This is a genomic window from Collinsella sp. An271 (assembly GCF_002159695.1).
Classification (GTDB): Bacteria; Actinomycetota; Coriobacteriia; order Coriobacteriales; family Coriobacteriaceae; genus Collinsella; species Collinsella ihumii.
The window spans coordinates 1-40,448 of record NZ_NFJE01000017.1; the positions used below are offsets into that span (position 1 = coordinate 1).

29 protein-coding genes are annotated in these 40,448 nt (G+C 60.7%); 4 read left to right on the plus strand and 25 right to left on the minus strand.

Annotated elements, in window-relative coordinates; all coding sequences use genetic code 11:
* Window positions 1-69: 69 nt before the first annotated feature.
* The 20 genes from B5F74_RS11245 to loaP all read right to left on the minus strand — a co-directional run bounded on the left by B5F74_RS11245 (window position 70) and on the right by loaP (window position 23,919).
* Window positions 70-2,895 carry a DUF4062 domain-containing protein gene (locus B5F74_RS11245; RefSeq protein WP_087202548.1) on the minus strand — a complete coding sequence of 942 codons (2,826 nt, stop codon included), beginning with the start codon at window positions 2,893-2,895 and terminating at the stop codon, window positions 70-72.
* A gap of 384 nt (window positions 2,896-3,279) precedes the next feature.
* Window positions 3,280-3,933, minus strand: coding sequence for a hypothetical protein (locus B5F74_RS11250; RefSeq protein ID WP_087202549.1), 654 nt, complete (start codon window positions 3,931-3,933; stop codon window positions 3,280-3,282).
* Window positions 3,860-4,330, minus strand: a complete 471-nt coding sequence (locus B5F74_RS12290; protein WP_143753881.1) for a hypothetical protein — start codon at window positions 4,328-4,330, stop codon at window positions 3,860-3,862. The genes B5F74_RS11250 and B5F74_RS12290 overlap by 74 nt, the downstream gene beginning before the upstream one ends.
* Before the next feature lie 256 nt (window positions 4,331-4,586).
* Window positions 4,587-6,260: a DUF4012 domain-containing protein gene (locus B5F74_RS11255; protein WP_158095777.1), complete on the minus strand. Its 1,674-nt coding sequence runs from the start codon at window positions 6,258-6,260 to the stop codon at window positions 4,587-4,589.
* 1,492 nt (window positions 6,261-7,752) lie between these two features.
* Complete coding sequence (locus B5F74_RS11265; RefSeq protein WP_087202555.1) at window positions 7,753-9,033, minus strand: oligosaccharide flippase family protein; 1,281 nt, start codon at window positions 9,031-9,033, stop codon at window positions 7,753-7,755.
* A complete protein-coding gene (locus B5F74_RS11270) occupies window positions 9,030-9,455 on the minus strand; it encodes a DegT/DnrJ/EryC1/StrS family aminotransferase (RefSeq protein ID WP_087202557.1) in 426 nt (141 codons plus the stop codon). Before B5F74_RS11270 ends, B5F74_RS11265 begins: the two co-directional genes overlap by 4 nt.
* On the minus strand, window positions 9,415-10,377 hold the full coding sequence (locus B5F74_RS11275; RefSeq protein WP_158095778.1) for a GNAT family N-acetyltransferase: 963 nt from the start codon (window positions 10,375-10,377) through the stop codon (window positions 9,415-9,417). Before B5F74_RS11275 ends, B5F74_RS11270 begins: the two co-directional genes overlap by 41 nt.
* 56 nt (window positions 10,378-10,433) lie before the next feature.
* Complete coding sequence (locus tag B5F74_RS11280; protein WP_204212586.1) at window positions 10,434-11,033, minus strand: acyltransferase; 600 nt, start codon at window positions 11,031-11,033, stop codon at window positions 10,434-10,436.
* The gene (locus B5F74_RS11285) at window positions 11,023-11,574 is read right to left on the minus strand and encodes an acyltransferase (protein WP_087202561.1); all 552 of its coding nucleotides are present in this window, start codon (window positions 11,572-11,574) and stop codon (window positions 11,023-11,025) included. Before B5F74_RS11285 ends, B5F74_RS11280 begins: the two co-directional genes overlap by 11 nt.
* Entirely contained in the window at window positions 11,575-12,651 is a 1,077-nt protein-coding gene (locus tag B5F74_RS11290) for a Gfo/Idh/MocA family oxidoreductase (RefSeq protein ID WP_087202563.1), read from the minus strand.
* Window positions 12,648-13,790, minus strand: a complete 1,143-nt coding sequence (locus B5F74_RS11295) for a DegT/DnrJ/EryC1/StrS family aminotransferase (RefSeq protein WP_087202565.1) — start codon at window positions 13,788-13,790, stop codon at window positions 12,648-12,650. The genes B5F74_RS11290 and B5F74_RS11295 overlap by 4 nt, the downstream gene beginning before the upstream one ends.
* Before the next feature lie 5 nt (window positions 13,791-13,795).
* Entirely contained in the window at window positions 13,796-15,010 is a 1,215-nt protein-coding gene (locus tag B5F74_RS11300; protein WP_087202567.1) for a nucleotide sugar dehydrogenase, read from the minus strand.
* A 24-nt stretch (window positions 15,011-15,034) separates the two neighbouring features.
* Window positions 15,035-16,162, minus strand: a complete 1,128-nt coding sequence (locus B5F74_RS11305) for a hypothetical protein (RefSeq protein ID WP_087202569.1) — start codon at window positions 16,160-16,162, stop codon at window positions 15,035-15,037.
* On the minus strand, window positions 16,153-17,340 hold the full coding sequence (locus B5F74_RS11310) for an O-antigen ligase family protein (RefSeq protein ID WP_158095779.1): 1,188 nt from the start codon (window positions 17,338-17,340) through the stop codon (window positions 16,153-16,155). Before B5F74_RS11310 ends, B5F74_RS11305 begins: the two co-directional genes overlap by 10 nt.
* Before the next feature lie 305 nt (window positions 17,341-17,645).
* The gene (locus tag B5F74_RS11315; protein ID WP_158095780.1) at window positions 17,646-18,794 is read right to left on the minus strand and encodes a glycosyltransferase family 4 protein; all 1,149 of its coding nucleotides are present in this window, start codon (window positions 18,792-18,794) and stop codon (window positions 17,646-17,648) included.
* Window positions 18,784-19,428 carry an acetyltransferase gene (locus tag B5F74_RS11320; RefSeq protein ID WP_087202575.1) on the minus strand — a complete coding sequence of 215 codons (645 nt, stop codon included), beginning with the start codon at window positions 19,426-19,428 and terminating at the stop codon, window positions 18,784-18,786. Before B5F74_RS11320 ends, B5F74_RS11315 begins: the two co-directional genes overlap by 11 nt.
* Window positions 19,421-20,068 carry a sugar transferase gene (locus tag B5F74_RS11325; RefSeq protein WP_204212588.1) on the minus strand — a complete coding sequence of 216 codons (648 nt, stop codon included), beginning with the start codon at window positions 20,066-20,068 and terminating at the stop codon, window positions 19,421-19,423. Before B5F74_RS11325 ends, B5F74_RS11320 begins: the two co-directional genes overlap by 8 nt.
* Window positions 20,069-20,082: 14 nt before the next feature.
* Window positions 20,083-21,330, minus strand: coding sequence for an aminotransferase class I/II-fold pyridoxal phosphate-dependent enzyme (locus B5F74_RS11330; protein ID WP_087202596.1), 1,248 nt, complete (start codon window positions 21,328-21,330; stop codon window positions 20,083-20,085).
* A gap of 13 nt (window positions 21,331-21,343) precedes the next feature.
* Complete coding sequence (locus B5F74_RS11335) at window positions 21,344-23,209, minus strand: nucleoside-diphosphate sugar epimerase/dehydratase (RefSeq protein ID WP_087202579.1); 1,866 nt, start codon at window positions 23,207-23,209, stop codon at window positions 21,344-21,346.
* 209 nt (window positions 23,210-23,418) lie between these two features.
* Window positions 23,419-23,919: an antiterminator LoaP gene (loaP, locus tag B5F74_RS11340; RefSeq protein ID WP_158095781.1), complete on the minus strand. Its 501-nt coding sequence runs from the start codon at window positions 23,917-23,919 to the stop codon at window positions 23,419-23,421.
* Between the two features lie 1,169 nt (window positions 23,920-25,088).
* Here loaP and B5F74_RS11345 point away from each other — a divergent pair.
* On the plus strand, window positions 25,089-25,598 hold the full coding sequence (locus B5F74_RS11345; RefSeq protein WP_087202583.1) for a type II TA system antitoxin MqsA family protein: 510 nt from the start codon (window positions 25,089-25,091) through the stop codon (window positions 25,596-25,598).
* Window positions 25,599-26,185: 587 nt separating this feature from the next.
* On the opposite strand, the gene B5F74_RS11350 is transcribed toward B5F74_RS11345, so the two are convergent.
* Window positions 26,186-27,169, minus strand: a complete 984-nt coding sequence (locus B5F74_RS11350; RefSeq protein WP_087202584.1) for an EamA family transporter — start codon at window positions 27,167-27,169, stop codon at window positions 26,186-26,188.
* A gap of 389 nt (window positions 27,170-27,558) precedes the next feature.
* Between B5F74_RS11350 and B5F74_RS11355 the strand changes: the two genes are divergently transcribed.
* Both B5F74_RS11355 and B5F74_RS12465 read left to right on the plus strand, forming a co-directional pair.
* The gene (locus B5F74_RS11355) at window positions 27,559-30,588 is read left to right on the plus strand and encodes an insulinase family protein (RefSeq protein WP_343217561.1); all 3,030 of its coding nucleotides are present in this window, start codon (window positions 27,559-27,561) and stop codon (window positions 30,586-30,588) included.
* A 111-nt stretch (window positions 30,589-30,699) separates the two neighbouring features.
* Window positions 30,700-31,803, plus strand: a complete 1,104-nt coding sequence (locus tag B5F74_RS12465; RefSeq protein ID WP_158095782.1) for a DNA-deoxyinosine glycosylase — start codon at window positions 30,700-30,702, stop codon at window positions 31,801-31,803.
* Between the two features lie 459 nt (window positions 31,804-32,262).
* Here the strand turns inward: B5F74_RS12465 and metA are convergent, their stop codons facing one another.
* Window positions 32,263-33,186 (minus strand): homoserine O-succinyltransferase, encoded by a 924-nt coding sequence (gene metA / locus B5F74_RS11365; RefSeq protein ID WP_087202586.1) that lies wholly within the window; start codon window positions 33,184-33,186, stop codon window positions 32,263-32,265.
* 117 nt (window positions 33,187-33,303) lie between these two features.
* Here metA and B5F74_RS11370 point away from each other — a divergent pair, with 117 nt between their 5' ends.
* Complete coding sequence (locus B5F74_RS11370; RefSeq protein WP_087202588.1) at window positions 33,304-34,260, plus strand: L-lactate dehydrogenase; 957 nt, start codon at window positions 33,304-33,306, stop codon at window positions 34,258-34,260.
* Between the two features lie 51 nt (window positions 34,261-34,311).
* Here B5F74_RS11370 and B5F74_RS11375 read toward each other — a convergent pair whose 3' ends face one another.
* The 3 genes from B5F74_RS11375 to mfd all read right to left on the minus strand — a co-directional run.
* Entirely contained in the window at window positions 34,312-35,322 is a 1,011-nt protein-coding gene (locus tag B5F74_RS11375) for a hypothetical protein (protein WP_239283474.1), read from the minus strand.
* A 262-nt stretch (window positions 35,323-35,584) separates the two neighbouring features.
* On the minus strand, window positions 35,585-37,558 hold the full coding sequence (locus tag B5F74_RS11380; protein WP_087202592.1) for an ATP-dependent DNA helicase RecQ: 1,974 nt from the start codon (window positions 37,556-37,558) through the stop codon (window positions 35,585-35,587).
* A gap of 54 nt (window positions 37,559-37,612) precedes the next feature.
* Window positions 37,613-40,448: transcription-repair coupling factor (mfd, locus tag B5F74_RS11385; protein ID WP_087202594.1), on the minus strand; the 2,836-nt coding region annotated here is incomplete at its 5' end.

The following is a 40,448-nucleotide window of genomic DNA, read 5'->3' on the forward strand; positions in this document are numbered from 1 at the left end:
CAACCGGGCCGCGAGACCGCGCCGGGACGCCCCGGCGCCGATTCGGCATGCGCCGACGGGCCGGGAGATTTATTCAGATCGAAGCTTGACAAAGCTATAGGAACACCCCTCCTGCTCGAGGTCGCGTAGGTGCGCTACGGCATTATAGGTACTATCACGTAAAACTTTGTTGCGCATCTCTTCTGCCAAATCAGCATCAAATTGTTTTATTACTGGGATTGTATCTATAATCGTCTTTTTCCCCCGAGGACTCTGGCCCGAATAAAGGTCGAATAAGAGTTTTGCTGCAGGCCCCCTGAACTCAGCCCTAGATAGAAATTCGCTAAGAATCTCAAGCCCTCTAATGTTAAGCTGAAAATGATCGGCTTGCGATAGATAACAAGCATATGAAAACAAGTAGCCTTGCAAGCTGTCGGGAACCTTAAGGGCTCCACGAGCACACAAGTGTTTCAACGCATCTCCAGTCTTAGCCCGAACATATTCGCTTTTCTGGTGGCAACGTGCCAAAGAGATATACAAATCCTCGACCGCAGTGCAACCGGCAAGCAACGCTGTCACATCAATCCAAACGTCCAGCAAGCTCGAATCATCATCCCGTAACGAGAATCCTTGCATCAAGGCAGCCTTATCAGATAACAGTTCCCTTGCCGAGACGACCGACTTGAATACTTTGTCATAAGAATTTAGCATATTACACAATGTTTCACATGCTTGAATCTTTCCAGAAAAATCAAAGTTCTGGCATTGCAAGGTACCCAAACATGCAGCAGCAAGTTCTTGTCGAAGAGACTGGGGGGCTTCGCCGGCTTCGCGCAGCAGAGCAAATGCCCTAGCATGGATATTATCTCCGAAAGAGTATTGGCCTCTAACCCCTTGCGTCCTATTCTTATGCTCAATAGCCTTGATGGCATCATTCACAATCGATATACGATCGCCTTCAGCCACACTCCATGGCGACAATTTCGTGAACTTGCTTTTTAGATTCTCGGGCAAAACATCAGCAAGGGCCTGGAGCTTGGCATGCCATCGGACCGGCAGAATCCCTCCTAACGCCACCAATGAATCGCAGGCCTCATTTTTGACAACAGCATCGCCCGTTTTCCCTATCAAAGTTTTTACAGCTTCAAGTATTTTGTCTAGTTGAGCATCATCAAGTGCGGGGCGGCTGGAAATCAAATTCGGTATAAACCGCAGAGCCTGCCTGCTCCAATGGAATTGGTCGACGCCGACCGAACGGATTGTATAGTCGATCATCCATACTTCGTTCAATCTGCGAACGTTGTTGCGCATCGCGCCAAAAATGGCAGCTGGTGCTGTCTCCCACGGATCGATTTCAGCCAGGCATTTTTCAGACTGCTCGATAAACTTTGCCTCCGCACGAATGAATCCAATATCATCCATATAGCAGCCAACCAATCCGAAGGCTTCAAACAAAGTCCAACTTCTATCATTTAGACATCTATATTGAGCGCAAAACGTAAAGACGTTCTGCGCAGCACGAGAATCATCATCGAAAGACAAGTCATTAAACGCCTGTGCGGTTTTTTCTCCATCTCCCTGACCGCCAGTAATAATAGACAGCTGCAACAGGGTGGTATTAAGTCTCGCATCTTTGTATTTTGAGCAAAGATAGAACACCAGGTTCTTCAGACGGTGAGCCGTCAATGCAATATAAGTCAGCGATCCGAAAGCAGCTGCGATTGCAAACGCCTTACAGACAGGTTCGAGCAGACCCTTAATATTGCTTCCGTATTCAACAGTGCCATATGACTTTGTCTTTGCCGTATATCGATTCTTTTCTATACTTTCCATCGCTTGATATAGGGCCCGGTCAAGCAACGGATAGGAAACATCATGATCGGAAGACGAAAGCAGCTTTTGATACTTGTTGTTCCGAACAGCTAGTCCATCAATCCCAGATTGAAGGTTTCTTAAGTCTATAAGAATGTCATCGATAAACCAGGGCTCGAGATGGCTTTTTACCGCCATCTCATAAGCTGTCTCAAGATGATGGAGAGCGGAGTACCGATCGCCATCAAAACTGAAAAGGACCCCTCTCCATCTTTTTCTAATCACCGATATATATTCATCAGGCAATAATGAATTAATCGCCTCGATCAGGCCATTTGGATCGAACGATTTTGCATCAACCTCGACATACAGCAGGGTTGCGAGCCTAGCGACTTCGTAATCATATTCACCTGAAGCCTGCACATCCTCCGCAGGCTTTCCAAACAGAAAGCTCTGTATCACTGAAGACAATTTGGGAAAGCTCGCGATTGACTCTTTTGGCAACTGTAGACTGTCAACGATTCGTAATTGGTGGGCAAGAGCATCTTGCTGCTCGTCTAACGAAACAATCGAGTGATTGCACCATTCTCTATATCGCGTGAACACATCTTCCGTAAGATCATCTACTGCTTGGCGCGGAATATCTTCCATTTTTTGGACAACTTTGTATGTCGGGCCCCCGGCACCAATTAATTGACGCTGCAGCGGAGTTTCGGTATCGCTGAGCTCTGAACAGAAATAATAGAAGCTCCGTTTATTGGTCTGGCGCGCTCGCTCAATCTCCTTTTGAACGCCTTGCGTAACGCCGTCTTTATTATCAATGATGAAAACAACGACATCGCAATCATCGAGCTCCGCAATATATCTAGCCCCTGCTTGCTCAGTAGACGCCCCGCTCCGCTCCCAAAGATAGGCTTGAAACGCTGGCACAGAGTCAACAAGAGAAGCTAACTCCCTGCGCATAGAATCAAAGCGTCCCCGATCTCCACATTTCGAGCTAATAAACACTCGAATTTTCCGCAGCTGATTGCGCGTTAAAAATGTGCCCTCGTAAGCCTTATCGCCCTCATCGTACTGGTCTTCATTCTCATTTCGAGCAGCCATTTCCCAAGTCCTAAATCTATCTTGTTATCCTTTCAACCTTATTATAAATAAAAGGTGTTTATTCTGTAGTTACATTTAGCGAAGCGCGCCAGCGACTGTCCACCTTCTAGGACTTCAAATTAAGTGATCAGTTATTCGGTATCTGGAGCAACAAGTCGATATCGCCAAAACCCCTTCGTCAACATATGATGTTAACGAGACTCCTGCTTAATACCGTCTGAAGAAGCCGTGACCTCTATGCGTCAGATAGATTGCTGTGAAATCTCAACCTATCAGTGGCTCGATATTACAAAATGGTCATCAAATGAACGCACAATCATATCTATTCAGAATCAACATCCTCAGAAGTATCGTACAGCAAAGCTCATCGTAACCAGCAGTAATCTATACAAGCAATAAAACGAGAAAAATGATGAAGGTAAGCATCACTATTCCTAAGGCAATGCCCAACAGTACGAGAGTCAGCTTATTCAACCTGCCAAGCTTGTCGTTCAGCTCAATGAGAGAAGATTGAACATTATCGAGTGTATTGCAGTACTGCCATGCAATCTGATACTTCGTTTTGAGCTTAGACCGGCTCGCCCTAATGTCCTTCTCTAGCTCGCTCGGCCTATTTAGAGTCCGATATGAAAACCGGTACTGTGCGATTACCCCCACCCCCAAACTCGCAACCATAAAAGCAAGCGCAGTGAATGAGAGTATGAGGACCGCCAGAGCGGACGTCTCCCTCCCATCCGAAAACTGGCTCAACATTGTTGGAAGGATGGAAACCAACGCAACCGAAATGATGGAATCGCACGTCAAGAGCCTATTAGAGGTATCCAACATGGATTGTCTCCTCGCCACCTCTCCGGCGAAGCTCTTGTCAGTAACCAACTTTAGGTAATCAGAAAGATCATCGAGGATAGTCTCATACGATTCATCATGCGAAGCGGTATCCATATGTTGCTTTTCTCTTTTCCCATCAAAGGTCTTCCGCTTCTGCGTAGCGACAGGTTCTGTGAGTGCCAAGCGATCCGGGGTCTTCGAGTTCTCCATTTTTCTCTCCGTTCTCCTCAGATTGCGACAGCAGCTTAAATCTAAAAAAGACTATTGATTTCCCTCCTCGACGGTTAGTCTTAACTCCGTCGAATCGAATGGCGAGCGAAGGAATATCACCTTGAAAAAGGAAACCTGATTTGGGCATGCTTTTAAGCATCAACTTGAGAGCACAATCGGGCTGCTTGGTCTTGTGAATTGCAGCAAGAAACTGCACCCCCTGTTCACCCGTCAAGGCAACTCTCTTACCGTTGCATTGCAGAAAGCAGGAGCGCCTCTTCAAGCCTATCAGCCTATTTGAGCGTTTTACTCCCACAACCTCATTAATAAATACAACTGTAAGCTCATTGGGGCGTTTATTCCTTACCTTATAATACTGTTTTGCCTTCTTTTTCATGTTAACCCCTTTGAAACAAATTGCTGGAGCATACACCGCGAGCACCGAAGTCGCTTCTCACCTTCACTCCACTTGCGCTCGCGCAACGATTCGATAGCGCCATCAATCGCAACATAATCCTGATTCTTTGGCAACGGACTCATGACGCCCGACATACGCACGGACGGGCATCGATGCTAAGTGGCAAGCCGGCCAGATCGCCTTTCGGTCTGCGCGCAAAACCCAAACACAGCCCCGGCTCTCCACGCAATCGATTTTACTCCCCCGCCTCGCGGACCTCTTGGCAGGTGGGAGTCGTGCGCATGGTCAGATCCCCGGAGACGCCGGCGGGCACCGTGATGGTGTAGGTCACCGTGCAGCTTTCCTGGTCGTAGAGGTCGATCATGCCGTACTTCACTTCCAGGCCGTCGTGCGTGCCGTCGTTCATGCGCATCCCGCCATCGCCGGTCACCTGGACGTCGGAGATGCTGCCGCCGGCCGGGGCGTAGAGGTACACGATGTAGCGCTCGAGGCCGCAGAACTTAATAGAGCCGTCCTCCTTGATGAGGTGGACACCTACGTAATCGGGCAGGCGCTGCTCCTCCTCGGCAGTAAGGGTGTTCTTGAGGTTGACCGTCACGGCGTACTCCCGGCTTCCATCGGATTTGGTCACGGGATTGCCCATCTGGACATCGAAGTCCAGATACCAGTCCATCTTGGAGAAGCCCATGTTGTTGAGGTACACGCCCGCCTGCGGAGCGGACGTGAGGTCATCGGCATCGGGAATCGCGGCGTCCATCCCCATAGCCTCGATGGCGTCCTCCTCGGCAGGATCCTCCATCCATACATTGAAGCGGCCCTCTTCGCACCCGCGCTGGAACGCCGAGACGAGCGCCACCATGTCCGCGTTCCCGATTCCCGATAGCACCGCGTCGAACGCGTCGCCCGCCACAGCGGAGAAGATCGCGTCCGACTCCTCCTGCGGGTAGCCCCAGTACACGTCGTGCATGAGCACGGTCGCCGCGTTGGAGCCGTCGACCACGGAGCCGTCGGGCAGCGAGACGCTCGTCCCTACAGCTGCGAGGAGGTACTGGAGGAAGACCGGATCGACCGCGATTACGCCGTCAACGTGCTCGCCGTATCTGATCTGCCACATCTGCGTGATCAGTGACGCGGCGCGGGGGTAGTCTGGGGTGAGTAGGGCCTCGGCGCCGTACATTCCCATATGACCCATGATCTTATTGAAAAGATTTTGCTCCTCGTCGGTGACTGGCAGCTTCTGATACTCGGTAATCGTGACCGTACTGGTGAACTCCCCCATGGTCAGGACGCCGTTCTCCACGGTGATGAGACCCTGGTGGCTTCCGAGTCCGCCGTTTGCACGAAGTTCCACGTTGTTCTGGGCAACGATCAGGTAGCTTCGCGTCCCCTCGACACCCAGTATTGCGGGCAGAACCGGAGCCAGCTGCTCGGAAAAAGAAGCCGCTCCGTCAAGCATAGAGAAGCCGGCTTTGGCGGTATCGACCAGCTCGGTTACCTGCGAGATGGTCGTGTCGCCGATGTTCTGAACGCGTGAGTTCGCCTGGTTCAGGACGTCGACGCTTGCGGCAAGCGAATCGACCACCGCGCAGACCGCCGAAACGTTGACGGCGCCATCTGCGAACAGCTTGCCCGGAGTCGCTTGGGACAGTTGCTCCGCCATAGGAACGAGGGCCTCCGAGGAGACGTCGGCAAGCGTCGAGACGAGCTCGCGGGCCGCCGAAACATCTCCGCCGACGACGGGAACGAATGTTGCGACCTGCCATAGCGGGCCCGAAACCTCGGCATCGAGATCCTCGCACAGAGCGCTGAGCTCAGCGGCATCTTGCGGCAGTGTCGAGAACTCACCTGAGGTCACCTTATCCCTTACGGAGGTCACGAGGGAGACGGCCGTCGACGCGCGGTCTTTCACCGACATCGCCGAACGAAAGAGCGCGAAGCCGCCCGCGCCAACCGCGATCACCAAGAGAACGATGAGCGTGACTACAACGCGGATGGCAACCTTCCTCGGTTGATGCTCTCCGCGCCGATGACAATGGCGGATCAAGCCGTCCTCAGTGTGCTCAGGTACGCGTCCGTAGGGGATGTTGAAATCGTGATACTCAGTTTGGAGGTAATTCGGAGCAGAAAACGGCTGATCTGCTGCGGCCTTGTTGCGGAGAGCACCTCCAGTGTTTTGAGTCCGGTTGCTCGAAGCGCCCGCATTCGGTGCCTCTTGGCCAGGAATAGCCCCAGGATTCGCAGACGGAGCGTCCTTGGGGGCGCTAGCCGCAGCAGCCTGTTCCCGACTCTTTTCCGCCAATGCAATAAACTGCATGGTGTCTTGGGAGGCATCTGAACTATTGTCTTGTTGTTTCATGGTAATAATCCCATTACTTTGAAATTGGTATCACCGCAATCTTGCTGGGGCCGCTAGAAACCTTCTATCAATCCCTGCGGAACAGGTCGCAGATGTAAACCCTGTCGGCAACGTTGGTTAGCTCATCGCTCCAACTGTTCGGCAGCAGAGCGACGGACGGGCCCGCGTAGCCCACCCCAGCGACGGCGATCCTCATGGTCAATCTCCCTCTTCTCGGTTTTCAAGGGACGAATGCTCCCATGTCCGTTCGACGGGAGCCGTGGTATAAATCAGATACAGGGCGCACCCAAGGCGAAGCCCGCCATCTGCGGGGAACAGCCCCGAAGCGCCCTCCGGGCGCAGGCGATAGCCGCGCTCGCGGGAACCGAGGGCGAAACCTTCAAGATCGACCCACTGCGCCAGGAGGTCTACCATGGTAGATAATCGCAACCTGCCGCTCCCCTCACCGTCACCGAGGCCCACGCGCTCGACGACTACAGACTGGCGCTGCGCTTCCAGGACGGGAAGCGGGGATTTTCGACATGAAGCCCCATCTCGGCAAGTGCGTCTTCAAGGACCCGGAGAACCCGGAATACTTCTCCCCGGCACCGCCTCTTGGCAGAACGGGGCGGACATGGCGCCCGAGAGGCTCTACACCGACCGCGACGCCGCATAGCGCCGGCATCATGTGGCCGGCCGGCCCGGCTCGACGGCGGGGTCTCCGGGTTGCGCGGGCGCTTCCGCCGAAGAGCCGGCCCCTCCCCCAAGCGACACGTTGAGGGAATCCTCGCTGGCTACCGGTACGAGCCTCTTTCCAAATGGCCGTGCGATTTCCCGGATTCCATAGGTCATCCCCCCAGCTTTTCGGGAGCTTCGCCGATACGTCCCAAGCACCAGAGCTTCCCGTGTGGCCCATCCCCCCCGCGATCAGGCCCATCGGGGAGTCAGCGGAGACAGTGCGGGGGCCGCAATTTCCTCCACGCTTAGTACTCCCGGCGTCGGGATCGGGGTGCGAGCATGCGTACCGACAAGGAAAATGTGAGCGACGGCTCCTTGCGGACGGCGCCTAGCAACGGTACTCATGCACGAATACCGCCACGACAGCCGCAGCCATCCCCCCGTACACGATGATCGACGTGACAGCAGCCCCGTACGCTCCGAGGCGCGGTATCAACAAAAAATCGAGAACGAGCTGTGCAGCGATTCCGCAGAAAGCGATGACCATGTTCGACCTCACCTTCCCCGTGGCCGACAGCAGGTTCGCAGTCGTGTAGCGCACGCCGTTCGTGAGGAAAGATGAAACCAGCAGGAGCCCCATAAGCGGCACCACGCCGAGGTACTCGTCACCGTAGAAGAAGGAAACGAAAGGCCTGCCCATCAGGGCGATGCCGCCACAGATGGCTCCAATGCTCAGGCAGACAGCAGTGAGAAGCCTCCGATAGCTCCCCCAGACCCAGTCCCTATCACTCTCGTGCTTGATGAAATACGGGGCAACGAACGTCCCGATCGAACTGCTGATGATCGAGATCGCCGACGGCACCGCGTATGCGACCCGGTAGTCCGCAACCGCACCCGGGTCCCCGGTGAGAAGGCTGATGAGCAGCAGGTCGTTCTGCAGGAACATCGCCCACATGCCGTTCGTGACCATGAACTGGGCGCCGTAGGAGAGGTAGCGCCTCCCGTCCGAGCGCGTTACCGGCGCATGCCGGACCCCGGGAAACACGGCGCGCCTGAAATACAGGCCGCACCCCAGCGCCATGACCGCGTAACTCACAAGACCGGCGAGCGACGCCCCGGCGAGGCCGGCGACTGAGGACCCGATCACCTTGCCGGACCACACGAGCGCGATCGCGACGACTGCCGCGACCGCATACGCGACGTTGCGGAACAGCGCACGCAGAGAATAGGAGAACGTGTCGTAGGCGGACTGGAACGGAAGCGCCAGCATCATCGCCGGAAGAAGCACGCGCGCCACCGCGAACTCCTCGGAATGGGGCCAGAGCGCGCTCGCGGCGGCGGCAACGAGCGCAAGGGCGACGTTGATCGCGGTGCCCTTGCGCAACACGAAGGAGACGACCCCCGCCTTCCCCTCGGCCGTATCGCTCAGCACCGCATAGCGGAGGACGGAGTAGCTCAGCCCGAACCCGGCGAATAGGTACACATACGTATAGATGTTCTCCATGTAGCTGAGGATGCCGTAGTCGCCCCTCGACATGACCCTGACGAGCACGATCGAACCGAGAAACGCTGCAATCTTAGTGAGAAAGGAGCCGGCGAGAACGGCAAACGCCCCCTTTCCCCTGAGGCGCCCTACCTGCTTCGTCAAACCGTCCAAAGAAACTCTCATAGAACCGCTCGCCTCAGCGCATCCCTCACGTATTTGGCTCCTCGAGTGTGAGACGCGGCCCCATTGGCAGGCTCAGCACAGGGCGGCACGGGAGCTCGGTAACCGGGCGCGGCAGCGTGAGCGAGCGGCCCGACAAAGGCGGGCCGCTCGTGCATGAGGCGCAGACAGTAGACGCTGGTCGGGATGCCCCACTCGCTCAGGCGGTTCCGCGCGCCCCAGGCCATGAGGGCGAGCCGAAGGGCGTCGGCGCCGTTCGCGCACGCGATGCAGTGCTTTGAGCCGACGTATCCCGCGAGCTTGGACTCGAGCGCCGAGACCTCCTCCCCGCCTATGTAGCGGCCCGACGCGAGCACGCGCGAGACCGCCGAATCGATAGCGTCCCTAAGGGCGCGGTACTGGGCGCCCAGGTCCCTGAACTCCATGCTGCAGGGCCATCCCCTCTATCCTCGCCTCCGCCTCCATTCGGACGACATCGGCGCAGTAGACCTTCCTTATCCTGAAGTAGGGCTCCGGCACCCCGCCGAACTCCCTGAAGGACCTCGAGATGCGCTCGATCATCGAGCCCTCGAAGTCGTAGGCGAGGCCCCGCTCGTGGGCAAGGCCGATGGCGTGCCATATGAGCGCGGCGTACGTGTCCCGGCTCCTCGAGCCCGGCAGGCCTCCCCCGAGCAGGTGGTAGGCGCGCCTTCCGTCCCACACGACGAAGACGACGCTCGCCGGCTCGCCCTCCGGGCCGAGTGCGCAGAGCGCCTTCCCCGCTCCCCGAGACGAGACCGCCCCGTACAGACGGGACCACAGCTCGCGCGAGAACGGGCACCTCAGCCCCTGCCTCGTGAAAACCCCCTCGTGGAGGTCGTAGAACTCGTCCTCCCCGACCTCCTCGATCGAGGTGACCGAGCGCGCGCCCTTCCTCACGACGGCCCTCTGCTTGGAGGAAACGCCCGCCCAGACCGCGTCGAGGTCCGAGGTGTCGCGGATCACGTAGGTGTACCTGGTGAGCGCCTCGCACCCCAGCCAGCTGAACGGCAGCCAGTTGGTGAAGGAGGTCTGGAACTGCTGCTCGTAGACCGCGAGCCCGAGGGCGTCCACGAACGCCATCGCGTCGCGTATCACCCTCTCCTCGAACTTTGCGCGGGCGATGGGCCCGGCTCCCTTCGGGTGCCTGAAGACGATCCCGTTGTTCTGCGTGAGCGGCGCCTTGGTGATGTAGAGGCCGTGCTCGCGCCCCTCCAGGTAGTAGGGCATCGCGGCGTCCACGGCGCCGCCGGATCCGTGGAGCCACACGTCCCAGCTCGCCGGGCCGCACACGGCGTCCATCCACCACGGCTGGGAGTAGATCGGCACGTACGTCGACGCGCAGAAGCCCTCGTACGCCTCACGTCGCTCCCTCTTCTCCGGCGTCATCGGCGCTCACCAGCCCCTTCGGGCCGAGAAGGTAGCCCCTCCCGCACGACGGGCAGGAGAGCACCCCCCCCCCGCTCCGCAAGGACGGCACCGCAATCGCACACCCAGCCGATCCGCCTTGCCGGGACGCCCGCCACGAGCGCGTGAGCCGGCACGTCGGAGGCTACGACCGCGCCAGCGGCCACGAACGCGCGCTCTCCGACTTCGTGGCCGCAGACCACGGTGGCGTTGGCGCCTATGCTCGCGCCGCGTCGGACGACGGTCCGCCTCCAACCCGCGGGCCCCTTCGGGAAGTCCGCGCGGGGCGTGAGGTCGTTCGTGAACACGCATGACGGCCCGAGGAAGCAGCCGTCCTCGACGGTCACCCCCGTGTACACCGAGACGTTGTTCTGGACCTTGCAGCCGTCCCCGATCGCGACATCCGAACCGACGAAGACGTTCTGCCCTATATTGCAGCCCGCGCCTATACACGCCCTCGTCTGGACGTGGCTGAAGTGCCACACCCTCGTGCCCTCGCCCACGACGGCTCCGGCGTCGACGCGCGCGGTCTCGTGCGCGAGGCCCCCTCCCGGGAGCCTCACCATCTCATCTGCCATCGGCAACCTCTCCCCACTGGCGAACGTCCCCGACCTTCTTCCCGGGGACGCCCGCGTATATCCCGTAGTCGTCCGCGTCCCGCGTGAGGACGCAGCCCGCCCCGACGACGGCGCACCTGCCCACCGTCACGCCGGAAAGCAGAACCGCACCGGTTCCGACCCAAGCCTCGTCGGAGATGATAATGTCCGCCCTCCTCGTGAGCCGCTCAGCGACGTAGCGGTATCCGTTGATCTCAACCCCGTTGTTCGCGCAGCTGTCGCATATGCAGGTGACGTTCGGAGCTATCGAAACGTTTCTTCCGATCCGGACATGCACGTCCGAGGGCTTGTTCGGCGTCAGATGAAAACCCTCGTTCACGAACGAGGAGTCGTCGGCGAACACGACCCCTATCGACCTCAGCGCCTCGCGCCTGACGTGGGCGTCCGGGTAATGCGAGGCGAGGAAGATGCGGTGCGCCTGGGGGAGAGACGCCATACCCGCCAGGAGCTCGTCCCGGGCAAGCAGAAGGGTCTCCCCCAGGGAGCAGCTGCCGGCGTCCATCTAGAACTCCCCTTCCATGTCAAGCGTGCCGAAGCCCTCCAGGGGCAGGTCAACGGGAAGGCCCGTCCTCTGGCTCCTGTATATGGCAAGCACCGTCTCGAGGGCATCGCGCCCGGCGCGTGCGGGCACGTAGGGCTCGCGCCCCTCCCGGATCGCCGCCGCAACGTCGGCGAACAGCGCGGCGTGCCCGTTGCCGTAGACGTTGGAGGTCGCCTCGCGGAGCCCGCGGGCGCCCTCGTCACCCGGGCGCTCGTCGGCGAAGTCCCACACGTCGATGTCGTTGGTGGACGTGCCGCCGATCTTGACCGTGCCGGTCTCGCCGAAGAGATAGAGCGTCTCCTCGAGGTTTTTCGGGTAGACGTTGACGGTGCCCTCGACGGTGGCGACCGCGCCCGAGGCGAACTCGAGCACGGCGACCCCCACGTCCTCGGCCTCCAGGTAGCCGTGAAGCCGCTGGCGCGTGACGCCGTGGACGCGCGCCAGGTCGCCCCCCATCATCCAGCGCAGCAGGTCGATGCCGTGGATGCACTGGTTCATGAGGCAGCCGCCGTCCTCGGCCCAGGTGCCCCGCCAGGGCGCCTGGTCGTAGTAGCCGCGGCCCCGGTTCCAGCGCACGTGGATGGAGCCGTGGCTTAGCCTGCCGAAGCGACCCTGCTCGAGCGCCTCGCGGGTCCGCCGCACGGCGGGGTTGAAGCGGTTCTGGTGGCAGGCCGAGACCACCACTCCGCGCTCCGCCGATCGCCGCACGATCTCGTCGGCGTCGGCCATCGACATGGCCATCGGCTTCTCGACGATCGCGTTCACGCCGGCGTCGATGAGGTCGAGGGCGATGGCCGCGTGCTTGCCGGACTCCGTGGCGACCGAGGCCAGCTCGATCTCCGGATGCTCGGCGAGCATCTCGCGGTAGTCGGCGTAGCGGGCGATGGAGGGGTCGCCCTCGAGGCCGTGCTTGGCCAGGGCGGCGTCCATCTTCCCCGGGACGACGTCGCACACGGCGACGATCTCGAACCCGTTCCGGACTGCGGCCGCTATGTGGTTCGTGGATATGCGGCCGCAGCCGATGAGCGCGTACTTCATCGTTTCTCCCAACTATCGAGCCCCGACAGAACGGCGGCGACGACGGAGTCCTGATCGGGCTCCGTGAGGAAGGCCGAGAACGGCAGCCCGAAGTTCCTCTCCGCATAGGACTCGGCAACCGGGAATGACCAGTCCGCACAGCCGAACCTCTCGAAGGCCCTCATCCTGTGGAGGGGCTTCGGATAATAGACGAGCGAGGGGACGGCCGACGAGGCCATGGCCGAGATGACCGCATCGCGCTGCGCGGAATCCTGGGCCAGGAGGATGAACTGGGCGTACGGCGAGACGTTCCCCTCCTCGACCGCGGGAAGGGTGACCCCGCTCCCGGCGAGAAGCCTGCGGTACCGCTCCGCGACCCGCTGGCGGGCGGAGACCTCGTCATCCAGGTGGGCGAGCTTCACGCTAAGCACGGCGGCCTGGATCGCGTCCAGCCTCGAGTTCACGCCGACCCGGACGTTGTCGTACTTCGTGACGCCCTTGCCGTGGACGCGGATCGAGCGGACGAGTCCGTCGATTCGCTCGCTGTCCGTGAAAACCGCCCCGCCGTCGCCGTAGCAGCCGAGAGGCTTCGACGGGAAGAAGGACGTGCAGGCGATATCGCCGAACGAGCCGAGCCTCCTGCCGCCCGCGGATCCCCCCATGCCCTGGGCGAGATCCTCGATGAGGGCGAGGCCGTGCTCGTCGCAGATGCGCCCGATGGCGGCATAGTCCGCCGGATTCCCGAGGAAATCAACGGCGACCACCGCTGCGGGCCGGAGCCTGCCCTCACGCTCCACGCGCAGGATCTCCTCCTCGAGCGACGCCGGGTCGATGTTGTAGGAGGTCGGGTCGATGTCGCAGAAGACGGGCTCGGCCCCGAGCATGACCGCCGGCTCCACCGAGGCGACGAAGGTCATTGCGGGGCAGAAGACGGCATCCCCCTCCCCCACCCCGAGAGCCATGTAGGCGAGCTGCAGAGCGTCCGTGCCGTTGCCGCATCCCGCGCAAAAACGCCTGCCCACGTAGGACGCAAGGTCCGTCTCGAACGCCGAGACCTCCTCCCCGCCGATGAACGCCGCAGAGTCGACCACGCGCGCGATGGCGGCGTCGAACTCCCCCTCGTAGGCGCGGTGCTGCGCCTTCAGGTCTATGAACTCCATTGCGATCAGTCCTTCCCGTAGATGTCCCTGGTGTAAACGCGGTCCCGCATGGGTCTGAGCTCCGGCGTGACCCTGTTGGCGAGCACGACGTCGCAGGCGGCGAGTTCCTCGAGAGACGAGAGCACGCGGTAGCCCCCGAAGCCCTCCGGCCCAAGCGTCGGCTCCCAGACGGCGACCTCCGCCCCCATGCGCTCGAGCTCGGCCATAACGTCGATCACCGCCGCCGCGCGGAAGTTGTCGGAGCCGGCCTTCATGACGAGGCGGTAGACGCCGACGGTCGGGCGCCCGCGCCCCCCAGCCCGCTCCCGGGCCGCGGCCATCGCCGCCTCGGCGACGTGCCGCTTGCGCACGGCGTTCGCCTCCACCGTCGCGGAGACGACTCGCTGCTCGACACCAGCAAAGTCCGCAAGGAGCTGCCTGGTGTCCTTCGGCAGGCAGTAGCCTCCGTAGCCGAAGCTCGGATTGTTGTAGAAGTCGCCGACCCTCGGGTCGGCGCACACGCCCCGGATGAGGTCGGAGGCGTCCATCCCCCGCTCCTCCGCAAAGGTGTCGAGCTCGTTGAAGAAGGAGACGCGCGTCGCAAGGTAGGTGTTGGCGAAAAGCTTTACCGCCTCGGCCTCCCGCGCCTCCATGACGATGGTCTCGACGCCCGGGTCGAGCGCGCCTCCCGTGAGGAGCCGCGCGAACGCCCCCGCATCCCTTCGGGACCGGATGGGGTCGGAAGCCGAAGAGGGAACGCCCACGACCACGCGCGAGGGGTGCAGGTTGTCGTAGAGGGCATGCCCCTCTCGCAGGAACTCCGGCGAAAACAGGATGCACGCCCCGGGGAACATCCCGCACAGCCTGTCGGTATAGCCGACCGGCACGGTGGACTTGACCACCACCGTGGCGTCCGGGCTGTAGGAGAGGACCGAACCGACCGCCTCCTCGACGGCAGACGTATCGAAGGAGCCCCTGTCTGGGTCGTAGTTCGTCGGTGTGGCGATAACGGCGAAGCGCGCGTTCCTGTAAGCCCTGCGCTCGTCTGAGGTTGCCTCGAGCATCAGGTCGTCCCGGAGCAGGTACTCTTCGATTTCCTGGTCCCTGATCGGCGACTCGCCGCGAGAGATCATCTCCACCTTGCCGGAGGCGACATCGTACGCGGTCACCCTGTTGTGTTGGGACAGGAGCACGGCCACGGAGAGCCCCACGTAGCCAAGGCCAGCCACTGCAATATTCATCTCATTAGCCTTTCGATGTCTTTTCTAGCGCAGCTCGTCAACGAGCGGCTTCAGTACCACGCTGATATCAACATTCTCGAGAGCGAAACGGCGAATCCTAGTAATTACTCTCTCCTCGCTTTCGCGCATATATATCGAATCATAGAAGCTGAGCACTTCGGCGATGTTAATTGGAGAATCGTCTTCCGGAAGCTTCAGCGCATAGTCGAAATCTGTCCCCTCGATTACATCAATCGGAGACGAATAGATGAAGGGGATGCCCTTTGCAAGGTATTCCCTGCTCTTCAGGGACGACGATACTGCTCTTGGCCCTCTCCTATGGCACCCGAGGCTTTCAATCGCAAGGGTGGCGCCATCAAACGCCAGATCCATCTCCCGCCTATCGCACATCCCAAGAAAGGAGACCCTGCCGTCGAGCCCGCTGCACTTGACAAGATCTTTAAGATTGCCAAGTTCTGGCCCATCACCAAGCAACCATAGGTGTATGTTCCTCGGGCTGGCAGAAGCTGAGTAGTAGTCTCTCATTCCGCAGATGAATCGATCGATTCCATGCCAGCGCGCAAACGCGGCGACGCAGACGATTTTTATGGTCGCCTGCTGCCCTTCGTACGAAGGACTCCTCGCTTTGAGTCTGGAAACATTGATTCCGTTTGGAACGGTCACGGCCTTGACCCCGAACACCTCGGTCACATCCGCCATGGTAACGATCAGGTCGAGATCCCCCTGCAATCTAGATCTATTAAAGCGATCCTTTAGATATGCAGGGAAAAGCATGGGTTCGAGCATCTCTTTGTCGTAAGGGTAGGTGGGCAGTTCCAGCACTGATTTAAGCCGGGGGTTTTCTTTCTTCGCAGCATGCAGAAACTTTCGAAGATCTTTACTGATAAATCTTGGCCGTCTGATGTAGATATAATCTAGGTCAGCAAGGGATTCTGGGTTCGGCCAAGAATGCCCGTCACCGGTAAAGGGCAGGCTCTCAATTACCTTGTGAATGAAATCGACGTGCCTCTCCACCAGTTCAAGGCTGCACTCACCGAAGCCATTCAGACCGTCGATCCAGTCGCGCACTTTCCTGTCAACGCCGCTAAGTGGCTCCTCGATCAATTTGTTCCAATATAAATATTTACCGCGGAGGTTGTTTTTTACCGACATGTTTCTACTTTCTGGGTTTCTTTCTCCCGCATACACATCGTTGATGCTGCAAGGAAGAGATATATCCCGGTTGTCGTGAAAAGGTAGCTACGGATAAGCAAAAACGGCAACGAGTATGATGCGAAAATCTCTAACAGCAGTCGTAATGGGTTATTAAAATCCTTTGATGTGAGCGAGAGAATAATTCCTGATACTGATACTAGTATGTATGGTATTAATCCGAGAACTCCGCATGAAACTGCAAGTTCAAGAACTGTATTATGCGGGTTAACAGAGATAAGCTTTTCCGCAGAATTAATACCCCAACCATATAGCGGACTCTGCGAAAAGAGATCCAACGCTTCTCCCCAAATATCCCCTCGACTAGACAAATCAAAACTAATTCCATTTACAATATAATATAGATTTCTACTATAATATATGTTATTATACTTAAGATAATCTAAGACTGGGATCAGTATCGTGTCGATATTTCCAAGAATAATAAGCACAGATATAATACTAGCGAGCATTACAATGGCAGCACGAGCATTGCCCCTACGGATCTTCTTTACACTCTCCACCAGCAATAAAAATACAACTGCGAGCAATGGCCCCCGGGATCCAAAGGCAATTAGTACCACCAAAGTTGCTATTAATGAGCAAAGAGTGAGAACTTTGAATCCATTCAGTAATTCTTGGACAAGAAACAGCACAGGAAGCATCGCGCTGTACGAAAGAACCATTGCCGATCCATCAGAATATGAGTTCTCATTGTGGAGCAATACGATTGCGCACGATAGTGCCAATGCCCAGAATGGGCAAACCTTTCTTAACCGTGATAAGAGAATCTGCTTATCATCTATCGCTATGAAGGCAGCTACGGCTGGAATGCAGGTAAACAATGCGGTGACCGTAGTATCCAATAAAGTCGGCACATCAGAGTGTCCACGTACAAAGCTGGTTGCACATAAAAATAAAAAGACACACTCAATGACACAGAAATAGCGAATATCATACTTTATTAGTTTCATTATGATTATTATAAATATTAATAACACTGACAATATATATATTGTGCTGATAATATTATTTTGTATTAGCTGTGAGACAACTCTGAACGCAGATTCAGATAAAAACAGCAGAATGATAGAATATGATAATTCTATATCTTTATGTTTTTTATTTAGTTCACTCATCGCAGTTCTCTTAGTTAGAATATTACCTGTAACGCGAATTGGAGTAAGACTCGACCGCAACACCGAGCTGCCCCGTCTGCACCCCGAGCTCATCGATCAGCAGGCCGTCGCCCTCAATGATGGACGTCGCGATCGCTGGAAGCCCTGCCGCTTCTCGACGAGGCCCCATGATCCGGCTCTTTCCACAGCCAAAATTGGGAACAACCCTCGCGGGGGCCCTATCATTTCTCGACGAGAGCCCATGCGCTTGCTCCCGTTGAGATCCCGACCACGTGCACAGCGTATTAATTCGGTCAAGCCCAAGTTCAGTGCAGGTCTGCATCGAATATCCCTGCGTATATTTTGATAGTTGCGGCAAGGGTCCTCTCAATCCCAAAGCGACGTACAGACGTGAAAGCGCCTTCGACAAGGCAAGCACGCAGGCCCGGATCGCACATGAGCTTCGTCACCGCCGAGGCGATGGCCTTCGGCGTCGCCTCAGGGAGTATGAGTCCACTCTCCTGGTCGGAGAGCAAATCGGGGTCAATACCTCTGATAGAGCTTGCCACGACTGGAAGCCCGGAGGCCATTGCTTCCATCACTGAGACGGGCAGCCCCTCATGTACTGATGGAAACACTAGACAGTCGCACGCTGCCATAATATCGGCAATATCGTCCCGAAAGCCAAGGAGCGAAACACGATCAGATACTCCCAAGTCAGACGCGAGAGAGAGCAGTCTCTCTCGACCCGGCCCCTCGCCGCAGATGGCCAGCTTGACACCGCTGGGCAACAGCGGCAACGCTCGCACGATGGCAGCTTGATTCTTCCGAGGGATGAGGTCACCCACCGAAAGCATGGCAAAGTCGCCGGGGACGAGCCCGATCTCCTCGCGCTTCGCATCGCAGCGCTTGGTCGCAGCAAACTTCGAAAGGTCAACGCCTACTCCTGGGACGTACTCGACCCTGCAATGGGCGAATCGTTCAGCGCACTCGAAGTCCTCCTCATTTATGGTAATCAGCACATCGGTAAATCTCGACATGAACCGCTCCACCGGGTACCACAGCAGCCAGTTGGCGAGCGGCGACCCCTTGTAAAAATGGAACCCGTGGGCGGTGTAGATTACTCGGGTCCTCGTCTTTCGCGCGTTACGCGCGGCGAGACGCGTAAGCACGCCGCCCACGGGCGTGTGCGTGTGCACGATGTCAAACCGTGTGCGCTCGAACAAATCCCGGAGCTGACGGTAGGCAGCAATAGTCTGCATAGAGTACGGGCTACGCGAAAAATCGACGTTCACAAAATGGTCGCAATACGGAATGACCGTCGTATCACCGGAGCCGTCATCATTAGCAGCGACCCACGTCTCCCAGCCTTGCTGCTTAAACCACTTAAGATATGGAATATGAAACTGCACGATGTGACGAACGATAGTTGCGGAAAAAAGAACTTTGCCGTTTCTCGGCAAACTAGGCTCCATTTGATTCCTTATTATCGATTTGAATGAATAACTTTTCTGCGGGCACGCCAACATAGGTCCCCGCTGCAACAACATCCTTAACTACAACGGCCCCTGCACCGATTATGCAGCTTGGACATATCGAAAGATTGTTACTCACAACCGCGCCGATACCAATCCATGTGCCATTGCCAACCGTCACTGCCCCGGCGAGGTGGGCACCCACAGAAACGTGAACGTAATCGCCGACCTTACAATCATGATCGATTGTCGCTCCCGTGTTGACGATACAGCCCTCCCCGATAGAAGCGAAAGGGTTTATGACCGACCCCGCCATCACAACGGAACCAGCGCCAATTCGAACGTTCCCAGCCACAACAGCAGAGGGGTGAACCAAAGTAATGATGGAAATACCGACGCTCTGGAGCTGCGACTGAATGCGACGACGGACTTCTGCATCGCCGATTGCGATTACAAAATCACAATCGGCAAACTTCGGAAAAGACGAAACTGGGCCAGCAACCCAATATCCTGAAACCATCGTGAGGTCGAGCGCGTCATCGAGAAAGACAATGTCCTCATAACCGTTCAGACGTGCGATATCGGCAACGACCTTGCCGTGCCCGCTTGCCCCGATGATTACAAGCTTATTCATCAAAGGCCGCCTCCGCCGAGGCAGAAGTCTGTGCGTTCCCTCGAAACTCCTCCATCGTTTCCGAATTCTTAGAGCTGATTCCTTCACGCCTAAGCACTGCGCGGACCGTATCGGAAATGATGCGCCAATCACCGGCGAACGTCACATCGTCGACGTAGTGCACATCCCAATCGAATTTCTCCTCCCACGTGATAGCATTACGCCCGTGAACTTGTGCCAGCCCTGTAAGACCGGGACGCACCTCGTGGCGACGCGCCTGGCGCTCACTATAAAGCGGGAGATACCGAACGAGCAGCGGACGTGGCCCAACGACTGCCATGTCGCCCTTAAGAATATTGAAAAGCTCTGGAAGCTCGTCAAGACTCGTCGAACGGAGCTTCCTACCAAAAGCAGTTAGTCGTATTTCGTCAGGCAGAAGCTCACCATTCTCATCGCGTCCATCCGTCATGGATCGGAATTTGTAAAGTTTGAACAGTTTTCCATCCCTGCCTGGCCGATATTGTGAAAACAATACCGGACGTCCAAGCTTGAGCCTCACTAGTATGGCGGTCACCGCCATGACGGGCGAGAGGAAAATGACGGCGAGCAGCGCACAGCAAAAATCTTGCGGTCGCTTCACGAAGCGCTCATATGTCCCCATCTGGTGCGCCATGGCTACTCGAAGCACCGCCTCACAGCCTCGATGATGCGATCCTGCTGCCAGGGCTCCATCTTGTTGTCACTTGGCAGGCACAAGCCGCGATGGAACACGTCGGCACCCACGTCGAACGGCATTCCATCGGCACCCATAGCCCCGCCCGAGATGTACGCGTTCGTCCTGGCCCGGCCATTACCCTCTCGGGTGACGAAAGCATTCATGCGGTAAATGGGCTGGAGATGCATCGGTTTCCAGATGGGACGGCCCTCCGCGTTGAGAGCGGAGATTGCTTCGAGGATCTCGGTCGGGCAGCTCTTGCCGGGCTCCGAGACGTACAGCGCCTCGTGATCGTCGCGAACCTGCCTGCACATGGCGGCAGGGTCGATGATAAGGCAGCTCAACCAGAAGTTCGGCTCGCACTCTGCCGGGTCGAACGGGTTCATAGACGCCGGCAAATCGGAGAAACCGTCGCGGTAGCGCTCCCAGATAGCCTTCTTCTGGGCGATGTGCTTCTCCAGGTACGGGAATTGCCCGCGCACGACGCCCGCGATGACGTTGCTCATGCGGTAGTTGTAGCCGAGTTCCTCGTGCTGGTACCACGACGCGGCCTCGCGCGCCTGAGTCGACCATTTGCGGACCTTATTCGCGGCCTCCTCACTGTCCGTGAGCAAGCACCCACCAGATGAGCCGGTGATTATTTTGTTTCCGTTGAAGGAAATCACACTGTAGTCGCCGAAAGTACCCGTCTCACGTCCCTTATACGTGGCACCCAGCGATTCTGCCGCGTCCTCGATGAGAATCGCCCCGTGCTCGTCGCAGACGCGCCGGATCTCATTGCACTTTGCGGGCGTTCCATAAAGATGCGCAACCACGACGACGCGCGCCTTAGGGTGAAGCTCGAACGCCTTCTCGAGCGCAATCGGATCCATATTCCATGTCTCGTATTCGGAATCGACGAACACCGGAACACCGCCCTCATAGACCACCGGGTTCACCGTGGCATCGAAGGTCATGTCCGAGCAGAGAACTTCATCCCCCGGTTTGACGCCTGCAAGCTTGACGGCCATATGAAGCGCAGCAGTGCCGCATGTGAGGCCAACCGCATATCCGCGCCCGACCCTCTCGCACGCGAGACGCTCAATTTCATTAATGTTTTCGCCGACTGTCGACATCCAATTTGACTCATACGCCTGTCTGACGTATTCAAGTTCAGGGCCATGCATTGTTGGACTCGCCAGCCATACCTTCTTGGCAAACGGCTCCATGGATTCTCCCACTCTACTCATTGATTTCCGGTCTGTACGTCGGCACAGCCTCGGCCAGCGCGAGCTTGACTTCGCGGTCACCACCACCGAGATGCTCCTCCAGCTCGCCGAGCTTCGCCCGCACCGTCTCGAGATCGGGGGGCGTCGCGCGGCTCACCGTGATGTCGGCAACATCGGTCGGCAGTGGCTCGTCTTCGTCCATGAGCAGCTCCTCGTACATCTTCTCGCCCGGGCGCAAACCCGTCTCGACGATGTCGACGTCGCGCCCGGGCACCAAGCCGGAGAGCCTCACGAGATTCTCGGCAAGGTCCCAGATGCGCACGGGCTCACCCATGTTCAAGATGAAGATCTCCCCGCCATGAGCGAGCGCGCCGGCGGTGATCACGAGCCTCGATGCCTCAGGGATCGTCATGAAGTAGCGCGTGATGTCGCGGCTCGTCACCGTGATGGGGCCGCCTTCCTTGAGCTGGCGCTTGAACAGCGGGATCACGCTGCCGTGGCTGCCGAGCACGTTGCCGAAGCGCACCGCGGCGAAGACCGTCTTGGAAGCGCTCGCGTAGTACTGCACGATGAGCTCGCACATGCGCTTGGTCGCCCCCATCACGTTGGTGGGGTTCACGGCCTTGTCCGTGGAGATGAGGATGAAGTGCGTGCAGCCGTGCTCGTGCGCCATGCGGCACACGTTCAGCGTGCCGAACACGTTGTTCTCGATCGCCTCGCGCGGGCTGGCCTCCATGAGCGGAACGTGCTTATGCGCCGCTGCATGGAACACGACCTGCGGGTCGTGCTTCTTGAACAGGCGCTCGAGGGCGGGCACGTGTGTGATGGAGCCGATCTCCACCGAAAGCTTCACGCCGTCTCGCTCCGCCTTCCGCCTGAGCTCGTGGTACAGCTCGTACGTCGTGTTCTCATAGACGTCGAACAGCACGATCTCAGCGGGCTTTGCCGGTAGCAGCTGGCGCACCAGCTCGCCGCCGATCGACCCGCCGCCGCCCGTCACGAGCACGCGCTTGCCCGTCACATACCCCATGCGCGACAGGTCGAGCTCGACCTCATCGCGCGCGAGCAGGTCAGAGATCTCCACGTCGCGCACGATGACCTGGCCCGGCTTGTCAAACGGCATGCTGCTCAGACTCGGGACGGTCACGGTCTTCGCGCCCGTTGCCATGCAGATGTCGTAGATGCGCTCACGCTCCGCACGGGTCGCGCTCGGAACGGCAACCACGATCTGCTCAATCGAATGGCGTGCAACAAGCTCCGGAATGTCATCGAGCGTTCCCTCGACGCGAACCCCGTGCACGTAGTTACCGAGTTTGGCGCGATTGTCGTCCACGATAACGACGGGCGATCCATGAGTGTCAGGGCTGCAATTGAGCATCCGCTTGACCACGAACGAACCCGTCTCTCCCGCTCCCACGATAAGCGACCTCGGAAGCGCCTTGGAAGTCGCGCCGAACAGCTGCCATCCTTTGCGGCCGGATGCCAAGCGAACAAGCAGGCGACTCGACCCCGTGAGGATGAGCAAGATAGCCCATGCGCTCACATAGACGCCGAGGGGAACGCGGAAGCCGAACAGGAGAAACGCGAGCACATCTCCCGCAATCGATCCGACTAAGGTCGCCCCGACAATGCGCAGCGCCTCGGTGATGCTCGCGTATTCCCACAGGTTGCTGTACATGTGCAGCGCGGCGAAGACAGCGACATCGACAAGAGAAATGAAGGCGATGCTGATGAAGGGAGAGGCGGTCGAGGTTGTCATGCTTCCGGGGTTTATCCCCCATGTGCTCACCAGGTAGGCGACGAACACCGCTGCGATGTCCAAGATGACATAGGGGACGGCCCGCACGAGCTTACCGCGAACATCAGATTTGAGCCGCATGTCGCTTACGCCTCCCACACATCGGTTGAAGCATTGGCGAGGCAGCATGCAACTCCTGCGGTCGCTTTGTGCCCATGTGCAGCGGCCTCCGCGCACACACTGAGCACGGCTGTTGCGCTGTCATACTTCTTTGTATATTCCGATTCCCGCACAGTTTTCATCTTCACCACACCAGGCACCTCCCGGCACCCGGCCCCGACTCGCAGTGATTACCGCTTGCTCACAATCTCCAGCCCGACCTTGACGATCTTCGTCCGGCCGAACATATGCATCTCCAAGAAGGCCAGCCGCTTGTGCCGGTCAATCTTCTTGATCTTGGCCTCTTGTCCTTTGAGCGGGCCTTTCCAGATTTTGACCTCGTCGCCCTCGATGACGCCGCAGGACAGCTCGACCGTATGCGAATCGACATTGGTCAGCGCCTGAAGCCAGGCGACTTCCTCCGGCAGCAACGGCACGTAGGCCTCGTCGCGCCCGCCGATGACTTTTGCGTAGAAGGGCAGCTCGCGCAGATGCTGCGCGACTCTGTTGATGTCGCTCGTCGTCACGAACACGTACCCGGGAAACAGCAGACGCGTCTCGCGCTTCCATGCGCCATCGCGACGGCGCATGGACTCGTACAGGGGCACGAAGCACTCCCTCACGAGATCGCCGAGCAGCTTTTCCAGCAAGTTCCGCGCGACCTTCTCGTGTCCGCCCGGAACTTGCAGCACGTACATCTCCACGGCAGCCCGACCCTCACTGCTGGAAGAAAGAGGCATCTATTGCGTTGTATGCGATGGCTTGCTGTCCATCTTCGGCGGATCCATGCCGAACCGTCGCGCTTTTCCAACCGGCATCATGGCCGGCTGATGAGCGCGACGGCGAAACGAGACACAGCGGGCTAGACGCACGCGCGGTACGCCTCAACCGTGTATACACGTCTCCACTCGACCCCTTTGCAGAGCAAAAAGGCCGCGCACGGCATATTCATCCTCCGAAGGCATAACCAACGCGCACTCAGCGACGATTGCCCGTCCTACGGATATATTCATCTGCTACCGCATGCAGCGCATCCGGCGGCAGAGCTCATGCGGCGCGGCGCGAACACCCCGCGTGCCATAAGCGAACCTACTATATCACCTTGCCGCCGCGCACTTGTTGCGCAACGTCATCGCTTACAGATTCATGCCCTTCTCTGCACAAACAACACGCTGGTAGACCACACAGTTTATCTATTGATAACCCTCTGCGAACCATGTTTTATCCACGCGCGACGCATACAAACGGAAGCGCTCTGGGCGAGGGCTAGGCGCATGGGAGGAGGCGGCGCGCTCGCCATCTGCGCTCGCAGGAGCGCAAGGCTCCACGCCACGACGCCCCGCATTCCCCGTTAGGCTCCGACAAGATGCGCCCAAGACGCACCCGGAACATGGCAAGAAAACACGGGATGCGTCGCACGAACCCGTCCGTATCCTCTCAGCCCACCGCTCCACGCAGAAGGGCGCGGCGTCCATCTGTAATTACATCGTTACAGATTGAGAGGAAGGTGATATCCTTGAAACCCAAAGCATCCATTGAGCTGTTCCTTCGACTCGCCAAGCAGTTCACAAAGGATCGAGGAGTCATCCTCGTTCAACGAAAGGGGGGCGGGCCTTCCTAGAAACGAACGGCCTTTCCACCAAAGATGTTAACGAGATGATTCTTCAGCTCTCAGTTCGCGACTGTTTCGACGGGCCCGAAGCAGGCCGCGATAAATCGCTTGCGGACTCATGGACTGTGGCAGAGTTCAACCCGGTGTGGAGAACCAGCCGCCTTTACCTCAAGATTTCAATCAACCTGTCAGCAAAACGCTGCAAATGTCCATAAATCAAGCCATACCGAGACACATGGGAGATCCACGATGGAACAAAAGACCTATAGCACATTCTGCCCGTACTGCGACGAGGAGGTCGAAGCCATCCTCGACATCAGGACCGAGCGCCATTGCGTGCGCGGCGAGGAGATCATGCTCGACAACGTCCCCGTCGCCGTATGCCCCCTTTGCGGCGAAGATATCGGAGACACGCGCATCGATGGGCCAACAATCGACCGCGCGTTCGACATCTACCGTACGCGTCACAACATGCTATTCACCAAGGACATCAAGGAGATCCGCGCGCGTTACGGCATGTCGCTGCGCGAATTCAGCCGCTTTCTCGGCTTTGGCGAACAGACCTATGCAAGCTACGAAAACGGCAGCCTGCCCGACGAGCTGCACGACCGCATGATCCGCATCGCCTCGACCCCGGAAGGCGCGAGGCTAATCATTCCTTTGGCCGAGGGCTCCATCAGCGAGAAATCGATGCGCCTTGCACAGGCCTTTGCGTATCCTGAGGGAGATGCCGAATCCTCGCACCAAGAGATTCAGTAAGAACTGCAAGAGGACTCAGCGCCGCCTACGGGATCGCTGCAGGCCTGATGAACTGCGCAACGCGAAAGCACCTATCGGCGTTTCCCTAGCCTACGGCATCCCTCAGGTGCGGAGGCCCCGGCGAACCGACACGGGGAGGGCAGCCCTCCCAGACCGACGTTTTTTGCGCTCATCGAGGCATAGCAGGGGTGTCGCCCAAACCGAAAGTGCGCATACGGAACCACATAGAGTGTGCCGTGCATCGGCGGGATTTCCCATGTATAAAGCCCCAACACAACCGCAGGTACGCAGAATCACTATGCATAAAAATCCGCCCGATGAAAAACCCACCGAAGACGTAGGCTGAGTTTGTCACTGTTTTTCGGTGCCCTTTCCCCACATGCGGCATACCCCTTGGCATTTTCCCAGTTGTTTCCTGCGGAAACGCCGAGGGCTGCGGCGCGTGTGGGGAATCGGCACCCAAAAACAATGACAAACTCGTATACACGGTTTTCGGGCGGGGCGCATATCCACGGTGATCCAACAGGGGCATACAAATGTGCATGCAGAAGTTACGTCCCCGATTTGCACGTGCGCGGGCAGGCGCCCTACACCGTCAGGAACATCATCGCGATAATCAGCACGAAACCAACGATGTCGGTAGGAGCGAACGCGGTGCCCAGCAGGATCGCGCTCGTCACGGTGGCCGAGACGGGCTCCACGGTGCCGATGAGGCCGGCGCGCATGCTGCCCACGTTCTTCACGCCCTGCATGTAGAGCAGGTACGCCAAAAACGAGCCGATAAGCACGAACACGGCGAGCATCTCAAGGCCGCCGGCGTCGAGCGCGGGCGGGTTGCTCCACGGCTGCACGAAAATGCTGGTCAGAATACCCGACATGAACATGGCCGACCCCGTCACGATCGTCGAGCCGTACACCGGCAGGATCTTGACCGGCAAGATGGTGATGAGCGCCGCGCCCAGCGCGGTAAGCAGGCCCATAGCAAGGCCCAGCGGCGGAATGGACAGGCGCGTGAGGTCGCCGCCTGTGGAAATCAGCACGGTGCCCGCGAATGCCAGCATGAGGCCCACGATCTCGCGCTTGCGGGGACGGCGACGGCCCTTGACGCAGGTGTAGCCCATGATGACCACGAGCTGCAGGCACTGCAGCACCGTCGCGGTGCCAGCGTTGGTGAGGCGCACCGCGCTCAGATAGAAGAACTGGTTGGCGAGCAGGCCGAAGATCGTGAAGATGATCTGCTGGCGACGATGCTCGGGCGTGGTCCACAGCTGAACGAAGCGCTTGCGGTCGAACAGCAGGATGATGATCATGAACAAAGCACCCGCAAGCAGCTGGCGAACGCTCATGAGCCACATGGTGTCGACGTGGTACACGTCGAACAGGGCGCTCGCCGCCGTGCCGGAAAAGCCCCAAAACGAGCCGCCCAGAAAGGCCGCGAGGGCACCGATCAGCAGCTTGCGCGATGCCTCGTTGTTCAAGCGCTCGCGCCACGCGCGACGAGCGGCACGCGAGCCGGCATCGACGCCCGAAGGCACCGCTTCCTGCTTGGTCGCACCCGTCTTGACGCCCATAGATCCCCCTCGACACGTTGTGTTCAGCATGATTCCAGCCCGACTACCATAACGTAAGATTCCGCAGGTTGATAGGGTGTTTTATGACAATTCCGGCCACGCGTGAAACTCACTTCAGCCCGCTGTAGCGCGCCCTCGGCAAACGGCGCAGACCACCGAACCCACCGAACACCCCTCGATAAACTCACCACGGATGTGGGTTCATGCGAGCGCGATGCAAAGCCGCAGCCGATCCGGACGCATGCGCGCGCGATACCGGGTATAACCATGGGCAACGGAAAGGCCTGGTCCGACGAGGCGCTCCGCCGGAACCTCCCCGTGAGGGCAGCATCCGTCGCGATCAGGTTGCATAATAGCCATGTACGTTCAACCTTGAGGAGACCATCCCTATGACCGATATGACCCCATCTGCCACCCCGGCGCGCGAGCGCGCGCACCAGCTGCTGGCCCCCGGCACCCAGCTGCACGGCTTCACCGTCGAGCGCGACGAGACGATCGACGAGCTCGATGCCGACGCCTACGTCATGCGCCACACGTCGTCGGGCGCCCGGCTGCTCTACCTTGCGTGCGAGGACGAGAACAAGTCCTTTGCCATCGGCTTCAAGACCCCTCCCGCCGACGACACCGGCGTGTTCCACATCCTCGAGCATTCCGTGCTGAACGGATCGGCCAAGTTCCCGGTCAAAGAGCCGTTCGTCGACCTCATCAAGACGTCGATGCAGACGTTTTTGAACGCCATGACCTACCCTGACAAGACGATCTACCCGGTGGCCTCCACCAACGAGCAGGACCTGCTGAACCTCATGGACGTCTACATGGATGCCGTGCTGAACCCTGCCATCTACTCCAAGCGCGCCATCTTCGAGCAGGAGGGCTGGCACCTGGAGCTGGACGAGGCGGACGCTGCGGAGCAGGCCTCGGACACCGCCGATGACACCCCCGGCCTGCGCTACAACGGCGTCGTGTTCAACGAGATGAAGGGCGCGCTGTCCGACCCCACCGACGTGCTCGACAACGAGATCATGCGCCAGCTGTATCCCGACACCGCCTACCGGTTCGAGTCGGGCGGCAACCCGCGCGCCATCCCCACGCTCACCTACGAGAACTTCCTCAACACGCACGCGCGCCACTACAACCTCGCCAACAGCTACATCGTGCTCTACGGCGACATGGACGCCGACCGCGTGCTCGCGTTTCTGGACGACCGCTATCTGTCCGACGACGCGCTTGCCGCCGCGCGCGCATTCAAGCGCGAGGCCGGCACACTGGTCGAGAACCCCGGCGACCCCAACCCGCTCGAGCTGCAGGCGCCCGTCGTGTGCGAATACGACTCCATCACGATGAACACCACGCCCGAGAACGCGCAGGTCGGCATGGCCTACGTGCTGGGCCATGCGCTCGACCGCAAGCGCGTGATCGCGGCCGACGTGCTCTTCGACGCGCTGCTCGGCTCCAACGAGGCCCCGGTCAAGAAGGCCATCCTCGCGGCGGGCCTCGGCGGCAACGTCATGAGCTACACCGACGCCGCGTGCCTGCAGCCCTACGAGCTCATCGTGCTGCAGGGAGCAAAGCCGGGCGTGGCGCGCGAGTTCCGCCAGGTCATCGAGGACGAGTGCCGCAAGCTCGTCGAGGGCGGCATCCCCCGCGACCGCCTCGAGGCCGTGCTCTCCAGCGAGGAGTACGCGCTGCGCCAGCGCGACTACGGCGTGGCCGACGGCGTGGCCATCACGTGCGACCTGCTGTCGACCTGGCTGTACGACGACGATGCCGCCACGTCGGCGCTCACCTACGGCCCCATCTACGCCGAGCTGCGCCGCGAGCTCGACGGCCCCTACTTTGAGAACCTGCTGCGCGAGCTCGTGCTCGAATCGAAGCACAGCGCGCTCGTCGACCTGATTCCGCACGATGCCGACGACCAGGCCGAAGATCCCGAGACAGCCGAGCTCGCAGCGCTTTGTGCGGGCATGAGCGACGCGGACCTCAAGGCCGTGGCCGACAACGTCGCCGCCCTCCGCGCGGTCCAGGAGGCCGAGGACACGCCCGAGGCCCGCGCGACCCTGCCGCGCCTGCACGTCTCCGACATCGGCCCGGCCCGTCCCGAGCCCGCGCTCACGCTCGACACCACCGCACCGCTCCCCTGCCTCAAGCACGACATCCCCACGCACCTTCTCGCCTACTTCATGGCGTACTTCGACCTCACGCACGTGTCGTACGCAGAGCTGCCCTACGTGTCGATTCTCGCCCGCTTGATGAAGCAGCTCGGAACCACCTGCCGCAGCGCCGCCGAGCTGGATAGCCATATCGGCTCCAACCTGGGCTTCCTCGCTTTTGCGCCCGAGGTCATGGCGCAGCCGAACTGGAAGCTCGCCCGCCCCGTGATGACGGTCGCCGCCGGTGCCCTTACCGAGAAGATCGAGCAGCTCGCGTCGATTCCCGCCGAGGTGTGGGGCAAAACGGTGTTCGACGACACCGCCCGCATCCGCGAGGTGCTGACCCAGATGCGCATCGGCATGGAGCAGGGATTCATCACCTCCGGCCACCAGGCGGCGCTCGCCCGCGCCTGGTCTTACGTGTCGCCCGCGGGCATGGTGGCCGAGAACATCTCCGGCGTCGACTTCTACCAGTTCCTGCGCGAGCTGCTCGACCACTTCGATGAGCGCGCCGACGACCTCGTCGAGAAGCTGCGCGACCTTCAGGCGCGCATCTTCACGTCGACGGACACGGTCGTGAGCTTCACGGGAACCGATGAGGACTACGAGCGCTTCTGGAACGCCGCCGGCTCGCTGGGTCTGGAACCCCGCCTCGCCGCCGCCAAAGAGCTCTACGTGCCCATGCCGCAGCCCAAGCGCGAGGCGTTCATCATCCCGAGCGACATCTGCTACGTGGCGAAAGCCGCCGACCCGCGCGCGATGGGGCTCGCCATGGACGGCAGCTGGAGCGTCGCGGCGACCGTGTTGTCCTACGATTACCTGTGGAACGAGATCCGCGTGAAGGGCGGCGCCTACGGCTGCGGCTTCCGCGCGGTCGCAGACCGCCAGCTGTGCTTCTACACCTATCGCGATCCGGCGATCGACCCCTCGATCGAGCGCATCGCAGGCGCCGGCACCTGGCTATCGACCTTTGAGCCCGACCCGCTGAGCTTTGAGGGCTTCATCGTATCCAGCGTGGCCAGCCACGACGCGCCGCTCAAGCCCTACGCGCTCACACGTCGCCAGAACATCGAGTTCTTCACCAAACGCCCGGTCAACTGGCGAGACGAGCTACGTGACGGCATGCTCGCCACCACGCCCGACAAGCTGCGCGCGCTTGGCGAGACCATCTCGCGTGTCGCTGAGGAGGCGCCGCTGTGTGTGTTCGGCGGACGCGAGGTCATCGAGCGCAGCCATGCCGGCCTGAATGCCGTGGACCTGCTCGGCTGATCGAGCATCGCGGAACCCCGCTAACAAATGGGGACGGGTTCGTTTTTTCTCGACACCGTGTCGAGCAAAAACGAACCCGTCCCCAATCAACCCATTGCGAGAGGAGAATGAATGGAGCACGGGCGCGTGACGCATACCATCGAGCCGGTCTACGACGATCGCTCGCGCGTGCTCGTCTTGGGTACGATGCCATCGCCCGCCTCTCGCAACGTCGGCTTTTTCTATGGACACCCGCAGAACCGATTCTGGCGCGTCATGGAGCGGCTGTTCGCTCTGCCAGACCATGCGCTCGTGGACAACGACGTCCGCATATCGTTTTTGCTCGAGCACCACATCGCCCTGTGGGATGTACTCGCCTCTTGCTCGATTGAAGGGGCTTCGGATTCGAGCATCGCCGACCCCGTGCCCAACGACCTGACGCACATCCTTGACGCCGCCCCCATCTCGCATGTGTTCACCACGGGCGGCGCCGCGGCCAAGCTGTGCCGGCGCTTCGACGGGAACCTGCTGCGCGAGCGGGGCATCGAGCACGTCGCGCTGCCCTCCACGAGCGGCGCCAACGCGCGCATGCGCCTGAACGACCTGGTGCTTGCCTACAGCGCCCTGGCGGAGCGCATCGATATGCGTCAGGCCAAGCGCGCCGTGCGTCGCGCAGTGCTCGCACGCCGCGATGCCATGGACGCTGCCGACCGTGCCGCGCGTTCGCATGAGCTGTGCCGCGGGCTCGTCAGCGTGCTGGAGCACCTGCCCGCACGCGCGACCGTATCCGTATACGCCGCCATGAACAGCGAGGTCGACCTCGACGAATGCATCCGGGCCGCCTTTGCGCACGACCTTGTCGTGGCGTTTCCCTGCATGCAGCGCACCGACAACGGACGGCAGGACATGGTCATGCGCGCGGTCTCGCAGGCGGACTACCTTGCGCGCGCGGTACCGTTCATCGACCGCCCTGTCGCATCGTTTATGCCGTCGCCTGAAGACGAAGGGCGCTTTGCGCTCGTCGACCCACGGGACATTGACCTCATGATCGTCCCGCTTGTGGCCTTCGACGACCAGGGGCATCGTCTGGGCTACGGCGGCGGCAACTACGACGCCTACCTGCCGCAGCTGGATTCCGACTGCATCGTCCTCGGCGCCGCATTCGAAACGCAGCGCGTGGACCGCGTTCCCGTCGAGGAGCGCGACCGGACACTCGCCCGCATCTGCTGCGCATAGCGAGACGGGCTTTTTGAGACGGGACCGACCGACGCGGAATGAATTGATCGGCGTTTCCCTAGCGAAACGGACTGGTATTGTTTGAGAGCCTCTGTTAGGCCGCCGTAGATACGGGGCTTGTGCAAACATGCGTGCCGAAGGGGTGTCCCCAGCGTGCAGAAGTGCATGCGGAAGGTACGTCCCCGATATGCACTCCCCTGGGGCCCTGCGGTCGCCGCGGCAGCGCCTTCCCGCAAAAACCGTCGCGACGGATTTTGCGGGAACGGCGGGGATGTTCTGCATAACGGCCAATACGGCATTACTGTTCACCTTGGGGTTCTGCGTCTTGCTCGAATTGACATGCATATTTCGTCCGAACTTCCCGCAGAAACCGTCGCGACGTCAGGCATGGGTTGAAACGAACCCGTCCCCAACCAACCTATCGGCACGCCGTGTCCACGGCGGTCTTACCCTGGCAGTCTACTGCCCGCCTGCCTTGCGGATGTCGTAGGGCGTCGTCTGGTACACGTAGTAGTTCAGCCAGTTGGTGTAGAGCAGCTGCGCCTGCGCGCGCCATACGTTGGGCGGCTCTTTCGTCGGGTCGTCATCGGGAAAGTAGTTGACCGGTATCTGCGGGTCGATGCCGCGCTTGATGTCGCGCTCGTACTCGAGCTTGAGCGTGTCGGAATCGTACTCGGGATGGCCGAACACGAAGAAGCGCCTGCTGTCCGTCGACTTCGCGATATACAGCCCCACCTCGTCGGACACGGCGATGACCTCCAGCTCCGAGACGGCCTCGACATCCTCGCGACGCACGCCCGTGTTGCGCGAATGCACCGCCCAGAAGCGGTCGTCCAGGCCGCGCACGAGCGGACTGGACGGCTTGATCAGCCGATGCTGGAACACGCCGGACGCCTTCGCCGGCAGATCGTACTTGTCGATGCCGTAGTGGTAATACAGCGCCGCCTGCGCTCCCCAGCAGATATGCAGCGTTGAATGCACGTGCGTGGTCGACCATTCCATGATGTCGCACAGCTCGTCCCAGTAGTCGACCTCCTCGAACGGCATCTGCTCCACCGGCGCGCCGGTGATGATCAGGCCGTCGTAATGGCGGTCGCGCACCTCATCGAAGGTTCGATAGAACGTCTCCAGATGGCTCGCCGCCACGTGCGTCGCCTCATGGCTCTTGGTGCGCATGAGCTCGACCTCGATCTGCAGCGGCGTGTTGGACAGCTTGCGCATGATCTGGGTCTCGGTGGCGATCTTGGTGGGCATGAGGTTGAGGATCAGCACATGCAGCGGACGGATATCCTGATGGATCGCGCGATACTCCGTCATGACGAAGATGTTTTCGCCCTCGAGGGTCTCGGTGGCGGGCAGGGCGTCGGGAATGCGAATAGGCATGGAGCGTCTCCTCTGTGCGGGATTCGGCTGCGCGGCGAAAACCGGCAACAAGAAATCGTGCGTTCATTGTAACGCGCTACAATGGACTCCCAACCAGTCAGCGAGAAAGGTGCCCGTATGCTTACCACGAGATCTGTCGGCATTATCGGTATGGGACACGTGGGAGCGCACGTCGCCAGCGCGCTGCTTTCGCAGGGACTGGCCGACGAGCTGCGTCTGTGTGACATCGACGAGAAGAAGCTCGCGGCCGAAGTCCAGGATCTCCACGATGCCCTGCTGTTCCACCCGTACAACACCAAGATCGTGAACTGCGGCGATGCGTACGAGGAGCTCAGCGGGTGCGACATCATCGTCAACGCTGCGGGCAACGTCGCGGCGTCGTCGACCGACCGCGACGGCGAGCTGTTCTGCACGACCGACATCTGCCGCACCTTTGCCGAGCGCGTCGCGGACAGCGGCTTTGCCGGCATATGGGTGAACATCTCCAACCCATGCGACGTCATCGCGACCGAGATCTGGCATCTTACCGGATACGACCCGAACAGGATCATCGGCACGGGCACGGCGCTCGATTCCGCTCGCCTTCGCGCTCAGATCTCGCTTGCATGCGGTGATCTGGACCCCAAATCGATCGACGCCCACATGATCGGCGAGCACGGGTTCTCGCAAATCGCCGCATGGAGCCCCGCCACGATCGGCGGTGTTTCGCTTTCCCGCCTGGCCCTCGATTACCCCGAGCGCTTCGCATTCGACCATGACGAGGCAGAGGAGCTCGCACGACGCGGAGGATACGTCGCCATGGCGGGCAAGCGCTGCACCGAGTACGCCATCGCGGCGGCGGCTGCCCGCATCGTCGCCGCCATCCTGCACGACGAGCACGCCGTCATGGCGGCCTCCACGCTCATGCACGGGCAATACGGCGAAGAGGGCATCTTCGCCTCACTGCCCTGCGTGATCGGGAAGAACGGCGTCGAGCAGGTATTCGAGCTCGACCTGTCCGAGGACGAGCTCGCCGGCTTCCACGGCAGCTGCGCGCATATCCGCGAGAACATCGCACGCCTCACCTGGTGGTAGGCGTGACAATTCCCCTGCCTTTCTGTCACGCCGTCCCCAAATAACCCATCCCTACTTGATGTCGATGGTCTCCAGGGCCTCTTCGATGAGCTCCATGCTGTTCGAAGTCCGCGGGCCGTTACCGCGCCATGCGATGACCGCACCTCCGTCGCTGGTCACGCCGAGCTTCTGCACACCGGCGGCATCTGTGATCACACCGGAGATATCCTCATCGCCCCACATGACATCGATAATGAGGATGTCCTCGCCCTCCAAGCTGACGGTATGACGCGCATGCAGGTCCCCGCCGCCGCTCGCGACCCGAATGTCCCACGCGACGGGAAGCTCGATATCGAAGAAGTCGCCCTCGTAGGTCCGTGCGTTCGTGCCGGATTTGGACGTCGACGTGGTGTTCGCAGAGGACGCATCGGACTCGTCCTCGTCCTCCTCATCCTCGTCGAAATAGCGCCCGTGCGCGCGATCCGCCAGGTCATCGGCCACATCGTAGCCCACATCGAGCGCGATCTCGCGCGCACGCTCGACTCCATCGGGCGTCAGGTTGTCGGGATAGGAAAGCTCGATCACGAGGTCGTCGGACATATCGATGCCCTCGCCCTCGACAAGATCCTCGTCGACCGCGATGGCGAAGTCCGCGCTCGGGTAATCGTACATGCGCCCGTATTCGCCGAACGGCGACGCCTCCACGCTGAGCGCGTACGAGCCGGGAACCAGCTCGATGCCCTCGCCGTCGCTGTCGACGAACTGCCGCTCCTCGTAATCCTCGCCCGCCGCAGTCGTCCCGCTGATGAGGACCGGCATCGGGGTTCCGCCTTCCTCCGTATCCCACCCGCTTGCATCCACGCCGATGGTCACGTCATGGGATGCAGCGAGCATCTCCCGTCGTTCCTCCTGTTCGCGCGCTAATTCCTCGGCTGCCATTCGCTCGGCCTCGGCGCGCTGGAAGATCATCATACCGCCCACCGCAACGACGATGACGACGGCAGCGACGGCGATACCGAGCAGCATGCGGCGAGAACCTAGGGCGCCAAGGACCTTTGCCGCCCGGGAATCCGAAGACTCCACGGGGGCCTCCGCAGACTCGGTATTCATCTGCTTTGCGGCAGGGTGTTCATCATCTGAGACCGAGGTGGGCTCGACGCTCGTGCCGCAGTAGACGCAGAATTGCGAATCGTCCGGCAGTTTCTTCCCGCAGTGTCTGCAAAACATGGCGACCTCCGATCAAGACAGTTCGTGAGGTCAATTATTACATGCGCCGGCACGTTTTGACGGGTCATTTGGACGGATGGGTTGGAACGAACCCGTCCCCAACCAACCCATCCGCCGGCTAGCGCTGCTCGTCTTCGAAGGAGGCGACTGCGGCCAGGAAGGCGTCGCCGAAATCGTCGGCCTTCTTCTCGCCGATACCCGGCACTTCCAGCAGCTCCTCGCGCGTTTCCGGGCGCAGGCGGCAGATGCCCCGCAGCGCCTTGTCGGACATGATCATGTACGGCGCCCACGACCGCTCGACGGCAAAATCCCGCCGCAGCTCGCGAAGGCGCTCGAACAGCTCGCCGTCATCGCCCACGTGCGCACGGCGCGGACGCAGCGCGGACGGCTCTGCCGCATCCTCCCGAATGAGATCGACTGCGCGCCGCACGCGCTCGTTGCTGCGACGCTTCATGGTGAAGACGAACGGCCGCTCAGGGCTATCGGCCATGACCTCCACGGCGTGCGGGCCCAAGCCGACCACCGGGTACTGGCCTTGCGACTGCACCAGGTAGCCCCGCCCCACAAGCTGCCCGATCACGTCCTTGATGCGACCGGTCGGCTCCGATGCAAGCGAGCCGTAGCCGGGCGCCTCGTCGAGATGGCAGCTGCGGATGCGCTCCGTGTTGGCGCCGTGGAGCGCATCCGCCACCAGCGCGCGGCCGAAGCGCCCGTTGCAGCCCCTCACGAACAGCACGACGTTGCGCGCGACCTCGGTCACGTCCTCGGTTTCGTAGGGCGTCGTGCAGTTCGAGCAGTTGCCGCACCCTTCCGCCGCCCCGTCCGCATCCGCGGGCCGCTCCACGCCCAGCGCACCCTCGTCGCCGAAGTAGCGCAGGATGTATCCGCGCAGGCAGCCGGTCGTCTGACAGTAGCCCTCCATAGCACTCAGCAGACGATACCGATTCTGCCGCGCCATGTCGCGCGCCTCACCGTCCAGCCGCTCGTCCTCGGGCTCGCGGTCAATCAGGTAGCGGCGCAGGCGAAAATCGTTGCCGTTCCAAAGCAGATAGCAGCTCGCGGGGTCGCCGTCTCGCCCCGCACGGCCCGCCTCCTGGTAGTACGCCTCGATGCTCTCGGGAACGTTGTTGTGGATGACATAGCGCACGTTGGGCTTGTCGATGCCCATGCCGAACGCGTTGGTGGCCACGATGACCGGCGCCGTGTCGTTGATGAACGCCACCTGGTTTTCCGTGCGGTCGCCGTTGGACATGCCGGCATGGTAGCGCGCCACGTGGATGCCGCGCGGCTCGAGGGCGTGGGCGAGCTTGAGGTAGAGCTCGTCGACCGCCTTGCGCGTGGAGCAGTACACGATGCCGCTCTCGTCGGCATGGTTGAGCGCGAAATCGCGGATCCAGGCGGTTTTCGCCTTGTCGCCCATCTCCTCGATGCCGAAGAAGAGGTTGGCGCGGTCGAAACCCGTCACCACGGTTTCCGGACGCTGCAGGCCGAGCATGCGCACGATGTCGGCGCGCACGCGCTCGGTCGCCGTCGCGGTGAACGCCGCCACGACGGGGCGGACGGGAAGCGCCTGGATGAACGCGGCGATATCGAGGTAGGAGGGGCGAAAGTCCTGACCCCACTGCGAGACGCAGTGGGCCTCGTCGACGGCGACCAGCGGCACGCCGATGCCGTCAGGTGCCGCCGCCGCTTGCGCGAACGCCAGAAAACGCGGCTCGAGCAGGCGCTCGGGCGCCACGTACATGATCTGGTACCAGCCCTCGGCCGCGCGCTTGAGCACCGTGTTCTGCTGACCGAGCGTGAGCGACGAGTTGAGGTAGCTCGGGCGCGCGCCGGCCGCCTTGAGGGTGCGGACCTGGTCACCCATGAGCGAGACGAGCGGACTCACGACGAACGTGATGCCGGACCTGACGAGCGCCGGCACCTGGTAGCAGATGGATTTGCCGGCGCCTGTGGGCATGACGCCCAGCGCATCGCGACCGGCCAGGATCGCATCGACCAGACGCTGCTGACCAGGGCGGAACGAATCGTATCCAAAGTAACGCCGCAATGCATCCTGTGCATCCCGTGCATTTTGGTTAGCGTCCGGCATAGCGTCCTCCTCCTCATCTCAATAGCGGGGATTATACCCGCTGTCGCGCCGGCGCTAGTCGTCGTCGCCGGAGGCCCCGAGCTGGGTCAGGATCGCGAGCGCCGCCGCGACGACGCCGGAGCCGTTCTCGCCCGTATCGACACCGCGGCCCAGGCCGGTTCCGGCTCCCGCGCCCGCGCGCGCCGGAACGGTGAACTTGCGCGTCTTGGGATAGGTGATGGCGCCGAGCTTGTTCTTGAGCTCGAACGCGACCGTTTTGGGCACGTCGACACCCTGATACACCAGGCGCCCCTGCGTGAGCGACACGCTTTCCAGCCCCAGACGTTCCGCGCGGATGCGGATGCGCGCGCGATCGAACAGGTTCAGCGCCGCAAGCGGCAGCTCGCCGTAACGCTCCTCGCAGTCTTGCTGGACCTCGTCCACCTCGGAGAGCAGCGCAGCCGCCGCAAGCTTTCGGTAGATGAGCACGCGCTGGTCGACCGCCGGCAGGTACTCCTCCGACAGGTAGAAGTCGGCGGGCAGGTTGATGGCCACGCCAGCCTGCTCCAGGTCCTCGCCGTCCTCGCCGCGCGCCTCGGCGACGGCCTGCCCGAGCATTTGCGTGAACAGGTCAAAGCCGACGCTCGACAGGTTTCCATGCTGCTCGGCGCCCACCAGTGAGCCCGCACCGCGGATCTCAAGGTCGCGCATGGCGATGCGCATGCCGCTGCCCAGGTCCTGGAACTCGGACAGGGCGGTCAGGCGCTCGGTCGCCTCTTCGGTCAGCGGCATCTCGCCGGGGAACATGAAGTACGCGTACGCCTGCGTAGCGGAGCGGCCCACGCGGCCCTTGAGCTGATAGAGCTGCGCCAGGCCCAGGCGCTGCGAGTCCTCGATGATCAGCGTGTTCGTGCGCGGATTGTCGATACCGCTCTCGATGATGGTCGTGGCGACCAGCACATCGACCTCGCCGGTCGCGAAGCGCACCATCACGTCCTCTACCTCGCGCGGGCTCATCTTGCCGTGCGCCACGGCGACGCGCGCCTCGGGCACGGCCTCATGCACGCGGTCGACCGCGTCGTCGATGGTCTTCACGCGGTTGGACACGTAGTAGACCTGGCCGCCTCGATCGAGCTCGAGGCGAATGGCCGCGCTCACCACGTCGGGGTCGTATTCGCCCACGTGCACGACGACCGGGCGGCGGCCCGTCGGCGGCGTCGTGATGAGGCTCATGTCGCGCACGCCGGAGATGGCCATCTGCATGGTGCGCGGGATCGGCGTGGCCGACAGCGTCAGCACGTCGATCTGCTCGCGCAGGTTCTTGAGCTGCTCTTTGTGCTGGACGCCGAAGCGCTGCTCCTCGTCGATGATGACCAGGCCCAGATCGTGCGGGTTCACATCGGCCGACAGCAGACGGTGCGTTCCCACCAGCACGTCGACCTTGCCTTCCGCGAACGCGGCGAGCGCGCGCTTCTGTTGGGCGGGCGTGCGGAAGCGCGACAGTACCTCCACCTCCACGCCGAAGGGCGCAAAGCGGTTGAAGAACGTCTCGAAGTGCTGCTGCGCCAGGATCGTCGTGGGGCACAGCACCATGACCTGGCGCCCGCCGTCCACGCATTTGAACGCAGCGCGCAGGGCGACCTCCGTCTTGCCGAAACCGACGTCGCCGCACAGCAGGCGATCCATGGGCTTGGAGCTCTCCATGTCGGCCTTGATGTCGGCGATGGCCTCGAGCTGGTCGCGCGTGGGCTCGTACGGGAAGCTCTCCTCCATCTCGTTTTGCTCGGGCGTGTCGGGCCCGAAGGCGAACCCCGTGATGGAGCTGCGGCGCGTGTACAGGTCGACGAGGTCGAACGCGAGCTTCTTGGCGCTTTTGCGCGCCTTGTTGGTGGCACGCGTCCAGTCGGCCGTGTTGAGGCGCGTCAGGCGCGGATTGGCCCCGTCCGGGCCGACGTAGCGCGTGATGCGGTCGACCTGCTCGAGCGGCACGTACAGCTTGTCGCCGCCCGCATACTCCAGCAGGAAGTAGTCGCGCTCGCGGCCGGCGACCTCCTGGCGCACGATCTCGGAGAACAGGGCGATACCGTGCGTGGCGTGCACGACGTAATCGCCCGGCTTGAAGGGGAACGTGACCTCGGTCACGTCCACCCGACGGCGCGCCCGGCGGCCGCGCTTGGCGTCCATGCGCGCGTTCAGGTCGTTGAGCGAGAACACGGCCAGATGTGCATCGGGCACGACCACGCCGGAGGGGATCGGCGCATCCACGAAGGTCACGCGGCCGCGCGTGATGGTCGGCACCGTGATGGCGGGCGCGCCCGAGAGATCGGCCGCGTTCAGCTTGTCCGCATCGCGCTTGAGAAGCGTCACGTTCACGTGCACATCGCCTGCGACGGAACCGCTGTTCTCGGGCGCGGCTTGCAGCGACTCCTCAAAGGGGATCGACTCGTCGGTAAACGACAGCTCCATCGATTCGCGCGCGCCGCGGTCCGGGATGGCGAAGGCCACGGCGAAGCGGTTGTTGACCACCTCTTGGATGCGCGAGATGAACCGGTTGTCCGAACCCGCGAGCGCCGGCTGCTCAATCTTGAGCTCAGCGGTCACCGCGCCGCCCGCCCGGATAATCGACACGTACTGCAGACGCTGCTGACGGCCGAAGTCGAGCTGCTGGGGGCGCACGTACAGGCCGTCGAGATGCGAGACCTTCGCCTCGCCCGCACGCCGCTCGAGGTCCTCATAGGCGCGCGCGCAGTCGTCGAACAGGCTGCGCGGCTCCGAGAGCACCACGAGCGTGTCGTCGCTCACGTGTGCGAGCGGGCTTACGGTCGATTCGTACATGAGCGGCATGAAGCGGTCGAGCTCCGGGGTCACGATGCGCGCCTTCACCATCTCGAGCAGGGCGGCGAGCTCCGTA

Bases quoted from the DNA above. Each gene is read 5' to 3' on its own strand.
- metA (WP_087202586.1), bottom strand. From the start codon at position 33,186: ATGCCTATTCGCATTCCCGACGCCCTGCCCGCCACCGAGACCCTCGAG.
- B5F74_RS11270 (WP_087202557.1), bottom strand. From the start codon at position 9,455: ATGGAGTTCAGGGACCTGGGCGCCCAGTACCGCGCCCTTAGGGACGCT.
- B5F74_RS12465 (WP_158095782.1), top strand. From the start codon at position 30,700: ATGGAGCACGGGCGCGTGACGCATACCATCGAGCCGGTCTACGACGAT.
- B5F74_RS11355 (WP_343217561.1), top strand. From the start codon at position 27,559: ATGACCGATATGACCCCATCTGCCACCCCGGCGCGCGAGCGCGCGCAC.
- B5F74_RS11325 (WP_204212588.1), bottom strand. From the start codon at position 20,068: ATGGGGACATATGAGCGCTTCGTGAAGCGACCGCAAGATTTTTGCTGT.
- B5F74_RS11245 (WP_087202548.1), bottom strand. From the start codon at position 2,895: ATGGCTGCTCGAAATGAGAATGAAGACCAGTACGATGAGGGCGATAAG.
- B5F74_RS11315 (WP_158095780.1), bottom strand. From the start codon at position 18,794: ATGGAGCCTAGTTTGCCGAGAAACGGCAAAGTTCTTTTTTCCGCAACT.
- B5F74_RS11305 (WP_087202569.1), bottom strand. From the start codon at position 16,162: ATGTCGGTAAAAAACAACCTCCGCGGTAAATATTTATATTGGAACAAA.
- B5F74_RS11335 (WP_087202579.1), bottom strand. From the start codon at position 23,209: ATGCGGCTCAAATCTGATGTTCGCGGTAAGCTCGTGCGGGCCGTCCCC.
- B5F74_RS11310 (WP_158095779.1), bottom strand. From the start codon at position 17,340: ATGAGTGAACTAAATAAAAAACATAAAGATATAGAATTATCATATTCT.
- B5F74_RS11350 (WP_087202584.1), bottom strand. From the start codon at position 27,169: ATGGGCGTCAAGACGGGTGCGACCAAGCAGGAAGCGGTGCCTTCGGGC.
- B5F74_RS11290 (WP_087202563.1), bottom strand. From the start codon at position 12,651: ATGAAGTACGCGCTCATCGGCTGCGGCCGCATATCCACGAACCACATA.
- B5F74_RS12290 (WP_143753881.1), bottom strand. From the start codon at position 4,330: ATGAAAAAGAAGGCAAAACAGTATTATAAGGTAAGGAATAAACGCCCC.
- B5F74_RS11300 (WP_087202567.1), bottom strand. From the start codon at position 15,010: ATGAATATTGCAGTGGCTGGCCTTGGCTACGTGGGGCTCTCCGTGGCC.
- B5F74_RS11265 (WP_087202555.1), bottom strand. From the start codon at position 9,033: ATGAGAGTTTCTTTGGACGGTTTGACGAAGCAGGTAGGGCGCCTCAGG.
- B5F74_RS11280 (WP_204212586.1), bottom strand. From the start codon at position 11,033: ATGGCAGATGAGATGGTGAGGCTCCCGGGAGGGGGCCTCGCGCACGAG.
- B5F74_RS11370 (WP_087202588.1), top strand. From the start codon at position 33,304: ATGCTTACCACGAGATCTGTCGGCATTATCGGTATGGGACACGTGGGA.
- B5F74_RS11285 (WP_087202561.1), bottom strand. From the start codon at position 11,574: ATGGACGCCGGCAGCTGCTCCCTGGGGGAGACCCTTCTGCTTGCCCGG.
- B5F74_RS11330 (WP_087202596.1), bottom strand. From the start codon at position 21,330: ATGGAGCCGTTTGCCAAGAAGGTATGGCTGGCGAGTCCAACAATGCAT.
- B5F74_RS11320 (WP_087202575.1), bottom strand. From the start codon at position 19,428: ATGAATAAGCTTGTAATCATCGGGGCAAGCGGGCACGGCAAGGTCGTT.
- B5F74_RS11345 (WP_087202583.1), top strand. From the start codon at position 25,089: ATGGAACAAAAGACCTATAGCACATTCTGCCCGTACTGCGACGAGGAG.
- B5F74_RS11380 (WP_087202592.1), bottom strand. From the start codon at position 37,558: ATGCCGGACGCTAACCAAAATGCACGGGATGCACAGGATGCATTGCGG.
- B5F74_RS11250 (WP_087202549.1), bottom strand. From the start codon at position 3,933: ATGGAGAACTCGAAGACCCCGGATCGCTTGGCACTCACAGAACCTGTC.
- B5F74_RS11295 (WP_087202565.1), bottom strand. From the start codon at position 13,790: ATGGAGTTCATAGACCTGAAGGCGCAGCACCGCGCCTACGAGGGGGAG.